Below are 56503 nucleotides of genomic sequence, written 5' to 3'. Positions count from 1 at the left end.
CGCCTCCTCTTCTCCGACGAGACCGAGCTGCGCGACTTCGGCGTCAGCATCACCTACGGCACCCTCGACCGCCGCCCCGACGACGTCGACACCTGGGACTGGTTCACGGGCACCCGCGGCCGCGTCGCGTCCGTCCGACCGGACAACGAGGGCACGATCCGCGCGAGCATGTCGTTCGAGTCCGAGCCCATGGGCTTCGAGCAGCTGCCCGTCGACGCCCAGCTGCAGCTGCTCCGCGCGCGCTACCGCGGTGCAGGCTGGCAGACGGAGCGCATCCTCGACGGCTTCTCGGCCCGCCCCGACGAGTTCTACACGCAGCGGATGGAGCAGGTCGTCATGTCGACCTGGAGCAAGGGGCGCGTCGCCCTCGTCGGCGACGCCGCCTGGGGCTCCGGCCCGACCGGCATGGGGACGACGCTGTCGCTCGTCGGCGCGCACATCCTCGCCGGCGAGCTCGCGGCCACGCCCGACCAGCCCGCGCGGGCCTTCTCGAGCTACGAGCAGCAGATGCGCCGGTACGCCGACAGCGCCCAGGGCCTGCCGCGCGGCGGGGCCAAGGTGATGCATCCGTCGTCGGCCCCGGGTCGGGCGGCGGTCCGGACCATGCACCGCGTGACCGCGTCCAAGCCGGTCCGGGCCTTCTTCCAGGCCAACCTGCTGACGAGCGAGAAGCACGTCCCCACGCTGGCCGAGTACCCGCAGCTCCGCGCCTGAACCGCGCCGGGCACTCGGCCCGGCCCGTCGATGAGAGGATCGAGCATGACGACCCCGAGGAGGCACGCGCTCGAGGCCCTGCGCCACTACGCCCTCAGCTACCAGGAGTCCACGCGGCAGCTCGCCCGCCACATGGACCTCCCGACCGTGGACGGCACCGCCCTCGGCGAGATCATCTGGGCCGAGTACGACGGGTCGCCGCTCTCGCCCAGCCGCCTCGCCTCCCGCGTCGACCTCACCTCGGGCGCGACGAACGCCCTGATCAACCGGCTCGAGGAGCGCGGTCTCGCGTCCCGCAGCCGCGAGAGCGGGGATCGGCGCATCGTCACGCTCCGCAGCACCGAGGCGGCTCGAGAGCGCGCGGCCGTCTTCCTCGATCCGTCGACGGCGGCGCTCGAGGCCGCGCTCGACGGATACGACGACGCGACGCTCGACACGGTCGGGTCCGTGCTCACGCGGCTCGCCGCGGTCCTGCCGGGCGCCGGCGATGAGTGTCGATAACTCCTGCGCTGTTGTCACTTACGGCGGATAAGTGTCAATAACTCCTGCGCTGTTGTCACTTAAGACGGATAAGTGTCAATAACGAGAGGGGTGTCGTCACGTGCGCGTCGCCCGGAAACCCTGAGCGCGGATCGCGACGCTGGCGGCATCCGCCGCCGGTGCGCCATGCTGAGGCAGCGATGACGGGGAGGCGCGTGGTGCATGACGAGGCGTTGGACGCCCGCGACGAGGTCGTGACCATCGCGCAGGTCGCGCGCGAGGGGCTGCCGAAGGCCGGATGGCGGTGCGCCGGCGCCACGCCCGACGGGGTCGAGTGCCGGCGCCCGCTCACGGCCCGGGCCCTCGAGAGCGAGCTCGTGGCGCCGTACTTCGCCGGCACGCACATCGACTCCTGCAGCAGGAGCTCCCTCCGCTCCGCCGACGCGCCGGGCGATCGCGGCCACGTCGTCGCCCAGGGCCCCCGGGCCACGAGATGGCGGCTCCGGCTCGACGACGACGAGCCGCGCCAGGGGCCGGACGGCCGCCGCCGGCCCGACGACTCCGTCCCCGGCGACCGGACCCGCCGCTCCGCAGTCGACCGCTCGGCGCCCCCGCGCCCCACGGAGGATCCGCACTCGCTCTCCGCGTTCCTCGACGCCGCGCTCGCCGGAGACCTCCCGGTCGAGGCGGCCCTGCCGGGCGGCCCGTGGATGCCCGGCGGCGATCTCATCGTCCCGGCCGCCGAGGCGACGGCCGCGCGGTTCGCCGGCGGACAGCTCATCGTCTGGGGTCGCGTCGTCGCGACCCGGCCGACCTCACTCGGCGGCACCATGCTCGTCTTCGACGGTGCGGCGGACGGTCTCGCCGTCCTCATCCGGAAGGAGCACCGGGGCTACTACCCGCTGGCCGACGACCGCGAGTTCGTCCCGCGCCACGTGATGACCTACGGCCGTCGGGCGGGATCCGACGCCCGTCCGTACGTGACCGTCCCCGCACCCCGCGGCGTCGTCTTCAGCCCGACCGTCCATGTGCGCTCGACGCCGAAGGCCGGAGACGGCGGGCCCTGACCCGGCGGGCCCTGACTCAGCGGGCCCTGACCCGGCGGCCCGTCGATTCGACGGTCGCAGCTCGGCCCGGGCCACGAGGTCGGCGTCAGGGCACCTCGTCGACACCGCCGCGGGCGCTCCCGAGCAAGGGGTGCAGTGCGGCCACCACCGCGTCGGCCTGCGCGGCGTCGCCGGCGAACCAGCCTCGGCTGGCGACGACCAGGGGCCAGGCGTCGGCGAGCAGGGCCCGGCCCTCATCGGTCAGACCGAGGCGCGAATGCCGGCCTCGGCCCGGGACGCCCTTCCGCTCGACGAGGGCGCGGCCGGTCAGCCCCGCCACGAGCGTCGTCATGCTCTGCGGTCGCACTCCGACGGCCCGCGCGAGATCGGCCTGACTGAGCCCGCCGGCCTGGCCTGGCCCGTCCGCCTGGCCCGGCCCGTCCGCCTGGCCCGGACCCTCGGCTGCGGCCAGCTGCGCCAGGACTCCGAACTCGACCGGGCTCAGCCCCAGCGGCTCCAGCTCGACCGCGAGTCGACGGGCCAGCTCGCGCGCCGCACGGATGACCGTCCAGGCGGCGATGCCGTCGACGTCGGCACGGGACGGGGAGGACGGCGCGGACATGCATCGATCGTAGTGGCGTAGGGTTCAGTATCAGTTAGTTGATACTTGGAGGCGCGATGGCGGATGTGACAGCACTCACCGGTGTGACCGGCGACGTCGGAGGCAAGACCCTGCGGCTCCTCCGCGAGGCGGGGGCGCCCGTCCGCGCGATCGTGCGACGGCCGGAGCAGGCCGAGGCCCTGCGGTCCGACGGCGTCGACGCCCGAGTCGCCGACCTCGGCGATCGAGCCGCGCTGACCCGCGCCCTCGACGGGGTCGACCAGCTGTTCCTCGTCACGGCGGCCACCCGGCGGCAGGCCGAGCACGGCGCGAACGGCGTCCGGGCCGCTCGCGATGCCGGCGTCCGCGCCCTCGTCCACCTCTCGGGGGCCGACGCGGCCGAGCACTCGCCCCTGCCCTGGGCCCACGCCATCTGGCGGATCGACGAGCAGGTGAGAGCGAGCGGCCTGGCCTTCACCCTCGTGCGTCCCTCCGGCTTCCTGACCAACCTCGAGTCGTCGGCGCCGGCGATCCGGCGCGGGTTCCTGCCGCAGACCATGGGTCGCGGAGTCATCCCCTGGATCGACACCGCCGACATCGCCCGGGTCGTCTCGCGGGTGCTGCAGGACGCCGTCCACGACGGCGCCGAGCCCCTCATCACCGGTCCCGAGCTGCTCGACGGCCGAGGCCTGGCCCGTGCCCTGTCGACCGGCCTCGACCGGGCCGTCCGCTACGTCCATCTGCCGAGCCGGGCCTTCGCGGCCGTCCTGCGGGTGAACGGCGTGCCGGCCTGGCAGGCCGAGGGGCTCCGTCAGCAGTTCGGCCGGGTCGCCCGCCGCGGCCTCGACGGCATCGACGTCCGGACCGACGAGGTCGAGCGCCTCACCGGCCGGCCCGCCCGGTCGGTGGCCGACTGGGCCCGCAGCCGACGCGCGACCCTGCTCGGCTGAGGGCGCGACCGCACGCGGGAGGCGCGGGCCGGCACGACACGCCCCGCGCCTCCTGAGGGTCACCGCCAGGGCATCCCACGCGGCGGCGCGTCGCCCTACCGTGGACGCATGGACACCGAGAGCGAGATCCGCGACTTCCTCACCAGCCGTCGTGCACGCATCCGCCCCGAGCAGGTGGAGCTGCCGGGCGGGCCGGGGAGGCGCGTGCCCGGGCTCCGCCGCAACGAGGTCGCCCTGCTCGCCGGCGTCAGCGTCGAGTACTACACGCGCCTCGAGCGCGGGCGTCTCGGCGGAGTGTCCGACACGGTGCTCGACGCGATCGCCGACGCCCTGCTGCTCGACGACGCCGAGCGGTCGCACCTCGCCGACCTCGCCCGGGCCGCCAACGAGTCTCCGGTCCGCTCCCGCCGGCGCCGCGCACCCGAGGCCGTGTCGCGCAGCATGCAGCTCGTGCTCGACGCCGTCACCACCGGTCCCGCCTTCGTCCGCAACGGCCGCATGGACGTCCTCGCCGAGAACGCCCTCTTCCGCGCCCTGTACAGCGACCTCTACGCCCTCGACGAGCGGCCCGTCAACCTCGCGCGCTTCGTCTTCCTCCAGCGCGAGCTCGCCGAGGCCTTCTACCCGTCGTGGTCGGTCGCCGCCGACATCAACGTCGCCATCCTCCGCACCGAAGCCGGCCGCGACCCCCACGACCGGGCCCTGCAGGATCTCGTCGGCGAGCTGTCCACCCGCAGCGACGAGTTCCGGGTGCGCTGGGGCGCCCACGAGGTGCGCCACCACTCGTCGGGTCAGAAGCGGTTCCACCACCCGGTCGTCGGTCGACTCGACATGGTCTACGAGGCCATGGAGCCGATGGACCGCCCGGGTCTGAACTTCCTGATCTACAGCGCCGAGCCCGGCTCGCCCACCGAGGAGCGCCTCCGCCTCCTCGCCAGCTGGGCCGCGCCCGACGCCGCGCACGCCGGTTCCGAGGCCGCCCACCCGGTCGACGCCTCCGACCCGCACGCCGCGTCGGCCCCGTCCCCGACCCCCTCCACGAAGGAGCCACGAGCATGAAGTACGGACGTCTCGGCACCACCGGCCTGCGCGTCAGCCGCATCGGCCTCGGCTGCATGAGCTACGGCGATCCCACGCGCGGCATGCACGCCTGGACGCTCGACGAGGCGGCGTCGGGGCCGTTCTTCCGCCAGGCCGTCGAGCTCGGCGTGACCTTCTGGGATACCGCGAACGTCTACCAGCAGGGCACGAGCGAGGAGTTCGTCGGCCGCGCGATGCGCGAGTACTCCCGACGCGAGGACATCGTGCTCGCCACCAAGGTGAGCGGTCGGATGCACGACGGCCCCGGCGGTTCGGGGCTGTCGCGCAAGGCGATCCTCGAGCAGGTCGACGCCTCGCTCACGCGCCTCGGCACCGACCACATCGACCTCTATCAGATCCATCGCTTCGACCCCGAGACACCGGTGGAGGAGACGATGGAGGCGCTCCACGACCTGGTCAGGGCCGGCAAGGTCCGGTACACGGGCGCGTCGAGCATGTTCGCCTGGCAGTTCGCGAAGCTGCAGACGGCCGCCGCGGTCGGCGGCTGGACCCCGTTCTCGACCATGCAGGACCAGTACAACCTGCTCAAGCGCGAGGAGGAGCGCGAGATGATCCCGCTCTGCGCCGACCTCGGCGTCGGGCTCGTCCCGTACTCGCCCCAGGGCAAGGGCCGGCTGACGCGCCCGCGCGGCGTGGACACCGAGCGGTCGGCGGTCGACGAGGTCGCGAAGGCGTTCGACGCCGCCGAGGACGGCCCCATCATCGACGCCGTCGAGCAGGTCGCCGCCGAGCACGACGTCCCGATGGCCCGCATCGCGGTGGCGTGGGTGCTGCGCAACCCCGTCGTCTCGGCTCCGATCGTCGGTGCGACGAAGCCCCACCATCTGGCCGACGCCGTGGCCGCCCTCGACGTCGAGCTGACCGACGACGACGTCCGCCGCCTCGAGGAGCACTACCGCCCGCAGGAGCCCTTCTGGTGGTGAGGCCCGCGCCTCACGACTGCAGCGCCTCGGTCGGCGGGATCCGCGCCGCCCGCACCGCGGGCCACAGCCCGGCCAGCGCGCCGATCACGAGCGTCGCGACGAGTCCGGCGACGAGCACCACCGGCGGGATCGCCGGCGGCCAGCCCCGCAGGGCGGCGAACAGCGCGGTGACCGCCACCCCGAGCAGCACGCCCGCCACCCCTCCGAGCAGCGACAGGAACAGCGCCTCGGCCAGGAACTGCCGCCGGATGTGCGCCCTCGTGGCCCCGAGCGCGCGCCGCAGCCCGATCTCGCGGCGCCGCTCGAGCACCGAGATCACCATCGTGTTCGCCACGCCGATCCCGCCGACCAGCAGCGCCACCCCGCCCAGGCCGACGAGCAGCCCGGTGAACGCCTGGTCGGCCGCCTGCTGCGCCGCCAGGGCGTCGGACGGCCGCGTCACCTCGACCTCGGTCGGGTTCTTCGGCTGGATCGCCCGCGCCAGCAGATCTCGCACCTGCTCGACCCGGTCGGGGTCGGCGCGCACGTAGACCGAGGTGGGGTGCACGGGGGATCCGGCCAGCGCCTCCGCGGCCTCCTCGCCGATCAGCGCCGACGAGTCGATCTCGGCCGCGAGCGGGACCGGCTCGAGGATGCCCGCGACCACGAAGGCGGACCCGCCGATCAGCACGTGCCTCCCGGGCTCGGTGACGCCCAGCCGTGCCGCCGCCTCGGCGCCGAGCACGACCACGGGGTACCGCGCCGTGCCCTCGGTCAGCCAGACGCCCTCCGCCACCGAGGCGTCGAGCACCTCGAGCAGCGTGGGCGACGCCGAGCGCACGGTGATGCCGTTCGTGTTGCCCGCGGGGATCGCGCTGCTGCGGTAGACGCCGGTGTCGGCCACCGTGCCGGTCGTCGCCGCCGACTCGACCCCCCGGGTCCGGCCGACCGACGCTTCCGCGGTCAGCGGCAGGTCGACGGCCTCGCCGAACACGTCCTTCCCCTGCGAGGCGGAGAGCAGGTTCGTGCCGAGCTCGTCGAGGGTCGCCGCGAGCTCCGCCCGGCTCGACGTCGAGATGCCCACCACGGCGATCATCGCCGCGATGCCGATCGCGATGCCGAGCGCCGACAGCACCGCCCTGGTCGGTCGCGACACCAGCCCCGACACGCCCAGTCGAGCGACGTCCGAGCCGAGGAGGCGCGAGCGCGTCGTCGAGGCCGTCATGAGGTCGCCGCCGCGAGGGTCGTGTCCGCGTGGCCGGTGTCGGGTCGCGGGTCGGCGCTCGCCGGGGCCGCGCGGTCGTCGCGACCCGCGCCTCCTCGGCCCGTCCCGTCGGGGTCCGCGCTGTCGTGCACGAGCCGACCGTCGCGGATCGTCACGCGCCGGGGCAGCCGCTCGGCGAGCTCGACGTCGTGGGTGATCACGACGATCGAGGTGCCCTCGGCGTGCAGCTCGCCGAGCAGCGACACGATGCCCTCGCCGGCCCTCGTGTCGAGGTTGCCGGTCGGCTCGTCGGCCAGCAGCAGCGCGGGCCGGTGCACGACGGCCCGGGCGATCGCGACCCGCTGGCGCTCGCCGCCGGAGAGCTGGTTCGGCCGATGGGTCAGGCGGTGGCCCAACCCGACGCGCTCGAGCGCCTCGCGGGCCCGCGCTCGACGCCGCCGCAGCGGGACCCCGGCGTAGAGCAGGCCGTTCGCGACGTTGTCGGTGGCGCTGACGCCCTCGCTGAGGTGGAACTGCTGGAACACGAAGCCGATGCGGTGCGCGCGCAGGGCGGACAGCTCGCGATCGCTCTGCGCGGCGACATCGACGCCGTCGACGAGCACGGTGCCCGAGCTGGGCCGGTCGAGGGTGCCGAGGATGTTCAGCAGCGTCGACTTGCCCGAGCCGGAGGGGCCGACGATCGCGACGAGCTCGCCGCGGTCGACGCGCAGGGAGACGGACGACAAGGCGGTGGTCGGGGGCCGACCGTACTCGCGCGAGACGTCGTCCAGCTCGATCACGGCGCTCATGCCGGCACCACGACCTCGTCGCCCGCCTCGACGTCGCCGACGACCTCGACGCGGTCGCCGGCGAACAGGCCGGCCTTCACCGGGACGGCCTTAGTCGAGCCGTCGGACCGCAGCACCTCGACGACGAACCCCTCGCCGACCGCGGCGCCCAGGGCGAGCACCGGCACGTGCAGCACGTCCTCCTTCACCTCGGAGACGAAGTCCACCTGCACCGAGGCGTCGGTCAGATCGCCGGCTGCCGCGGGGTCGTCGAGCGACACCGTCACCGGAACCGTCGTCTTGCCCGTGGTCTCGTCGACCGCGGCGGCGCCGACCGCCGTCACCCGACCAGGCGCGCCGCCCCGGCCGGGCAGCGCCACCGACACGACCCCGTCGACCGCGGCCAGCGGGGAGCCCACCGGCAGATCGACCGTCACGACCTTGTCGTCGCGCTTGGTGTCGTAGAGGCCGGTGCCGGAGCCCGCCCCGGTGCCCGCCTCGCCGCCGCTCGAGCCGCCGCCCGCGCCGCCCGACACGTCGCCGACCGCCGCCGTGACGTCGCTCACGGTGAACTACCCCGTGACGAACTGCAGGGCGCCGAGCTCGATCGAGCCGGTGCGCGTCTGTCCGGTGTCCTTCTGCCAGGCTGAGATGGCGCTCGAGGTGAGCCAGCCGAAGGTCTCGTCGGGCGTGCCCGTGAAGTAGCCCCAGGCCTTCAGATTCTCCTCGACCTGCCTCACGTCCGGACCCGGCGTCATGCCCTGCTCGAAGGCCCGCCACTGCGGCAGCTCGCCCTCGAACGCGGTCACCGGGTCGTCGTCGACGCGATAGAGCTCGCCGCGGGCGGCGAGGTCGTCGCCGACCGAGGGCAGCCAGGTGATCGTGCCGGGCGCCGAGCCGACGATGGCGGGGCCGTCGAGCCGGCTCAGCTCGCCCGTCTTCGTGGTCGTGCCCGTCAGGGTGCCCTGCTCGACCGTGGCCGTGCGGGGAGTCGTCGTGCTCGCCTCGGCGTCGGCCGTTCCCGTCCGCCCGGGCAGGCCGATCGTCAGCGCGGTCGCGACGGCGGCGCCCGCGAGGGCCAGGGTCGCCGCGGACGCCCCGACGACGACGCGGCGCGAGCGCCTCACGGGGCCACCGTCGTCGCCATGCCGCCGAAGGCGCCGCACTCCTCGAGGACGTCCTCGGGGACGTCGTCCATCGAGTCCGTGCCGCCGGTCCCGTCGAGCTGGTCGGGCACGTCGAAGCCCTTGTCGCGCAGGCACCGCGTCGACTCGCGCAGCGCGGCCTCGAACTCCTCGCGGCTCTCCTTCTCGGACGCCGTGGCGGGGCGCTCGCCGAGCTTGTCCTCCGTCGACTCCCGGCAGCTCTCGGCGGCGGCCGAGAGGGCGTCCATGTCGAGGTCGTCGCCGAGCGAGATCGCCATGCCGCCGCCGTCGCCCGAGGGGTCGCCGATGTCGACGCCGGCCTCGCGCAGGCAGCTCGCGTTCTCGAGGTCCCAGGCCCGGGCCTCGGCGACGGTCCGCGATTCGGACGTCGTCCCGGTGGCGTCGTCGGCGGTTCCGCCGTCCTGCGTCGCGCACCCGGCGAGGGCGACGACGAGCAGCGGCAGCGCGGCGGTGAGGGAGGTGCGGGTTCGGGGCATGAGCGGGGCTCCTGATCTGTCCGAGGTGATGGCCGTGACGGGTGGTCACGGGCCGCCCGCGGCGGGCGACGGCGTCCAGATCACCGCACGGCTCGTTGCCGGCCCGTAAGCAGCCCGCTTTACCTTTCCGTCACGTCCGACATGTCACCATCGATAGACAGATATTCATCTTCCGCCCCTGACGACCGGAATCGGAGCCCCCGTGCGCGTACTCATCGCCGAAGACGAGGCCTATCTCGCCGAGGCCGTCCAGACGGTGCTCGAGCGTCACGCGATGGCGGTCGACGTCGTGCACGACGGCGACGCCGCCCTCGAGGCCATCGCCGTCAACGACTACGACGTCGTGCTGCTCGACCGCGACCTGCCGGGCACGCACGGCGACGACGTCTGCGCCTCGGTCGCGGAGGCCGGCGACGGCCCGGGCATCCTGATGCTGACGGCGGCCGGACGCACGCGCGACAAGGTCGACGGTCTCGAGCTGGGCGCCGACGACTACCTCGCGAAGCCGTTCGAGTTCCCCGAGCTGATCGCCCGGCTGCGCTCCCTCGCGCGTCGCCCCCGGCAGGCCCGTCCGCCGGTCACGGTGTGCGGCGACCTGCGTTACGACCCGTTCCGACGCGAGGTCTTCCGCGGCGGCCGCTACGTCAAGCTCACCCGCAAGGAGTTCGCGGTGCTCGGCGTGCTGCTGGCGGCCGACGGCGGCGTGGTCAGCGCCGAGCGCCTGCTCGAGAAGGCCTGGGACGAGAACGCCGACCCGTTCACGAACTCGGTGCGGGTCACGATCTCGAACCTCCGGCGGCGCCTCGGCGAGCCGTGGCTGATCCAGACGGTGTCGGGCAGCGGCTACCGCATCGCCGCCGGGGCCGGCGAGGCGGCGTCCGCACCCGACGGCGGGGTCGCGTCATGACGACCGGGATCCCCGACGCGACCGAGACCCCCGACGCGACCGAGACGCCGAGGAGGCGCGGGTCGATCCCCCGAGGCAGCGCCCGTCTCCGGCTCACCGCGACGTTCAGCGCCGTGCTGACGGTCGTCGGCCTGTCAATCGTGGCCTCGGTGCTCCTGGTGATGCGCTTCGTGCCCGACTACCGCATCACGGCGTTGCGGACGACGACCGGGGCGTCGGGGGAGGTGCCGTCGTCGATGGCCACCTGGGCGCCGGCCGCCGAGTCCGTGGCCGGCGAGGAGCGCCTGCCGTCCGGGGCCGGGGAGATCGCGACCTCGCTCACGATCACCGGCGAGGGCGACCTGCTCCGCGTGCTCCTGACCACGTCGTCGATCGTCTTCGCGGTCGCCCTGGTGGTCGGGGTCTGGCTGAGCTGGGTCGTGGCCGGGCGCCTCCTCCGCCCGGTCGAGCATCTGGCCACCGCGGCGCGCGAGGCCGAGCACGGTGCGGCGGGGTCGTTCCGTCAGCGCCTGGCGGCTCTCGCTCCCGGCCGCGCGGACGACGAGTTCGGCCGCCTCGCGACCACCTTCGACGACATGCTCGACCGGCTCGACCGCTCGTACGAGGCCCAGCGCCGGTTCGCCGCCAACGCGTCGCACGAGCTGCGCACGCCGCTCGCCACGACCCAGGCGATGCTCGACGCCGCCCTCGCGGTCGAGGGCGTCGACTCCGCCGACCCGCCCGACTCGCCGGCTCCGACGACGGGCGGGCTGACCCGTCGCCTCCGCGAGATGAACGCTCGCAGCATCGCGACCGTGGAGGCGCTGCTCACCCTGTCGGACGTGCAGTCCGGCGACGGCGTCGCCTCCGACCCCGTCGACCTCGCCGCGGTGATCGCCGACGTCCGTGGAGCCACGGCGCCCGCCGCCGAGGAGGCGCGGGTCGAGCTGCGCTGCACCGCCCGCCCCACGCGGGTGGCCGGCGACCGCGCCCTGCTCACCGTGCTCGTCGGCAACCTGGTGCGCAACGGCATCGGCCACAACGAGCCCGGCGGGTGGCTCGAGGTGACGGTCGGCACGGGCGCCTCGGGGGAGCCGACGCTGCTCGTCGCGAACGGCGGAGCGGTGCTCGATCCGGCCGAGGTGCCGCGTCTGACCGAGCCCTTCCACCGGCCGGCGGGCCGGGTGGCGGGCTCGCACGGCCTCGGCCTGGCCCTGGTGGCGGCCATCGCCGAGACGCACGGCGCGACGCTGATGCTCGACGCGCCTCCTTCGGGCGGTCTCAGCGCGCGGGTGGTCTTCCCGGCGCCGACGGCTCCCTGACCAGACGCGGCACGACCCGCACCAGCACCACCATCGCGACCAGTTCGACGAGCGTCTGCGTGACGACGACGACGGGCGCGAGCGCCAGCGAGGCCGGCAGCGCGAGGGCGAGCGGCAGCACCACCAGCGAGTTGCGCGTCACCCCGCTGAACAGCAGCGCCCGTCGGGCCGGGACGTCGAGGCGGAGCACCCGGCCGAACAGCGACCCGACACCGACCATGACGACCACGAATGCGACGAAGACCGGCACCACCGCGACCAGGTCGGCCGCGGAATCGCCCACGGCTCCCGCCTGCGACGCGACGACCACGACCAGGGTCGCGATCATCAGCGGCACCATCGATCCCGAGACCACGCGCTCGACGGCTCTGCCCGCACGTCGTCGCGCCGCCCATCGCCGGGTCAGGGCCGCCGCTGCCATCGGCAGCGCGATCAGCAGCAGGAACGCCCGGGCGAACGGCTCGATCTCGATCACGGCGACGCCCGCCGGCCCCACGATCAGCAGCAGGTACGCCGGCAGGAGCGCGAGCTGCGCCAGCATCAGCAGCGGGGCCGCGGCGAGCAGTCGTTCGGCGGCGCCCCCGGCGAGGCCCGTGAACACGATCACGTAGTCGACGCACGGCGTCAGCAGCACGAGCAGCACCCCGAAGATCAGAGCCGGGCGGTCGGCGACCAGGCGCGACAGGGCGAATGCGATCACCGGGACCACGACGAAGTTCACCACCCCGACCGCGGCCAGGAACCGACCGTCGCGCAGCGATCGTCCGATCGTCGCGAACGGCACCCCCAGGAACGTCGCGTAGAGCAGCAGCCCCAGCACGGGCTCGATGGCCGGACCGAGGAGGCGCGCCCCCGGGACGAGGACGCCCACCGCCCCCGCTCCCGCGATACCCGCGAGGTACAGCGCGACCTGGCGACGTTCGAGCCAGGCGACGAGCGGGGTCATGGCAGGGGGTCCGTTCGGGCGGAGGGCGGACCGCCAGGCTAACGACCCCTGACGGGCGGCCCCTCTTGCCGTGCCGCGCATTGTTCTAGTAGACATAGAACATGCTCATCAGGCTCGACCCCGCGTCGGAGGTGCCGCTCGCCGACCAGGTGGCGGCGCAGGTGAGGCGCGGCATCGCCGACGGCAGCGTCGCCGTGGGCGAGCGGCTGCCCTCGGCCCGCGATCTGGCGGCGGCGCTCGGCATCAACATGCACACCGTGCTGCGGGCCTACGACGCCCTCCGCACCGCCGGCCTGATCGAGCTCCGTCGGGGGCGCGGGGCTGTCGTGATCGGCGGAGCCGACGGCCCGACGGCGGCACTGTACGACGCGGCGGCGGCGCTGATCCGCGACGCCGCCCGGCTCGGCATCGGGCCCATCGACCTCGCCACGATCATCAGGGGGATGACATGACCACCGACCACCGGACCACGCCAGGTGAACCGCACGCCGTCGACCGCGTGAACCTCCTCCGCACGATCGGGGCGATCCTCGCGGCCCTCGCCCCGGCCGCGGCACTCGCCGTCGGCGCCGTCGTGATCGGGCCCCGCCTCGGCGACACGATCGCGCGGCACTGGTCGGGCAGCGGCCCCGCGGACGGCTTCTCGGGCACGTGGTCGTCGTTCGCCGTGGTCTCCGGCATCGTCGCGGTGCTGACGGCGGTCGCCGTCGTGGCCGCCCTGACCCGCCACGGGCGGCCGTCGCGGATGACCGCAGGAGGCGCGGCCTCCTTCGCCGGCCTGGCCGCCTGCACCTGGATCGCCACCGCCCTCGCCACGGCGGCGGCTCCGACGCCCGAGGAGGCCGTCGCGGGATGGACCCCGGCGCTCGCCGTGGTCGGTCTCGCCTGGGGCGTCGTCGTCGGTCTGCTCTCGACCGGCAGCGGCGCCCGTCTCGAACCCGTGCCCGTGCTCGACGACGACCACGACCCGATCGCCCCCGTCCCGCTGCGTCCGGGGGAGCGCGTCGCCTGGTCGGGCACGACCGGCAGCGTGCCGTTCACGGTGCTCGGCGTGGCGCTCGTCGCCGGGATGGTCGTGATGGGCGTCGTCGGCATCCGAGCCGGAGGCGCGGCGGGCGTGGTCGGACCGGTCGTCGGTCTGCTGGCCGGTCTGCTGGTGCTCGCCCTCGGTCGTGTGCGGCTGACCGTCGACCGCCGGGGCGTGCGGCTCGTCTCGGCCCTGGTGGGCGTCCGCCTGCTGCGGGTGCGTCTCGCCGACGTCGCGTCGGCCGAGACCGAGACCATCGACCCGATGTCCTGGGGCGGCTGGGGGCTGCGCTTCTCGGGGCGCGGCACCGCCTACGTCACAGGTCGCCGCCCGGGGCTCGTCGTCCGCCGCCGCGACGGCAGCGCGGTCGCCGTGACCATCGACGACCCCGAGGGCGCCGCCTCCGTGGTCGCCGCCCTCGCCGCTCGCTGACGCGCGCATCGCTCACCTTCTCTTCACGCATCCAGAAATGGGGCCACGGGACCTCGTCCAGGGGCTCACCTCGGGCCCGTGATGTGTTTAGAGTTAGCCCGAAGGGGAGGGCAGCGATGCAGGAGTCGACTCGTGAGGCTCGCCGCCAGCGTGCGGTGGAGAGCCTGGGTGTCATCGACACCGACCGCAATCCGCGGCTCGATCGCATCACGCGCATGGCGCGCTCCATCTTCGGGGTGCCGATGTCGTCGGTCACCGTGATGGACCACGACCGTGCGCTCTACCTCGGGCGCGACGGCTTCGACGTCCCGGTCTCGGGCCGCGGCGACACCCCGTGCCGGCTGGTCACCGACACCGGCGAGATCATCACCACCGACGACGCCCGCCTCGATCCGCGCTTCGCCGACATCGAGGCGTTCCTCGCCAACGACCTCGGCTTCTACGTCGGGCACCCCTTGAAGGACGGCTCCGGCAACGTCGTCGGCTCGTTCTGCCTCATGGACAAGGAGCCGCGGCAGCTGACCCCCGCCGAGATGGCCGAGTTCCAGGACCTCGCGGCGTGGGCGCAGAGCGAGCTGCTCGCCGACGCCGAGTCGGCCCAGTCGCGGGCCACCCAGCAGGCGCTCCTGCCCGAGGCTCCGCTCGAGATCGACGACGTGCACGTCGAAGGCGTCTGCCTGCCGTCGCTCAGCGTCGGCGGCGACTACTTCGACTACGGCGTCGTCGGCCGGCACGTGCACGTCGCCGTCGGCGACGTCATGGGCAAGGGCGTGGGGGCCGCCATCCTCGGATCGTCGATCCGCTCCGCCTGCCGCGCCGTCTCGCCGACCATCTCGGGCGGGCGCGCGCTCGGCACCGCCGTCGACGCGATCGAGCGGGCCGTGCTCGCCGACCTGCAGCGGGCCGGCTCCTTCGTCACCTACTTCCACGCCGTGCTCGACCTCGACACCGACGAGCTCACCTACGTCGACGCCGGCTCCGGCCTGGCCCTCCTGGTCCGCTCCGACGGCACGATCGAGCAGCTGATGGGCGCCGACCTGCCGATCGGCCTCGAGGCGCAGCCGCACGAGGCGCTCACCACGCGCCTGCTGCCCGGCGACCGGCTCGTGGTGATGAGCGACGGCGTGCTCGACGTCCTCGAGGACGAGCTCGGCTGGGTCGACGAGGTGGGCTCCCTCATCTCGCGGTCGGGCGACGGAGAACGGTCCGACGCCCCCGACCTCGTCGACACGATCACCCTGATGGCCCGCGAGCGCATCGCCCGGGACGACGTCACCGTGGTGGTGCTGGACCGGCGGCCATGACCGACCTCCTCACCCGACGCGACCAGCGCCTCCTCGGCCGGTCGACCGCCAGCAGACGGATCGTGCCGATCCGGATCATCGTGCTGCTCGCCTCGTTGGCCGGCATCAACTACATCGTGTGGCGCTGGGCCGTGTCGGTGAACTGGTCGTCGTGGTGGATCGCCGTGCCGCTGATCGTCGCCGAGACGTACAGCGTGATCGACTCGCTGCTCTTCGGCCTCGGCGCCTGGCGCCTGCGCGAGCGCGGCGAGCCGCCGGCGGCGCCGTCCACCGACTCGCCCGAGACGACCGTCACCGTCGACGTCTTCGTCACCACCTACAACGAGCCCGTCGAGCTCGTCATGCGCACCGCCCTCGCGGCGAAGGCCATCAGCTACCCCCACACGACCTGGATCCTCGACGACGGCGGCCGCGACGAGATCCGCGCCGCGGCGGAGGCCGCGGGGATCGGCGTGATCACGCGATCGGGCGACTGGGTCGACCGCCCCCGGCACGCCAAGGCCGGCAACCTCAACAACGCGCTGCTGGCGACCGACGGGGAGTTCCTGCTCATCCTCGACGCCGATCAGGTGCCCGACCCGTCGATCCTGCACCGCACCCTCGGCTACTTCAAGGACGAGAAGACCGCGCTGGTGCAGACCCCGCAGTGGTTCGAGAACGTGCCGGAGTCCGACCCGCTCGGCAGCCAGGCTCCGCTGTTCTACGGGCCGATCCAGCAGTCGAAGGACGGCTGGAACAGCGCGTTCTTCTGCGGCTCGAACGCGGTGCTGCGCCGGGAGGCGCTCATGCAGCTGGGCGTGTCGAGATACGCCGCCGAGGTCGAGGCCGCCGTGCGTCGCGCGGTCAAGACGTCCAGCCGGCTGATCGCCCGCGCCCGAGAGGAGGCCGTCGACCAGCCGCGCGTGCTCGAGGTGCTCGACGAGGCCGAGACCATCGTCGAGCGGGCGCGGGTCGAGATCGCGCGCGGCGACGGCTTCGGCGACATCACGTACCGGTTCCAGCGCGGTATCGACGCCATCGCGTTCCGGTTCGCCGACGCCGACGTCGCCGCCATGCAGAGCGACCTCGCCGAGCTCGCCGCCATGTCGGTCGGCCCCGACACCTTCGACGCCCTCGACCAGGCCGCCCTCGACCTGCTCAGCCAGCGCTCGGCGTCGCCCCTGCAGGCGATCGAGTCGATCTCGATGCTCGTCAACGCGCTCGACGTCGACCGCGGCGACGAGGCCCAGGCGATCATGCCCCTGGCGACGATCTCGGTGACGGAGGACATGGCGACGGCCATGCGCCTCCACGGGCTCGGCTGGAAGTCCGTCTACCACGACGAGATCCTCGCGATCGGCCTCGCGCCGGAGGACCTCTCGACGATGATGACGCAGCGCCTCCGCTGGGCCCAGGGCACGATGCAGGTCTTCTTCCGCGAGAACCCCCTCGTGCAGAAGGGGCTGTCGTGGGGACAGCGCCTCATGTACTTCTCGACCATGTGGAGCTACCTCTCGGGCTTCGCCGCAGTGGTCTACATCGCCGCGCCCGTCCTCTGCCTCTCGTTCGGCGTCGTCCCCGTGACGGCCTACAGCGTCGACTTCTTCGCCCGGCTCATCCCGTTCCTCGTGCTGAACCAGGCGCTGTTCTGGGTTGTCGCCGCCGGGCGGCCGACCTGGCGCGGGCAGCAGTACTCGCTCGCGCTGTTCCCCGTGTGGATCGCCTCGGTCACCACCGCGTTCCAGAACGTCTACCGCGGCCGCGCCCTCGGCTTCTCGGTGACCCCCAAGACCCGTCCGACGGCCACCAGCCGCCGCTGGGACCTCATCACGCCGCAGCTCTGGGCGATGGGCTGCCTCGTGGCCGCCCTCGTGCTGGTCGGCATCCGATACCTGACCGGACAGGCCGACGGCGTCGCGCCGTTGGTGAACATCCTCTGGGTCGTCTTCGACCTGGTGATCTTCAGCATCATCGTCCGAGCCGTTCTCTACCCGGGGCCGCAGGGGTCCCGAGACAAGGAATCATCATGATGACCATCGGCATCGAGCCCGTCGAGGGCGGATGCGTGATCTCGCCCCAGGGGCGACTCACCGTCGTGTCCACCCCCGAGCTGCGACAGGCGGTGGCCGCCCGCATCGAGGCCGGCGACCGCCTGATCGTCGTCGACCTCTCGGGCACCACCTTCGTCGACTCCTCCGGGCTCGGCGCCCTCGTGTCGTGCCTCAAGTCGGCCCGCCAGGCGGGTGGTGACCTCCGCCTCGTGGCCCCGACCGAGCAGGTGTCGATGGTGCTGCGCCTGACGAACCTCGACCGCATCCTCCAGCCCCGCGCCTCCGTCGAGGAAGCCCTCCATGACTGAGAGCGACGGCGTCAGCGTCATCGACGTGGCCGCGGTGCCCGAGAGCATCGACCTGGTGCAGAACACCTTCGAGGCCTGGTGGTCCGCCCTCGGCATCGACTCGATGGAGGTGCGCTTCCCCTTCGAGACCGCCATCGTCGAGATCGCCGCGAACGTCATCGAGCACTCGATCCGCGCCGACAGCGCCGGAGGAGCCGAAGGACGCCGCTTCACCCTCGAGCTCCGGGCGGAGGACGAGCGCCTGACCGCGGTCTTCAACGACAACGGGCTGCCCGCCGAGATCGACCTCAGCTCGGTGTCGATGGCCGACCTCGAGGACGAGGACGGGCGGGGCCTCGCGCTCGCGCTGCTCAGCCTCGAGAGCCTCGACTACTCCCACGAAGGAGGCCGGAACATCTGGACGCTCGTGTGCCGGCGGTGAGACGCCTGGCGCTCCGCGCCGTCGCCGCGCTCGCGGCGGCCGTCGCGGTGGTGCCGATGGCCCTGGGAGGCGCGGTGTCCGCGAGTGCCGACACCGCGCCTCCTGCGCAGGGGGCCTGGTTCGGGCCGGACCTCGACTGGGGTTCGGACGCCCCCGACGGCTACGAGGGCCGGCTGGGGGCGACGCCGTCGCTGTACGGCGTCAACATCGACTACCCGCTCGACCGCGACGCCGCGGAGCGGTGGCGCACCTCCGCCCGGGCGGCGGCCGCCCAGGGGGCCGTGCTCGTCGTCAGCCTCGAGCCGTCGGAGGACCTCGCCGCGCTGGACGCCGACGAGGCGGGCCGCGCCGACGATCTGCTGACCGAGATCCACGACCAGTACGGCACCCTGCAGCTCGTCCGGTTCGCCCCCGAGATGAACGGCAGCTGGCAGACCTGGGGGCAGCAGCCGACCGAGTTCGTCCGCGCCTTCTCGCAGTTCGCCGACGTCGTGCACGCGGGCTCGTCGGAGGCCCGGATGGTCTGGGCGCCGTCGTACGGAGCGGGCTATCCGTTCACCGACGCCGACGGGCGCCTGGACGCGACCGACGCCCGTGACGAGAGCATCCTCGACACCGACGCGAACGGCACCGTCACCGAGGCCGACGACCCGTACGGCCCGTACTACCCGGGAGACGACGCCGTCGACTGGGTCGGCCTGTCGATGTTCTACTTCGCCAAGGGCGACGCCTCGACCGCGGCGGGCACGAGCGTGCCGCTCGTCGAGAACCAGGCGCCGACGGCGGGCGAGGTGCAGCAGCGGTTCGACGAGAGCTGGGGCTACGCCGAGCCGCAGTCCGGCGACTTCTACGAGCGGTTCGCCGTCGGTCTCGACCGGCCGATGCTCCTCGACACCGGCGCCCTCTACGCGCCCGGCCTCGACGGCGCGGCCGAGCTCGACGTCAAGCAGGGCTGGTGGCGTCAGGTCCTCGACACCCTGCCCGACCACCCGCGGATCGCCGGCGTGACCTGGCTCGAGACCGTCCGCGACGAGGCGGAGGCCGGAGGCCGCGAGGTCGACTGGCGCGCGACGGAGGTCGACGGGATAGCCGGGTCGCTGCGGACCGACCTCGAGGCGAGCGACGACATCGTCCTCGGCCCGGTCACCGACCGGGTCACACCCGCCGACGGCGACGCCGCCACCGTGCAGGTGCGCGACGGCGGCGGCGACGAGATGGGCTGGATCGTCGGCCTCGCCGTCGCCCTCGCCCTGGCGTTCCTGCTCAGCGGCCTCGTCGGCCGGCTGCTGCCGCGCTGGCGCTACCCCGACGACGGCAAGCCCGGGCGCGACCTGCGCATCGACCTGTTCCGCGGGTTCATCATCCTCGCCGTGGTCATCACGCACATCGAGGTGGCCGGTCCGTACTCGTTCGTGACCCTGAAGGCGGTCGGCGCGATCACCGGCGCCGAGATGTTCGTCTTCCTGAGCGGCCTCGTGCTCGGCATGGTCTACCCGCTCGGGGTCAAGAAGTTCGGCGAGAAGACGGCGGCGATCGGCGCCTTCGTCCGGGCGCGGAAGCAGTACGTGGTGACCCTGGCGGTCATCCTGATCGTCTTCGCGCTGAGCTTCGTGCCGTTCCTGAACACCGCCGAGATCACGACCTTCACCGACCGGGGGACCGGGTCGACCGGCAGCGGCGCCATGGGGCGCGTCTACGACCTCTACCCCAACGCCGACCGTCTGCTCGACTACCCGCCGCCGTGGTACGCGATCCGGCAGCTGCTGCTGCTCGAGATGGGTCCGTGGCCGTTCAACATCATGGGGCTCTTCGTCGTGCTGAGCCTGACGATCCCGGCGCTCATGTGGCTGGTCAAGCGCGGCGGCTGGTGGATCGTGCTCGGCGCCAGCTGGGCGGTCTACCTGCTCGGCGTGTTCCGCCCCGACATCCAGCTGCTGCCCTCGCAGTTCGAGGCGGTGTTCCCGCTCTTCGCCTGGCAGGTGCTCTTCACCCACGGGCTCGTGATCGGCAACTACCGGGCGCAGATCGTCCGCGCGCTGACGACCACGCTCGGCAAGGTGCTGGTCGGCGTGGGCGTGGTCGGCTACGCCGGGTTCCTCGGGCTGATCTGGGCCGGGCACGCCTACGGGTTCGATCTGGGGCCGATCCCGACGTCGATCTACGACACCCTCTACGCGACCGGCTACCAGCGGGTCGACATGCAGTGGGGCCGGCTGGTGGACGTCGCCCTGGTGGTCGTCTGCGTCTACGCGATCCTCACCGTGTTCTGGAAGCCCATCTCGGCCGCCCTCGGCTGGCTGTGGATCCCGCTCGGCCAGGCGAGCCTCTACGTGTTCATCTGGCAGGTCTTCTTCGCCCTCGCGGTGGCGTCGATCCCGGGGCTCGACCGCACGGACGTCCTCGTCGGCACGGCCATCCACACCGTGGTGATCATGCTGCTGTGGTGGATGGTGCGGAAGCGGTTCCTCTTCTCGGTCATCCCGCGCTGACCGGAGCACCATGAGGAAGAGCTCAGGCCCCCGTGCGATCACGGGGGCCTGAGCTCTGTCCGATGCGGGGCGTCGCCCCGGGGCCGCTGCTAGCGGGTGCCCGAGGAGGCGCTGGTCGCCTTCGCCGCGTCGGCGTCGGCCTGCTCGGCGGCGAGGCGCGCGTCGCGCTTCGCACCGGGGACCCAGCCGCCGTCGACGAGCTTGATCTGGTAGATCGACGCGCCGATGACGAGCGCGGCGCCGACGGCGAGGCTGATGATCACGCCGACCAGGGGGCCGCCGAGGAAGCTCACGCCGATGACCGTTCCGAACCAGCCGAAGTCGGCGTCGCCGAACGTGCTGTTCGCGAAGCCCAGGTTGCCGAGCACGAGCAGCAGGATGGCCGGCAGGAACGTGATGATCAGACCGTTGACGAAGCCGCCGAGCACGGCGCCCTTGCGGCCGCCCGTCGCGTTGCCGAAGACGCCCGCTCCACCACCGGTGAAGAAGTGCGGCACCATGCCGGGCAGGATGAGCGCCAGCCCGAAGACCGGGTTCAGCCACGAGGCCAGGACGGCGAGGGCCACGAGGCCGCCGGCGAACGACGACAGGAATCCGATCAGCACCGCGTTGGCCCCGTACGGGAAGATCAGCGGGATGTCGAGCGCGGGCTTGGCGCCCGGCACGACCTTCTCGGCGATGCCCTGGAACGCGGGCACGAGCTCGCCCAGCACGGTGCGGACACCGTAGAGGATGATCGCGACGCCGACGCCGAACTGCAGCGCCTGCGCGAAGCCGGCCATGATGAACGCGCCCGCGTCGGTGACGCCGAAGATCTCGAAGGCCTCGGACTGCGGCAGGGCGATCAGCGCCCAGACGGTGAAGACCAGGTAGATGAGCACCATCGAGAGGCTCGTGGCGACCATCGAGTCGCGGAGGAACTTCAGCCCCTGGGGGAACTTGATCTCCTCCGTGGACTTGCTCTTGCCGCCCACGGCGACGCCGGTCGCGCCGGCGGCCAGGTAGCCGAGCGTGCCGAAGTGGCCGATGGCGATCGAGTCGTCGCCGGTGATCTTCTTCATGAACGGCTGCGCGAGCGCCGGCATGACCACCATGATCACGCCGAGCAGCACGGCGCCGAGCACGACGGTGAGCCAGCTCAGGCCGCTGCCGAGGCCGACCGACAGCACGACGGTCAGCATCACCGACATGAAGACCATGTGGTGCCCGGTGAGGAAGATGTACTTCAGCGGGGTGAAGCGCGCGAGGGCGAGCATCACCAGGAAGCCGAGCACCAGCACGTACGCGCTCTGCGCGCCGTACTGCTCCTGGGCGACGGCCGCGATGACCTCGTTGGTGGGGATGACGCCCTGGGCGCCCGTCACCGCCAGGATCAGCGTGCCGAGCGGGTCGAGCGCACCGGTGACCACCGTCGCGCCCGCCCCCAGGATCAGGAACCCGAGGGCGGCCTTGAGCGCGCCTCCCACGATCTGTCCGGCGTTGCGACGCAGCGCGATCAGACCGATCGCGGTGATGATGCCGATCAGGTAGGCGGGCACGTTGAGGATCTGCATGCCGATGAAGTCGAGTACGACGACCAGCCACTCCATTGGGACTCCTTAGTTCTTTCTCTTCTCGATCAGCCGACCCGGGGTCAGGCGATCGAGTCCTGGATCTTCGCCTGGATCTCGGCGACGTTGGTGAAGTTGTCGATGACGACGACCTTGGCGGGCACCTGACCGAGCTCCTCGACGAGGTCCTCGGAGGTGAGCACGAGCTGGGCGGTGCGCGCGGCGCCGCGGGCGGTGCCGATGTCCGCCGCCTCGACGTCGGCGTCGATGTCGAGGGCGCGCAGCGCCTTCTCGGCGTTCATCTTGAGCAGGACCGAGGTGCCGATCCCCATGCCGCAGACGGTGATGATCTTCATGGGATGTTCCTTTCGAGCAGAGGTGGTTCGTGGGGTGGTCAGGAGGCGTTCGCGGCGTCGGCCAGCTCGTGCAGGGTGCGGAGCACCTCGTCGGGCGACTCGGCGGCCCGCAGCGCGGCGAGCCCGGCCTCGTCGGCGAGCACGCCCGCGAGGGCCGACATGACCTCGATGTGTCCGTCGTGGTCGAGGGCGGCGAGGCCGATCACCAGGTCGACGGGGTCGTTCGTCTTGTGACCGAAGGCGACGGGCTCGGCGAGCCCGACCCAGGAGAGCCCGGTGCGCGAGACGGCGGGGGAGGGGCGGCTGTGCGCCAGGGCGAGCCCGGGCGCGATGACGATGTAGGGCCCGAGCTCGTCGACGGCCGCGATCATCTCGTCGGTGTAGGCGGCGGTCGTGGCGCCCGAGGCGACCAGCCCGTCGCCCGCGAGGCGGAGGGCGTCGCGCCAGTCGGCGGCGTGCGCCCCGGTGACGACGGATTCGACGGGGAGTTCTTCGGCCAGGTCGACAGGCATGTCGGGCTCCTTCGCTCGGCGCCGCCCAGGGCAGCAGGTGTCGTCGAAGAGGTGCCTCGTCGACTGGTGCCCGAGCCTAACCCGAAAAGCGGCTTTTGACCACTCGTGTTCTAAAGTCACCGCGGTGCGTCAGCTCGCGGGGCCGCGTCGGCTCGTGGCCGCGCTGACGCGGGCGATGTCGAAGAGGGCGTCCTGCGCCATCAGCGAGGCCCCGCGCACCCCGGCCTTGTCGCCCAGGCGGGCGCGCTCGACGACGAGCCCGCGCCGCGAGAAGTCGTGCGTGCCGGTCAGCAGGGCCGACCGGATGCCGGCGACCAGGCGCTCTCCCGTCTCGGCGAGGTTCCCGCCGATGATGACCGCCTGCGGGTTCAGCAGCCCGACCACGTCCGCGAGCGCGTCGCCGATGCGGGTGCCGACCTCCTCGAGCTGGGCGAGCACGACCGGATCGTGGGCCCGCGCCGCCGCCACGATGTCCGCGCTGGTCGAGATGTCGCGGCCCTGGTCGCGGAGCGCCTGGCGGATCGTCGCCCCGCTCGCGTCGAGCTCGAGACGGTGGAGGGGCGAGCCGGGGTCGCGGGGCGCGCTCAGCTGACCCGCGCCTCCTCGGGCTCCTCGGTAGACGTGGCCGTCGAGCACGAAGGCGCAGCCGACGCCCATGCCCACCTTGACCACCGTGAGGTGCGAGTACTCGGGCCAGCTCAGCCGGGACTCGCCGACCGCGAGGATGTTGACGTCGCGGTCGACGGCGAAGACCGCGTCGAAGCCGGTGAAGTAGTCGTCGACCCGCACCTCCTCCCAGCGGGGATCGAGCTGCGGGCTGCCCAGGCGCCCCGTCACGGCGTCGACCGGGCCGGGCACGCCGATGCCGATGGCGCGCACGTCGGCGCGGCTGCGGCCCAGGTCGGCGAGGAGGAAGTCGAAGACCTGGATCGCCCAGCTGAAGATCTCGTCGGGTCCGTCGTGCAGGCCGATGTCGGCCTCGTCCTCGCTGAGCACGGTCGAGACGAGGTCGGTGACGCCGACGCGGGTGTGCGATCCGCCGATGTCGATCGCGAGGATCACGCCGGCGTCGGCCGCGACGGCGAACTCCTCGGGCGGGCGGCCGCCGCTCGAGCTGAGCTGACCCGCGCTGACGATGAACCCGGCCTCGAGCAGGTCGTCGAGTCGGCGGGCGAGGGTGACCCGCGACCAGCCCAGCCCGTCGATCAGCTCGGAGCGGGTCGTCGCCTCGCCCCGTCGGATCAGGTCGAGGACGACACCCGAGCCCGTCGACGGGGTCTTGGGTGTTCGCGCCACGGTGTCTCCTCGCTTCGGTTGACTTTGGTCTATTTGTATACGAATGTGGACGAATGGCCAACGACGACCCCGACATCCGCTCGACCGACCCTAGCCGCGGGGCGGCGCCCGACAGCGGCCCCGACCTCGAGGCGCGCCTGGTCGCCGCCGCCGTCGCGATCCCGGCGCAGGTCGTCCAGGCCAAGGGGCACGGGCACGCCGGCACCGCCATGGCGCTCGCGCCGACCGCCCACGTGCTCTGGCAGCACGTGCTGCGCCACGACCCCGCCGACCCCGAGTGGACCGGTCGCGACCGGGTCGTGCTCTCGGCCGGCCACGCCAGCCTGCTGCTCTACACGCAGCTCGTGCTGACCGGCTACGACCTCGAGCTCGACGAGCTGGCCCTCAGCCGCACGCTCGGGTCGCGGACCCCCGGCCACCCCGAGCTGCACCACACGCCCGGCGTCGAGATGAGCACCGGACCCCTCGGGCAGGGCGTGGCCTCCGCCGTCGGTCTCGCCCTCGCCGCCCGTCGCGACGAGGCGCTGCACGGCGCGGGCGCCGGCCTCTTCGACCCCACCGTCTGGGCCATCGCCGGCGACGGCTGCCTGCAGGAGGGGGTCTCGGGCGAGGCGTCGAGCCTCGCCGGCACCCTCGGCCTCGAGAACCTCGTGCTCGTCTGGGACGACAACCGCATCACGATCGACGGCGGCACCGACCTCGCCTTCTCGGAGGACGTCCGCGCCCGGTACCGCGCCTACGGCTGGTCGGTGATCGACGTCGACGACGCCACCGACCTCGACGCGCTGCGATCGGCCCTCGAGGAGGCGCGTCGCCGGGACGGTCGCCCCGCCCTCGTCGCCGTCCGGACGGTGATCGGCGCGCCCTCCGTGCTGCGCGGCGGCACCCCCGCGGCCCACTCGGGCGGCTTCGGCGCCGACGAGGTCTCGGCGGTCAAGGCCGCCCTGGGCTTCGCCCCCGACGCCGGCCTGCACGACCTGCTGCCCGACGACGTCCGGGCGACCGGGCTGCTCGCCCGCGACCGGGGCGCCGCGCTCCACCGCGAGTGGGACGCCGCCGAGGCCGCCTGGCGCGGAGCCCGCCCCGACCTCGCGGGCCGGCGCGACGCCCTGGTGGCCGGGGCGGCCGGGGCGGACCCGGCGGCGCTCGCCGACGCGCTCGCCACGGTCGCCGTCGACGACGGAGCCGCCACGCGCACGACCTCGGGGGCGGCCCTCGCGGCCGCGCGCGAGGTCGCCGGCCTGTGGGGCGGATCGGCCGACCTCTCGTCCTCGACCAACGTGGCCGTGGTCGGCCGCGCCGTCGACCGTGCGACGCCGGGCGGCGACTTCGTCCACTTCGGCATCCGCGAGCACGCCATGACCGCGATGCTGAGCGGTGTGGCGCTGCACGGTCTGTGGCGGCCCTACGGCTCGACGTACCTGGCGTTCAGCGACTACGCCCGGCCGAGCATCCGCCTCGCCGCCCTGATGGGTCTGCCGGCGCTCTACGTGTACACGCACGACTCCGTGGCCGTCGGCGAGGACGGCCCCACGCACCAGCCGGTCGAGCAGACCGCCTCGCTCCGCACCGTCCCCGGTCTCGACGTCGTGCGCCCGGCCGACGCGCGGGAGGTCGTGGCGGTCTGGAGGCGCGTGCTGGCCACCGCGGACGGCCCCACCGCCTTCGTCCTCTCCCGTCAGGCGCTGCCCGACCTCGGCGGCGGCGAGGCGTCCGAGGTCGGCACCGCGCGCGGCGGCTACGTCCTCTGGCGGTCCGGCAGCGGCGACGAGCTCGCGCTCGTCGCGTCGGGCAGCGAGGTGCACGTGGCCCTCGGGGTCGCCCGCCGGCTCGCCGACGAGGGCGTGGCCGTCCGGGTCGTCTCGATGCCCTGCCTCGAATGGTTCGAGCAGCAGCCGGCCGACTACCGCGCCGAGGTCCTGCCGCGCGGGCTGCGCGCCCGCGTCGCGATCGAGGCGGGCAGTCGTCAGCCCTGGTACCGCTACGCGGGGCTCGACGGCGAGGTGGTCGGCATCGACGAGTTCGGCGAGTCGGGCTCGGGCCCCGAGCTGCTGCACCTGCGCGGAGTCGACGCCGGGGCGGTCGAGGCGGCGGCCCGTCGGGTGCTGGGCTGAGTCGGCCGGGTCTCTCGACATCGAGAGACCTCCGCCGGGTAGCCTGGGGCCGAACGCACGCACGAGCGACACGAGGGAGTACCCGCCGTCATGGCCAAGATCATCTACACGCTCACGGACGAGGCGCCGCTGCTGGCGACCTACTCGTTCCTTCCCATCATCCAGGCGTACGCCAAGACCGCGGGGGTCGACGTCGAGACCCGCGACATCTCGCTCGGCGGCCGCATCATCAGCCAGTTCCCGGAGCGTCTCACCGACGAGCAGCGCATCGGCGACGCGCTGGCCGAGCTCGGCGACCTCGCCAAGACGCCCGAGGCGAACATCATCAAGCTGCCGAACATCTCGGCGTCGATGCCGCAGCTGAAGGCCGCCATCGCCGAGCTGCAGTCCAAGGGCTACGACCTGCCCGACTACCCCGACTCGCCCGCCACCGACGCCGAGCGCGACGTCAAGGCCCGGTACGACAAGGTCAAGGGCAGCGCCGTCAACCCCGTGCTGCGCGAGGGCAACAGCGACCGCCGCGCACCGCTCTCGGTCAAGAACTACGCCCGGAAGCACCCGCACCGCATGGGCGCATGGACGCCCGAGTCCAAGACGAACGTCGCGACCATGGGCGTCGACGACTTCCGCTCGAACGAGAAGACCGTCGTCCTCCCGGCCGACGACACGCTGCGCATCGAGTTCGTCGGCGCCGACGGCGCCGTCAGGGTGCTGCGCGAATCGATCCCCGTGCTGAAGGGCGAGGTCATCGACGGCACCGTGCTGCGCGTCGCCGCGCTGCACGAGTTCCTCGCCGCGCAGATCGCGCGAGCCGAGGCCGAGGGCGTGCTCTTCTCGGTCCACCTCAAGGCCACGATGATGAAGATCAGCGACCCGATCCTGTTCGGTCACGTGATCCGCGCCTTCTTCCCGCGGGTCTTCGAGCAGTACGGCGCCGACCTCGAGGCGGCCGGGCTCGACCCCGCCAACGGCCTCAACGGCATCCTGCAGGGCCTGGCCGCCCTGCCGAACGGCGACGACATCACGGCCGCGTTCGACCAGGGCATCGCCGACGGGCCCGACCTCGCCATGGTCGACTCCGACAAGGGCATCACCAACCTGCACGTGCCGTCCGACGTGATCGTCGACGCCTCGATGCCCGCCATGATCCGCACCTCCGGGCACATGTGGGGTCCCGACGGCGGCGAGCACGACACGCTCGCCGTCATCCCCGACTCCAGCTACGCCGGCATCTACCAGGCCGTGCTCGACGACTGCCGCGCGAACGGCGCCTTCGACCCGTCGACGATGGGCTCGGTGCCCAACGTCGGCCTCATGGCCCAGGCTGCGGAGGAGTACGGCTCGCACGACAAGACCTTCGAGCTCGACGCCGACGGCACCGTCCGCGTGGTGACCGCGGCGGGCGAGACGCTGATCGAGCACGAGGTCGCCGAGGGCGACATCTGGCGCGCCTGCCAGACGAAGGACGTCCCGATCCGCGACTGGGTCAAGCTCGCCGTCACCCGCGCCCGTGCCAGCGGAACGCCCGCCGTGTTCTGGCTCGACGAGACCCGCTCGCACGACGCGACGCTGATCGGGCTCGTCCGGGAGTACCTGACCGAGCACGACACCGAGGGGCTGCAGATCGAGATCCTGTCGCCCGTCGACGCGATGGCCTTCTCGCTCGAGCGCATCCGACGCGGCGAGGACACCATCTCGGTCACCGGCAACGTGCTCCGCGACTACCTGACCGACCTGTTCCCGATCATGGAGCTCGGCACCTCGGCCAAGATGCTCTCGGTCGTGCCGCTGATCAACGGCGGCGGTCTGTTCGAGACCGGTGCCGGCGGCTCGGCCCCGAAGCACGTGCAGCAGCTCGTCGAGCAGGACTACCTGCGCTGGGACAGCCTGGGCGAGTTCCTCGCGCTGGCCGTCAGCTTCGAGCACCTGGCGACGTCGACCGGCAACGCCCGGGCGCAGATCCTGGCCGACACGCTCGACCGCGCCACCGGCACGTTCCTCGACGAGAACAAGTCGCCGGGTCGCAAGCTCGGCACGATCGACAACCGCGGCAGCCACTTCTACCTGGCGAAGTACTGGGCCGACGAGCTCGCCGCCCAGTCCGACGACGCCGAGCTGGCCGCCGCCTTCGCCGAGCTGGCCTCGACGCTCGGCGGCGCAGAGGACGCGATCACCGCCGAGCTGATCGCCCCGCAGGGGACCGCGGTCGACATCGGGGGCTACTACCGCCTCGACGCCGCCAAGACCGAGGCCGTGATGCGCCCGTCGGCGACCTTGAACGCCGCGCTCGCGACGCTCTGACGCGACGTCCCCGTCCCGGAGGCGCGGTGCCGGTCCGGCACCGCGCCTCCTGCCGTTCCCGCCCCGGGCGTGACGTCGGGCGCGTTCGGAGGCGCGTGCGCCTAGCGTGCAGACATGACCGTGACCCTCCCCGAAGCCCGTGACCAGTCCGACCGCACCGTCGTCATCACCGGTGCCAGTTCGGGGATCGGCCGCAGCGCGGCCCGTGCCCTGTCCCGCCTCGGCGCCAAGGTCGCCGTCGTGGGCCGCAACCCCGACCGCACGACCTCCGTCGCCGCCGAGGTCGGCGGGCGCGCCTACGTCAGCGACTTCGCCGATCTGGCCCAGGTGCGCGACCTCGCCGCGTCGTTGCTCGCCGACCACCCGCGCATCCACGTGCTCGCCAACAACGCCGGCGGCATCTTCTCGGAGCGCACGACGACGCACGACGGGTTCGAGACGACGTTCCAGAGCAACCACCTCGCGGGGTTCCTGCTGACCTCGCTGCTGCTGCCGCGCCTCCTCGAGACCGCCGAGGCCGAGCCCGCCGGGGCGGTGCGCATCGTGCAGACGTCGAGCGCGGGCAACCGGATCGGCGGCGTCCGGCTCGACGACCTCGACACCGTCCGCGGCCCCTGGGTCGGCGGCATGCGCGCCTACGGGGCGTCGAAGCTCGAGAACGTGCTGTTCACCCGCGAGCTCGCCCGCCGCCTCCGCGGAACGGGCGTCGAGGCGTTCGCGTTCCACCCGGGCTTCGTCGCGTCGGGCTTCGGCGGCACGGGCGCCGTCATGACCCTCGGCAAGCGTCTGGCCGTCACCACCGACGAGGGGGCCGAGCCGCTCGTCCGTCTGGCGGGTGCCGCCCGGGTGCCGGCGCCGAGCGGCAACTACTTCGACCGCCTGCGGGCGCCCGGACGCCTGCACCCGCTGGCCGACGACCGCGACCTGGCGCGGGGGCTCTGGGAGCGCAGTCTGGTGCTGTCGGGCGCCCCCGCGACCGTCTGACGGCAGCGCTGCCGAGCCGGGCGCCGGGGTCTCCGAGCCGAGGAGGCGCGGTGTCGGCTCGCATTCGGGCCGAGTTCTTCGTAGGCTACATATCGTGAACCGTATTCCGCCCCGGCTCGTCCCTCCTGGATCCGACTCCGAGACCCCGCCGCTCGCCCAGGGGGTGATGACGCGCGCGTACGGCGAGTCGTTCGCGGTCGTCGACGCCATCATCGCCCGGGGGCTCGACGGCCTCTCCGGCCTCGAGGCGTACTTCGAGGCGGTCATCGACGCCCGCGGGCAGCTCATGATGCCGGGGTTCGGCGCTCCCGGCCTGCCGCAGCACGAGGTCGAGCGTCTCGACGGCGAGCTCCGTCGGCGGGTCGACGTGCTCGTCGCCCGTGGTCGCCACGACGGCACGGTCTCGACGACCCTCCGCACGGTCGACGTCGTCGTCTTCGCGTCGCTGCTCGCGCAGGGGCTGCCCGAGTTCGCCGGCTACCGCGGGGCGGCCCGGTCATTGGTCATGATCTTCCTCGACGGCGTGGCCGCGCGCCGCGTCGCCGCCCCTCTCGACGATCTGGCGACGGACGAGCTGTCAGAGAGTTGACGGGGGAGACCCAGCGCCCGGTGATGTGGGCCCCTTAGCGTCGTCGAGACGAGAGGGGCGATATGCACGGCGACGACCACGGCGCGACCTGGCGGGCCCTCCGCGGCACCGCGATGCTGACGACCGTCGGGCTCGGCGTCTTCGTCGCGACGGTCGTCTGGGGCCAGGGGCCCCACGGCGGAGCTCAGTCGGCGTCCCCGTCGGATCGGGCCACGGTCGACGCGCCGACGTCGTCGCCGACCACCGGGGCCTCCGTCTCCGCCGACGCCGCCGTGGTCGACGTCTCCCTGCCGGCCTCGACGGACGCGGGCTCGATGGTCCGCCTGCTGCGGGACGAGTCGATGGCCCTCCTCCGGGGCTGAGCGAACCTCGGGTGTCGTGTACCCCGAAGCGCGTGACCGTTCGTCTCGTGGACAAGCGCCGGAACGTCTTCTGAGAGGCGCCCGCCGCGACGCATCCGCACCAGCATGGGGATCGACGGGGGTCGCCGCCCTGAGAGTTCGCTATCCGGACAGTCGACCTGCTCGCGTGTCGGGGGGCTCGAATGATTAGCTTGACCTCACACGACAGATGTCGACTGAACGAACGGGAAGGTGGTGCAGCGTGGCCGAGCGACGACGCGACACCTCCTACCCGGAGCAGGCGACGATGGACGACGCCACGGACCCGTTCGACGACTTCTCGTTCGGCGACCTCCCGTCCGGTGACCCGTCGTCCTCCGAGGGCGGTCGCTCCACGGCTCGGACGCCGTCCGGCGATGTCGACTCCGGCGCCGACACCCCCGATCTGGGTCCCGACGACGACTGGTCCACGTTCTTCGGCGAGCTCGACCCCGATCTCATCTTCGAGTGCTCGGCGACGCTGGCCGGCGAGCACAACGCCGTGTTCGTGTATCCCGACCGCGTCGTCGTCGAAGGCCCGGACGTCCCCGGGGGGAGCAGCACAGTGCCGATCGAGGAGATCCACGGCTGGGCCCTCGTCGTGCAGGGCTCCAACGTCGTCCTGACCCTGCAGGTCGGTTCGCGTCATCGCATCCAGGTGCCGAAGGCGTTCCGCTCGGTCCTTCGTACGGCCCTGCGCAAGGTGCTCGGCGGGTCCGAGGCGCCGGTGTCCGACGGTGTCGGCGCCTAGCCGCTCCAACGGGGGTCAGGCGATCGGCACCCGATGTGGGAACATCGAGCCATGACCCGCGACAACGAGCCCCCGATCCGTTCGGAGATCGCCGGTCGCGACATGGACCAGGCGCGCGCCATGTACGAGGACGACTACAACGGCAAGGGCTTCCAGGCCGAGCTGAGCGCGTCCGACTTCGTCTACCGCTACACGATCACCGGCGACGAGGACATGACCCTCCGGTCCTCGATGTTCCTCGGCTCCATCAAAGGGGCGATCCAGCCCGAGAACGAGTACGTCGTCTCGTGGATCACCGGGGGCGCCGGCGTCTACGACCTGAACGGCGACGAGCTGCCCCTCCAGATCGGGCGTCCCGCGATGTTCCCGACCGGCAAGCTGTTCGAGTTCGAGTTCGAGGACTACCGCCAGAATCTCGTCCACTTCAACGCCGGCTTCCTCGAGCGCGTGGCCGCGGAGGAGGAGGGCACCCTGCCGGGCGCCCTCGAGTTCGACCACACGGCGGTCCCCGACGCGGACGCCCTGCGCGAATGGAAGAACACCATCACGACGGTCGCCAAGACCGTCATCGGGGGCGAGGCGACGCCGCTGTTGCGCTCCGAGGTCAAGCGCCTGGCCGCCGTCACCCTGCTGAACACCTTCAAGCACCGCGGTCCGCAGCTGCCCGACGAGCTGCTCGTGCCGCGGAACGCGCGTCTGCGGGCCGCCGTCGAGTACATGCACACGCACGCCGAGCTGCCCATCACGCCCACCATGATCGCCGAGCACGCCGGTCTGGGTCTGCGGGGGCTGCAGGTCGCGTTCAGCCGTCAGCTGGGGACGACGCCCACCGACTACCTGCGCGGCATCCGGCTCGACCGCGCGCGCGTCGATCTGCTGAACCTCGGCCCGGGCGAGACGACGGTCGCCCAGATCGCGACCCGCTGGGGCTTCGCGCACCTGGGTCGATTCTCGGCCTCGTACGGTGAGCGCTTCGGCGAGAAGCCGTCCGCCACCCTCTACCGCTGAGTCGACGCGCCACGACGGCGGGTCCGGGTGCAACCAGGTTCCGCCGCTGAAACCACGTCGAGACGTCGTTCCCCATGTGTTCCGTGGTTCGACCTCGATGGTGCGGTGATCTTCGCGTCGGCCAGACGACGCACGGACGCCCCGGAGCACTGCTCCGGGGCGTCCGTCGTGCGCTCCCCGCGCGGGGTCGGTCAGGCCGTGACGCGTCGCGTGACGATCGAACCCGTGTGCGTGCGGATCGCGGTCGTCCAGGCCACGACGCCGCGCAGCTGGCTGCGCGTGTAGCGGCCGACGGCGAGGTTGCGCTCGCGGGCGTGCGACACGTACGAGCCGACGGTCACGTCGCCGCTGCGGGTCGACCCGACGTACGAGCCGACGGTCGCGGGGGCCTGGCTGCGGCTGACGTACTGGCCGCCCAGGGGGTCGAGCTGAGCTGCGGAGGAGGAGGTCGAGGTCATGCCCATGACTCTACGCCCTTGTTTTGAGTAATTCAAGAAAAGCCGTCACTCGCCGTCGGGTGATCGATCGTCGAGCTCGCGCCTCCTCATGTCGTCGGGCAGCAGCGCCGAGAACGTGCTGCCGATCTCGGAGCGCATGTACTCGATCGCCTCGGCGTTGTCGGGCGCCTCGATCTCGCTCGTGGTCGACTCCGCCATCAGCGACGCCCCGGCGTCGAGCAGGAAGGTCGCGACCACGGCGTTGCCGTCGGCGTTGATCGCGTTCAGCTCGACGGTGTCGGCCTGGCCCGACTGGGCCAGCAGAGCGGCGTACTCGAGCAGCGTGTCCGCCGCGTCGTCTCCGACGAGCAGCGACTTCGACGCGAACGTGATGTGCTTCATCGCCCCTGTGTAGTCGTCATCGCGACCCGCGAACGAAGGATCACCTCCCGCTCACCTGCCGACCCGCCCGACACCCTCGTCGGGTGCGGGCGGGTCGGAGGGGGAGGCCGAGGAGGCGCGGGTCAGCCCCGCGGGCTCCGCACCACGCGCACACCGCCGGCCGGCACCGTCAGCGGCCCGTCGACGGCCTCGCCCCCGAGCAGCTCGACCCCCGCGTCGACCCGGACGTCGGCGTCGGCGTCGGAGTGGTTGACGAAGAACGTGAACTCGGCGTCGTCGCCGTGGCGGACGACGACCTCGAGTCCCTCGACCCGGTCCGCGGGGACGTCGACGCCCGCCTCGTCGAGCACGCCGCGGACGAAGGCGGTGAGGTCGGCGCCGTCGAGGCGGGTCGACACGTACCAGGCGGTGCCGTCGCCGAGCCGGTTGCGGGTGACGGCCGGTCCGCCGACCGCGGGACCCGAGGTGTAGCGGGCCACCGCCTCCGCGCCCTCGAGCACGATGTCGTCCGACCAGCCGGTGCCGCTGGCGCCCGAGTCGAGCGTGACGATCTGCTCGGCGTAGAGCGGCAGGAACTCGGGCACCGACAGGCCGAGCACCTCGCGCAGGCCGCCGGGCGCGCCGCCGGCCGGGACGGCGTCGTTCTCGTCGACGACGCCCGAGAAGTACGAGGCGACGAACCGGCCGCCCGAGCGGACGAACGAGGTCAGGTTCGCCGAGGTCTCGGCGTCGACGATGTACTGCGACGGGGCCAGCACGAGGTCGTAGCCCGAGAGGTCGTCGTGCGGGTGGCGGAAGTCGACGGTGACGCCGAGGTTCCACAGCGCCGTGTAGAAGGCGACGATGCGCTCGCGGTGGTCGAGCTCGACCGAGGGGCGCCACTCGAGGTCGTGGGCCCAGAACGACTCGACGTCCCAGAGGATCGCGACCCGCGCCTCCACCCGGGATCCCCGCACCGCGGCCAGACGGCCGAGCTCGGCGCCGTACTCGACGACCTCGCGCCAGATGCGCGACGAGGTGCCGGCGTGCGGCAGCATCGCCGAGTGGAACTTCTCGGCGCCGTAGCGCGACGCCCGGAACTGGAAGAACAGGATGGCATCGGCGCCGCGGGCCAGGTGCGTGGTGCTGTTGCGGGCCAGCTCGCCGGGCCGCTTGGCGATGTTGCGCGGCTGCCAGTTGACGGCCGAGGTGGAGTGCTCCATGAGCATCCACGGGGCGCCGCCGGCCAGCGAGCGGTTGAGGTCGGCGTCCATCGCGAGCAGCACGTGGTTGTCGTGCCGCTCGGCGGCGAGGTAGTGGTCGTTGGCCACGACGTCGACCTCGCGGGCCCACTTCCAGTAGTCGATCGACGGGCAGTTGGTCGACATGAAGTTGGTGGTGACCGGGAGGTGCGGCGCGTGCCTCTTGATCACGTCGCGTTCGGCGACGTAGCAGGCGAGCAGGGCGTCGGAGGTGAACCGCGCGAAGTCGAGCCGCTGCGTCTGGTTGACGACCGTGGCCGAGACGCGGGGGGCGTCGATGTCGGTCCACTCGCCGTAGGTCTGGCCCCAGAACAGCGTGCCCCAGGCGGCGTTGAGCGCGTCGAGGGTGCCGTAGCGGGTCTGCAGCCAGGCGCGGAAGGCGCGGACCGAGTGCACGCCGTAGTCGTCGCTGATCGGGGCGCCGTACTCGTTGTGCACGTGCCACAGCACCACGGCCGGGTGCCGGCCGTAGCGCTCGGCGAGCTTCTCGGTGATGGCGGTGGCGGCGCGCCGGTAGTCGGGCGAGCTCGGGCTGACCATGCCGCGCGAGCCGCGGCCGAGCGTCAGCCCCTCGCGGGTGACCGGGTGCGAGTCGGGGTAGGCCGACCAGAACCAGGCCGGCGGCACCGTGGTGGGCGTGGCGAGGTCGACGTCGATGCCGGCGTCGTGCAGCAGGCCGAGGATGTCGTCGAGGAACGTGAAGTCGTACTCGCCCTCGCGGGGCTCGAGCAGCGCCCACGAGAAGATGCCGACGCTGACCAGGTTGATGCCGGCCTGCTTCATCAGGGCGATGTCCTCGAGCCAGACCTCGCGCGGCCACTGCTCGGGGTTGTAGTCGCCGCCGTAGCGGATGTCGGCACGGCCGGGCAGCCAGCTCGTCGTGCGACGCGGGTCGGACTCGGGGGTCGGCGTGACGGCCGGGGCGTCGAGGTCGAGTGACATGCGGTGATCTCCTTTGACTGTGTGCGCTCCCAGTTCTAGCACACTGCAAAGACGCGCAATAGTGACCCGAGGCGTGTTGACAAGCCAATTGACCTGTGCGTAACTGTTACCGCTCACAGGCACAGCGTGGTGGTTCTCCGAAGCTCGCGCTGTCCGATCCACCAGCTCTTGCTTTCCTCAAGGAGGACGAATGCACAGCTCACTCCGCCGCATCGGCGTCGTCACGGTCGCCACCGCGGCCCTCATCCTCACCGGCTGCTCCGGCGCCGGCGGCAGCGCCTCCGACGGACCCGTCGAGCTCACCTACTGGGCCTGGGCGCCGAACCTCGACAAGGTCGTGGAGATCTGGAACGCGGACAACCCCGACATCCAGGTCACGGTCAACAAGCAGGACGGCGGCGACCCCGCCATCACCAAGCTGCTCACCGCCATCAAGGCCGGCAGCGGCGCCCCCGACCTGATCCAGGCCGAGTACCAGAAGATCCCGACGCTGGTCTCGTCCGACGCGCTCGCCGACCTCACCGACCAGGGCGCGGGCGACCTCGAGGGCGACTTCAGCGAGGGCGTCTGGTCGTCGGTCACCCTCGACGGTCAGGGCGTCTACGCGATCCCGCAGGACAGCGGGCCGATGATGGCCTACTACCGCACCGACATCCTCGACCAGTACGGGCTGAGCGTCCCCACCACGTGGGACGAGTACGCCCAGGTCGCGGAGGACCTGCACGAGGCCGACCCGAGCAAGTACCTCGGCACCTTCTCCGCCAACGACGCCGGCTGGTTCGCCGGGCTGTCGCAGCAGGCGGGCGCCTCGTGGTGGTCGATCGACGACCAGAGCTGGGGCGTCGACATCGCCGACGGCCCGACCGAGCAGGTCGCCTCGTACTGGGGCGGGCTCGTCGAGAGCGGCGCGATCGACAACAAGCCGATGTACACGCCCGAGTGGAACGCCGGTCTCAACGACGGCTCGCAGGTCGGCTGGATCAGCTCGGTCTGGGCTCCGGGCGTGCTGAGCGGCAACGCACCCGACACCGCCGGCAAGTGGACCGCCGCGCCGCTGCCGCAGTGGGACGCCGCGAACCCCTCCGACGGCAACTGGGGCGGCTCGACCACGGCCGTGACGACGCAGTCGGAGAACAAGGAGGCCGCCGTCGAGTTCGCCACCTGGCTGAACACCGACCCCGAGGCCGTCGCCGCGCTCGCGGACATCGCCGCCGTCTACCCCGCCGCGACCGACGCCGCATCCGACGCCCTGAGCACTCCGCCGGACTTCTTCAGCCAGCAGAGCGACTTCTACGACATCGCCGCCGAGGCGTCGTCGACCGTCTCGCCGTTCACCTACGGACCCAACGTCAACGTCGCCTTCAGCGCCTACAACGACGAGTTCGCCAAGGCCGCCGACGCCCGCACGCAGTCGGCGTTCGAGGACGCCGTGGACGCCATGCAGGAGATCACGACGGACGACCTCGTGAAGAGCGGGTTCTCGGTCGAGTAGCCGAGATCCCCGGGAGGGGCGGCCCCCTGCGCCGCCCCTCCCGTCCCTCCACCCCCTCCCCGTCCGCGACCAGCGAGGAACCGTCATGGCCGACACGCTCACCCCCATCACCCCGCCGGACACCGCCGCGTCCGACCGCCGTGCCACCGCCCCCGTCGGGCGTCACGGCACGGGCAGCTTCCGCAGCCGGGTGCTCACGCCCTACGCCATGCTCGCCCCCGGCATCGTCCTCTTCGTCCTGTTCATGGCGGCGCCGATCATCTACACGCTGTTCCTCAGCTTCCAGAAGAAGCAGGTCTCGGGTCTCGGTCTCGGCTCCGCATCGCGCGGCACGGGCTTCGCCGGGCTGGAGAACTACATCGGCACCCTGACCGACCCCGAGTTCGGCGCCAGCGTCGGCCGGGTGCTGCTCTACGGCCTGGTGCTCGTGCCCTGCATGCTCGGTCTGGCGCTGCTCTTCGCCCTGCTGCTCGACTCGAAGCGCACCCGCGCGACGTCGTTCTCGCGCATCGCGATCTTCCTGCCCTACGCCGTGCCGGCCGTCATCAGCTCGCTGCTCTGGGGCTTCCTGTACCTGCCGGCCGTCAGCCCGTTCTATTACGTCTTCGAGCGGCTCGGCTGGGACGTCCCCGGGGTGCTCGGCTCGGGCACCATCCTCTTCGCGATCGCCAACATCGCGCTCTGGGGCGGCGTCGGCTTCAACATGATCGTGATCTACACGTCGCTGAAGGCCGTCTCGAGCGACATCTACGAGGCCGCCCGACTCGACGGAGCCTCCGAGGTGCAGATCGCCCTGCGCATCAAGATCCCGATGGTCGCCCCCGCGCTCGTCATGACCGCGCTGTTTTCGATGGTCGCGACCCTGCAGGTCTTCGCCGAGCCGACCACGCTCCGCCCCCTGACGAACAGCCTCTCGACCAGCTGGTCGCCGCTGATGCTCGTCTACCGCGACGCGTTCACCCGCGACGACATCTACTCGGCGGCGGCGACCTCGGTCGTCATCGCGCTCGCCACCTTCATCGTCTCCTTCTTCTTCCTCAAGGTCGTCCAGAAGCGAGCATTCGGCCAGGAGGACTGACCATGACCATCACGGACCTCGACGGCACCACCCGCACGGGCGACGCGTCTGCGGCCGACCCGACCCGCGCCTCCTCGGGCACCGGGTCGGGAGGCGCGGGTCGGCCCCGCACCGCCCGTCGCGCCGGCGGCAGCTCGCTCACCGAGCGCCGCAGCCTGATCGCGACCGCGATCGTGCTGATCGGCGCGGTCTACTGCCTGTTCCCCGTGCTCTGGGTCGTCATGGCGTCGACCAAGGACGGCGGCGAGCTCTTCTCGACCTTCACCCTGGCGCCCAGCACGCACCTGCTCGACAACCTCGTCGCGCTCAGCCAGTACCGCGACGGCCTGTTCTGGCGCTGGATGCTCAACACCGCGCTCTACGCCGGCATCGGCGCCCTCGCGTCGACCTACGTCTCGGCCCTGTCCGGCTACGTGCTGGCGAAGTTCGAGTTCCCGGGCAAGAAGGTCGTCTTCAACGTGCTGCTGATGGGCGTGCTGGTGCCCGGCGTCATCCTGGCGATCCCGCAGTACTTCCTGCTGGCGAACGTCGGCCTCACCAACACGTTCTGGGGCGTGCTGCTGCCGCAGATCATCAGCCCCTACGGCATCTACCTCGCGCGCATCTACGGCGCCGCCGCCGTGCCGACCGACGTGATCGAGGCGGCCCGCACCGAGGGCGCCGGCGAGCTGCACATCTTCCACCGCATCGCGGTGCCCATGCTCGGACCGGGCCTGGTGACGATCTTCCTGTTCCAGTTCGTCGCCATCTGGAACAACTTCATGCTGCCGTACATCATGCTCGGCGACGACTCGCTCTTCCCCCTCACGGTCGGGCTCAACGGTCTGCTGAACCAGGGCGCGTCGGCCCCGGCGCTCTACACGCTGGTCATCACCGGAGCCCTGCTGTCGGTCATCCCGCTGATCCTGATCTTCCTGGTGCTCCAGCGGTACTGGAAGGTCGACCTCGCCGCCGGCGCCGTCAAGTAGTGGCGTCACGACGCCGCGGACGAGGGCGGGAGGCGCGGTGCGCGGCCCCGAGGAGGCGCGGCGCCCGCGGCCGGACCGGTCCGAGCCCTAGGCTGGCCGCGTGACGAGCACGCCGGGCCGCCAGCGGCCCACGATCAACGACGTCGCCGAGCAGGCGGGCGTCTCGCGAGGGACGGTCTCGCGCGTGCTCAACGGCGGGCGCTGGGTCAGCCCCGACGCCAAGGCCGCGGTCGACGCCGCGATCAAGAAGACCGGCTACCGGGTCAACCCGCACGCCCGCAGCCTCGCCACCAACCGCACCGGCTCGGTCGCGTTCCTGCTCACCGAGGACCACCAGCAGCTCTTCGAGGATCCGAACTTCTCGGCCCTGCTCAAGGGCGCGGCTGCGGCGCTCGCCGACAGCGACATGTCGCTCGTGCTGATCATGGCCGGGTCGGCGGCCGAGCAGAAGCGCGCCGTCGCCTACATCGAGGCCGGCCACGTCGACGGCGTGCTGCTCGTGTCGGCGCACAGCGGCCAGCGGCTGCTGGCCGACATCGTCGGCTCGGGCGTTCCGGCGATCGCCTGCGGCATCCCGCTGGGCTACCAGAAGCGGATGGGCTACGTCGCGGCCGACGACGAGGAGGGCGCCCGCGAGATGGTGGCGCACCTGCGGTCGCTCGGTCGTCGCCGGATCGCGACCATCGCCGGCCCGCTCGACACCCCCGGCGGCGTCACCCGCCTCGAGGGCTACCGCGCCGAGCTCGGCGAGGACCTCGACGAGGCGCTCGTGCGCCACGGCGACTACGGGCGCGCCAGCGGCGAGGCGGCCATGCGCGACCTCCTCGCGGCCGAGCCCGACGTCGACGCGGTGTTCGCCGCCAACGACCGGATGGCGGCGGGCGCCCTCGACGCCCTCGCGGACGCCGGACGCCGCGTGCCCGAGGACGTCGCCGTCGGCGGGTTCGACGACTCGAGCATCGCCGAGTCGACCAGCCCGGCGCTGACCACCATGCGTCAGCCCTTCGACCGGATCAGCTCCGAGATGGTGCGGCTGCTGCTGCAGCTGATCGACGGGCAGAAGCCGGCGGCGATCACGCTGCCGACCGAGCTGGTGCGGCGCGCGACCACCTGACCCGCGCCTCCTCGTCCCCCGACGCCCTGCCAATCCGCTGGACGACCGGACCTCGTGACCTGAACGGACCTACCGTCCACCTCAGACCACCTGATCCACAATCGTTAGGACGAACCATGTCGCAAGCAATCGAGACCGTCGACGTCAGCGTGTCCGTCAGCGTCGCGTACAACCAGTGGACGCAGTTCGAGGACTTCCCGAAGTTCCTCGACGAGGTCGAGTCGATCACGCAGACCACCCCCACGCTCACCGTGTGGAAGGTCAAGGTCGGCCCGGTCGAGAAGACGTTCGAGGCCGAGATCACCGAGCAGCACCCCGACGAGCGCGTCGCCTGGACCAGCACCGGCGGCGAGGTCGACCACGCCGGCGTCGTCACGTTCCACAAGCTGAGCGACAGCGAGACCCGCGTCACGGTGCAGATCGACTGGACGCCCAAGGGCTTCCTCGAGAAGATCGGCGACACGCTCGGAGCCGACAACCACGCCATCAAGAAGGACCTCAAGAACTTCAAGGAGTTCATCGAGTCGAAGGGCTCCGAGACGGGCGCGTGGCGCGGAGACGTCCAGGCATGAGCGACGCGACCTACACGGCGTCGTTCGTCGGCGAGGACGGCGCCGAGGTGTCGACCGAGCAGCTCGAGCCGATCGCCGGTGCCCCGGTCAAGTCGCTGACCCGACCCGGTGCGGCCGACGGCGAGGACATCACGTACGAGCTCGACCCCGAGACGGCCGACTCCGACCCGGTGGTCTACCGCGCGACGGGCGTCGCCGGGCACGACTACAGCTGAGCTCAACCGCATCGAGGTGACCCGTCAGGGGCCGCCGGCCACGGCCGACGCCCCCGGTGGGTCACCTCGTTCCGCGTTGCGGGAGTGAGCGCTCACATGGCAGAATGTGAGCGCTCACTTTGGACGAGGCCCGGCCCGTCCACCCCGACGACGAAGAGGTCATCATGGTCGATCACGTTCCCCCGGCCGCACCCGCCACGGCAGGCCGGGCCCACGCGACCGGCGGTGCCGAGTCGTACGTGGTCGGCGTCGACTACGGCACGCTCAGCGGCCGTGCGGTCGTGGTCCGCGTCTCGGACGGCGCCGAGCTCGGCACCGGCGTGCACGAGTACACCCACGCCGTCGTCGACTCGACCCTCCCCGGCACGGGCGAGCGCCTCCCCGCCGACTGGGCGCTGCAGGTCCCGTCCGACTACGTCGACGTGCTCAAGACCGCCGTCCCCGAGGCCCTCCGCGCCTCGGGCGTCGACCCCGCGCTGGTCGTCGGCATCGGCACCGACTTCACGGCCTGCACCATGGTGCCGACCACCGCCGACGGCACCCCGCTGAACGAGCTGGAGCGGTTCGCCGGTCACCCGCACGCCTACGTCAAGCTCTGGCGTCACCACGCGGCGCAGGGCCAGGCCGACCGCATCAACGAGCTCGCCGCCGAGCGCGGCGAGAGCTGGCTGCCCCGCTACGGCGGGCTCATCTCGAGCGAGTGGGAGTTCGCGAAGGGCCTCCAGCTGCTCGAGGAGGACCCCGAGGTCTACGCCGCCACCGAGCACTGGGTCGAGGCCGCCGACTGGATCGTCTGGCAGCTCAGCGGCCGCTACGTCCGCAACGCCTGCACCGCCGGCTACAAGGGCATCTACCAGGACGGCGAATACCCGAGCCGCGAGTTCCTCGCCGCGCTGAACCCCGACTTCGCCGACTTCGCCGAGACGAAGGTCGTGCACGAGATCGGCGCCCTGGGCGACGCGGCCGGCACGCTGACGGCCGAGGCCGCCGGCTGGACGGGCCTGCCCGAGGGCATCGCCGTCGCGGTCGGCAACGTCGACGCGCACGTGACCGCCCCCGCCGCCAAGGCCACGCAGCCCGGCCAGATGGTCGCCATCATGGGCACGAGCACCTGCCACGTGATGAACGGCTCCACGCTCGCCGAGGTCCCCGGCATGTGCGGCGTCGTCGACGGCGGCATCGTCGACGGCCTCTACGGCTACGAGGCCGGGCAGTCCGGCGTCGGCGACATCTTCGCCTGGTACGTCAAGAACCAGGTGCCGCAGTCGTCGGTCGACGCCGCGGCCGCCGCCGGCACGAGCGTGCACCAGTACCTCACCGACCTCGCCTACCAGCAGCCCGTCGGCGCCCACGGGCTCGTCGCGCTCGACTGGCACAGCGGCAACCGCTCGGTGCTCGTCGACCACGAGCTCAGCGGCGTGATCGTCGGCCAGACGCTCGCCACCACGCCCGAGGAGGGCTACCGCGCCCTGCTCGAGGCCACGGCCTACGGCACGCGTCGCATCGTCCAGGCGTTCACGGAGTCGGGCGTGCCCGTCACCGAGTTCATCGCGGCCGGCGGCCTGCTGAAGAACAAGCACCTGATGCAGACCTACAGCGACGTGCTGCGCCTGCCCATCTCGACGATCACGAGCGAGCAGGGCCCCGCCCTCGGCTCGGCGATCCACGCCGCGGTCGCCGCCGGGCTCTACCCCGACATCCGCTCGGCCGCCGAGGCCATGGGCAGCGTCGAGCGCGCCACCTACACGCCCGACGTCGCGAACGCCGACGCCTACGACGCGCTCTACGCCGAGTACCTCACGCTGCACGACTGGTTCGGCCGCGGCGGCAATGACGTGATGCACCGCCTGCGGGCGATGCGTCGGGAGGCGACCCGCGCCTCCTCGGGGCCGGGCAGCGAAGGCGCCGGAGGCACGGACTCGGTCGAGCAGACCGCCGCCGACAGCAGCATCGGGGCCTCCGCATGACCGGCTGGATCGATCGTCAGACCCAGGCGGCCATCGACGCGACCCGCGAGGACGTCGCCGCGCTGCACGCCGAGCTGGTCCGATACGGCCTGGTCGTCTGGACGGGCGGCAACGTCTCGGGCCGCGTGCCCGGCACCGACCTCTTCGTGATCAAGCCCAGCGGCGTCTCGTACGACGACCTGACCCCCGAGAACCAGATCGTCTGCCGCCTCGACGGCACCGTGCTCGAGGGCACGCCCGGCAGCGACCGGAGCCCCTCCAGCGACACGGCCGCCCACGCCTACGTGTACCGCACCATGCCGCACGTCGGGGGAGTGGTGCACACCCACTCGACCTACGCGACGGCCTGGGCCGCGCGCGGCGAGGCCATCCCCTGCGTCATCACGGCGATGGCCGACGAGTTCGGCGGCGAGATCCCCGTCGGGCCGTTCGCGATCATCGGCGACGAGTCGATCGGCGAGGGCATCGTCGCGACGCTGACCGGCCACCGCAGCCGTGCCGTGCTCATGCAGAACCACGGCGTGTTCACGATCGGCACGGACGCCCGCGACGCCGTCAAGGCCGCCGTCATGACGGAGGACGTCGCCCGCACCGTGCACATCACCCGCCAGCTCGGCGAGCCCATCCCCATCCCTCAGCAGAGCATCGACGCTCTGTTCGACCGATACCAGAATGTATATGGCCAGAAGCCTGCAGGAGAACTGAAGTGACGAACGACACCCTCGACCCCACCGCCTTCCTCGCCTCGAAGGAGGTCTGGTTCCTCACCGGCAGCCAGGGCCTCTACGGCGAGGAGACCCTGAAGCAGGTCGCCGACCAGTCGCGCGCCATCGCCGACGAGCTCGCCGCCGCCTCCGACGTCCCGGTGCTCCTGGTCTGGAAGCCCGTGCTGACCGACGCCGACGCGATCCGCCGCACGATGCTCGAGGCCAACCTCGACGACTCGGTGATCGGCGTCACGGCCTGGATGCACACCTTCAGCCCGGCCAAGATGTGGATCGGCGGCCTCGACGCCCTCCGCAAGCCGCTGCTGCACCTGCACACGCAGGCGAACGTGGCGCTGCCCTGGGCCGACATCGACTTCGACTTCATGAACCTCAACCAGGCCGCCCACGGCGACCGCGAGTTCGGCTACATGCAGACCCGCCTCGGGGTGCCGCGGAAGACGGTCGTCGGCCACGTCAGCGACCCCCGCGTGCAGGGCCAGGTGGGCACCTGGATGCGCGCCGCGGCCGGTGCGGCCGCCATGCGCTCCATGAAGCTCGCCCGGTTCGGCGACAACATGCGCTTCGTCGGCGTGACCGAGGGCGACAAGACCGAGGCCGAGCTGGCGTTCGGCGTCCAGGTCAACACCTGGGCCGTCAACGAGCTGGCCGAGGCCGTCGCGGCGGCCTCCGAGACCGCGATCGACGAGCTCGTCGCCGTCTACGAGGCCGAGTACGACGTCGTGCCCGAGCTGCGGAAGGGCGCCGAGCGTCACCAGTCGCTGCGCGACGGCGCCGCGATCGAGCTCGGACTGCGGTCGTTCCTCGAGGAGGGCGGCTTCAGCGCCTTCACGACCAACTTCGAGGACCTCGGGGCGCTCAGGCAGCTGCCCGGCCTCGCGGTGCAGCGCCTCATGGCCGAGGGCTACGGCTTCGGCGCCGAGGGCGACTGGAAGACCTCGGTGCTGGTGCGCGCGGCCAACGTGATGGGCGCCGGTCTGCCGGGTGGCGCCTCCCTGATGGAGGACTACACGTACCACCTGGTGCCCGGCGAGGAGAAGATCCTCGGAGCGCACATGCTCGAGGTCAGCCCCGCGTTGACCTCGGGTCGCGTCTCGCTCGAGGTCCACGAGCTCGGCATCGGCGGCAAGGACGACCCGGTGCGCCTGGTCTTCTCGGCCGACCCCGGCCCGGCCGTCGTCGTCGCGATGAGCGACGTGCGCGACCGCTTCCGTCTGACCGTCAACGTGGTCGACGTGGTCGAACCCGACGAGGACCTCCCGAACCTGCCCGTCGGCCGTGCGGTGTGGAAGCCCCGCCCGTCGTTCCCCGTGTCGGCCGAGGCCTGGCTGACCGCCGGCGCCGCGCACCACACGGTGATGTCGACGGCCGTCGGCCTCGAGGCCTTCGAGGACCTCGCGCGCATCGTCGAGACCGAGCTGCTCGTGATCGACGAGGACACCCGCATCCGCGACTTCCGGCACGAGGTCGCCTGGAACGCCGCGTACCACCGCCTCGCCCGCGGGCTCTAGCCGCGCGCTCGCGTTCGCGCTCGGGCTCGCGCGTCGAGTGGTCGGAAGATGCTCCTCCTGGCGACGGGAACGACATCTTCCGACCACTCGATGCCCGGGCGGCGCGGGCGTCGTCGAGGGGGCGGGCCTAGCGTGGGTTGGTGACCGACTCGAGCTCCCGCACCGCGCCTCCCGCATCCGCCGCTTCGATCCCCGAGGAGGCGCGTCGCCGGTTCGCGACGCCGTCCGGCACGATCGTCGGCCGGGTCGACGGCGACGTCGTGCGCGCCAGCGGCATCCGGTACGCCGAGTCCGAGCGGTTCGAGGCGCCGCGGCCGATCGCGCCCGCGACCGACGAGGTGCTCGCCTTCGACCGCTCGCCGGGCTCGCCGCAGCTGCCGTCCGAGACGCTCACCGCCTTGATCGAAGGGGCCGGCGAGGGCATGGTCGGCGACGAGAGCAGCCAGTACCTCTCGATCACCCTGCCGGCCGACCTCGCCGACGGTGAGCGGCTGCCCGTCATGGTGTGGATCCACGGCGGCTCGTACGTCACCGGCGCCGGCGACCTCGAGGTCTACGACCCCCGCTCGCTCGTCGTCGAGCAGCGCGTGATCGTCGTCAACGTCACCTACCGGCTCGGCATGTTCGGCTTCTTCGGCGACGGCGACCGGGTGCCGGCCAACCTCGGGCTCCTCGACCAGCTCGAGGCCCTGCGCTGGATCCACGACAACATCGAGTCGTTCGGCGGCGCGGCCGACGGCGTCACCCTGTTCGGGCAGTCCGCGGGCGGCGACGCCATCGCGCACCTGATGATCAGCGACGGCGCCGAGGGGCTGTTCCAGCGGGCCATCGTGCAGAGCGCGCCGCTCGGCATCACCCACGGCCGCTCGAAGATGGTGGCCGCGATGGCCGCCGCCGTCGGCACTCCGTCCCGCGACGCCCCCGTCGACGACGTGCTCGCCCTGCAGGCCGTCGCCGAGAAGGCCGCCCGCCGCTTCGGCCTGCGCGGCGGCATGGCCTTCGGCACCCAGTACGGCGAGTCGCCGCTGCCCGCCGAGGCCGACCGCGACGCGGCCTGGCGCCGCGTCGCCCCGCGCATCGACCTGCTGATCGGCTCGACCAGCGAGGAGACCGGCCTGTTCCTCGCGTTCATCCCGGCGCTCAAGCGGCTCGCCGGTCTGCCCCTGGTGGGAGGCGCGGTGCGGCGCCTGCTCGTCGGCGGCACCACGCGCGCCATCTACGGGAAGGACGCCCGCGCCTTCGCCGATCGCCACGGGGCCGCGGGCGGGCGGGCCGTCCGCTACGAGATGACCTGGGCTCCGGAGGGCGCCGAGTTCGGGGCCGCGCACGTGACCGACGTGCCGCTGCTGCTCGGCGGCCGCGAGTCGTGGGGGCACACGATGCTCGTCGGCCGCAGCGAGTGGGCCGACGTCGACCGCCGCGGCCGCAGGATCCGGCAGATCTGGGCCGACTTCGCCCGCACCGGCACGCTCCCGGCCGCCGCCGCCGCCGGAGCGGCCGACACGATCACGCTCTACCGCGCCTGAGCCGGCCCGGCCGGCCCGGCCGCTCGCCGCCACACCCCTCTTTCGGCGTCACACCCCGTTCCATCGGGGTGTAGCGCCGAAAAAGGGGTGTGACGCGGCCGCGGGGGCGGCGCGAGCTAGGGGCGGAGGGCGCCGAGCGTGCTCGCGACGCGGTCCCACCACGCGGCGGAGGCGGTGCGGGCCGAGCCGACCCGCGCCTCCCAGGCTCGGTGCACGTCCGCACGGGCGGCCCAGGCGTCGAGGGCGACCGCCGCCGCCGAGCCGTCGAGCAGCTCGGCGGACGAGACCACGCTCGACTGGCCGAAGTTGCCGAGCGCGCCGGTCAGCTTGACGGTCGTGTAGTCGTCGACGGCGATGCCGACCGTCGGCACGCCGCCCGCCACCGCGAAGACGGCGGGGTGGTAGCGGCTGGTCAGGTGCAGTGCGGCGCCGCGCGCGAGACGGGCCGCGGCCGGGGTGTCGGTGGTCGGCTCGACGCGGGCGGGCCGGGTCATCTGCTCGATCACGGCGCGGTGCAGCAGCGAGTCGCCGCGCTCGTCGCCCGGTCGCAGCGACGCCCAGTGCGCGAGGAAGACGATCTCGAGACCGGTCTCGTCGACGATCCGATCGAGGAGGCGCGCCACGGACTCCGCGAACCGGCCGCGGTCGGCGTCGCCCACGTGGGCCGAGAGGCTGACCGCGCAGTACGGGAGCGGCGCCGCGTCTGCGGAGCCGGTGTCGGGGCCGGAGTCGGAGCTGGTGCCGAAGTCCGAGTCGGAGCCGAGCCCGACGAAGCTCGCGTCGTCGATCGTCGCGGTCAGCAGCGACTCGGGCACGCCGAGCCCGCGCACCAGCTCGAACGAGGCGCCCTCGCGGAGCCCGACGAGCTCGGCGCCCGACAGCAGCTCGGCGACCAGGTCGCGGTCCTCGCCCTCGAGCACCGGACCGATGGTCTGGCCCGTGACGACGTACGGCTTGCCCGCCCGCCGGGCCAGCGCACCCAGCGTGGCGCGCTCGTAGACGTGCATGGGCCAGAGGGACGCCATGTTGCCGCCGCCGGCCACGGCGACCGCGTCGGCAGCCCGCACGGCGTCGATCACCCGCCACGCGCGGTCGGAGTCGGGGAGTGCGGAACGGTCGCCGTCGGCGGCGGCCAGCACGCGCCTCCTGCGCTCGCGCTGTCCGTCGCGACCGCCCGTGGTGGCGGGCGAGAAGTCGAGGGTGGGCACGGCGTCGATGCCGTACCGGGCCGCCGTCTCGGCCGGGGACGACGAGACGCCCGTGATCGAGGCGCCGCGGGCGCGCAGCTGCGCGGCGAACTCGTCGAACATCGCCTCGTCGCCGATGTGGATCATGTCGTCGACGACGCCGACGTCTCCGATGGTGACGATGCGCACGGGTTCTCCAGGGGTGTCGCGAGGTGGGGGAAGGGGTCGCGGTCACGCGCCGAGACGACGGTACCGGATGCCGGAAGCCGGTCCGCCGCCGTGGCTGCCCCGGCGGGCTCGCGCCCACGCGAGCCCGTGTTCGTGCGGGGGCGGGTTCCGTGCACCCCGGGCGGGTGAGCGCTTACCCGCCGGCTGCGCTCCGGATCGCCGCACGGCACGGCACGCGGACCCCCACGTCACCGGGCGGCGATAGGCTCCGATCGGCTCGGGCACCCCGGGCCGTCGATCCGACCCCGAGAGGCGCCATCATGGGCATCCAGACCTCACTCGACGCGATCCACGAGGCCGAGCGTCTCGTCGACTCGATGCGCCTCGCCGACGAGCTCGCCCTCGACGCCGCGCGCACCGGCGGGGCCCGCACGATCCGGGTGCTGCGGTCGGCCCTCGCGAGCGACGACCAGCTCGTCGCCATCGCCGCCACGAACGCCCTCGCGCAGGTCTTCGACGAGCAGGCCGACGTCGTGCTGTCCGGTCTGCTGTCGAGCGACCGCACCTTCCTGAGGGAGCACGCGGCCTCGGCGCTGAGCCAGCGCCTCCCTCGTTACGACACGATCGGGCGGCTGATCGGGCTGGTCGCGACCGGCGGCTTCGTCGGCATGGTGGCGCAGCGCACGCTGGAGCAGTGGACGTCGTCGTCGCCGGCGCTGGTCGCGGTCGGCCTCGAGGGCGCGCTGCTCGGCGTGCACGAGCCCGGTGCGCGCTACCGCCTGGTCGAGACGCTCGGCCTGGTGCGTGCCGCGATCGCGACCCGGCCGCTGCTGACCATCGCGTCGGACCCCGGCGAGGACGAGCGGGTGCGGGTCGCCGCCGTCTCGGCGCTCGGGCAGCGACGCGGCGACGTGGCGGTGGCCGCCGCCGTCGACGCGTTCGCCCGCCACGACGGCTACCTGGGCGACGTCGCCCGGCTGGCCGTGGTCGACCTCTCGGCCCGGAACGACGAGCCGCGCACCCCGTCGGGCGACCTCACCGTCGCCCAGCTCTTCCTGCACGCCGACATCGACGCCGACCTGACGCAGGCGGGCAGCGGCGACAACGGCGGCATCGCCACGCTGCTCGTCCGTCTCGGCGACGCGCTCGCCGGACGCGAGGGAGCCGACCCCGACACCAGCCGAGGAGGCGCGGAGCACGAACGCGACGCCCCTCGCATCGGTCGTGTGGTCACCCTGTCGCGTGGTTCGGCGGCGGGCGCGCTCGACAGCGTGCAGCACATCGCGGGCACCACGTCCGGCCACGCCTACGGTCGCGTGCCGCTGCTGAACGAGCCGGTCTCGTCGGCCGCGGCCTGGCCGCTGCGGGTCGCGGCACGGCGCGGCATCCGCCGGATCCTCCGCGCGAGCGGCGGGGTCGACCTGCTGCACCTGCGCATGGCCGACGTCGGCAGCCTGGCCGCGGCCGACGTCGCGCGCGAGCTCGACATCCCCGTCGTGTTCACGGTCGCCCCCGATCCGCACGCCGTCATCCAGTCGCTCGACCTGTCGGGCGCCCTCACCCGCGAGACCTTCGGCGACGTCGACGCGCACGAGCACTTCTGGTTCCGCACCCGCCTCGTGCAGCAGCTGGCGTCGAACGCGTCGCACACGGTGCTGTTCCCGCGACCCGAGCTGCAGCGCGACATGCGCGAGCTGGTCGGGATCGACATCACGTCGCACCCCGAGCGGCACACGATCGTGCCCGAGGGCATCGACCTCGACGTCGTCGACCGCGCCGTGTCCGAGGCCGCCGAGCACGCCGCCGGGCTGCCCGCGACGCCGCCGCTCGCCGAGCTGCGCGCCCTGCTCGACACCCTGCCCGAGTCGCGGCGCGGCCTGCCGCTGCTGGTCAGCGTCGGCCGTCTGCACCGGGTGAAGGGCATGGCGACGATCGTCGAGGCGTGGGCTGACCGGGGCTCCGGGTCCACGGGGGCCGGCGGAGCGCTCCGCGAACGGGCGAACCTGCTGGTCATCGGCGGCGACCTGGCGCACCCGAGCGCCGACGAACGCGAACAGCTCGACCTCATCGACGGGATCGTGCCGACCGACCGGCACCGCGCCTCCGGACTCCTGCTGCCGGGGCATCGGCCCAACGACACCGTGGCCCGGTGGGTCGCCGCGGCACGGTTCGGCGTGCCCGGCCTGGCCGCGCCGCGCGGCGTCTACGTCTGCGGCAGCCTGAAGGAGGAGTTCGGCATCGCGCTGCTCGAGGCGATGGGCTCGGGGCTGCTCGTGGTCGCGCCCGAGGGCGGCGGCCCGTCGACCTACGTCCGCGAGGGCGACACCGGGTTCCTCACCCGCACCTGGGACGTCGACGCGCTCCGCACCGCCATGGGCAGCGCCCTCACGGCCGCCGCGGACGAGAGGACGGAGGCGCGCGCGGGTCGATCCCGCGACACCGTCGAGCGGTCGTTCACGATCCAGGCGATGGCCCGGGCGCTGACCGGCGTCTACGAGACCGTCCACCACGACGAGCTCGAGCAGCGCGAGTGGAGCGTGAGCGCACGATGACCCTCCTCGTCATCAGCCCCGACTACGCGTCGCACCTGCTGCCGCTCGCGACCCTCGCCACCGAGTGGCGCGACCGGGGCGAACGGGTGGTCGTGGCGACGGGGCCGGCCACCGCCTCCATCGTCGAGTCGTTCGGCTTCGAGCGGGTGCACCTGCAGCTCGGCCGCGGCTCGAATCCCGGGGTCATCCGCGCCGAGGAGCAGGTCGCCGAGGAGGACGCGTCGCTGCGCGGGTTCTTCGACGCCACGCGGCTCGGCATGGTCGAGACGCTCTCGTACCAGGCGCGGGAACGCCTCACCGACCTGATGTGGCAGCCGGTCGCGACGGCCCGCGCCGTGCTCGACGTCGTCGCGGCCGTCCGGCCCGACCGGATCGTCGTCGACCACCTGGCCTTCAGCGCCCGGCTCGCCCTGGTCGCCGGAGGAGTCCCGTACGCCGACGTCGTGCTCGGACACCCGTCGGCTCTGCCGGTGGGCGACGAGGTGTACGGGTTCCCGCCGGCGTGGCCCGCGGCGTTCGCGGGGGTCGGGGCTGCCGGGGCCGACGCTCCGCTCGCGGACCTCCGCGCCCTGTGCGAGCGGGTCGACACGTCGTTCACCGCCGAGTGGAACGCGGCGCTCGCCGAGCTGGCGCCGCACCTGCCGCCGTCGACGAGCGCGTTCGGCGAGCACGGCGAGCTGCTGCTCTACAACTACCCCGGCGAGCTCGCCGACCCCGAGCGGGAGGCGCGGCTGCCCCCGCACGCCTGGCTCGGCTCGGCCGTGCGCACCGAGCCCGTCGACGACGAGGTCGCGGCCTGGCTGTCCGGGTCCGACGACCCGTTCGTGTACGTCAGCTTCGGCAGCTTCCTGTCGGTGCGGTCCGATGTGCTCGGCCGGGTCGCCGAGGCGCTGCGGGGGCTCGGCGTGCGCGCCGCGATCGCGCTCGGCTCGGGGTCGCGCGCCGACCTCGGCGGGATCCCGTCGGGCTGGCTCGTGCGCGAGTTCCTGCCGCAGGTGACCCTGCTCGACGCCGCCGCCGCGGCCGTGACGCACGGAGGCAACAACAGCGTCACCGAGGCGATGACCGCGGGCGTGCCCGTCGTCGTGCTGCCCTTCTCGACCGACCAGTTCGCCGGTGCCGAGGCCCTCGAGCGCACCGGCTTCGGCGTCGCCCTGGCCCCGAACACGGCGACCGTCGACGAGCTGGCCGACGCGCTGCGCCACGTGCTCGACCTGCCGACGACCGCGCCCGACGCCGCCGAGCGCCTCGCCGCGCTCGCCGCGTCGCTGCAGGCCACGCCCGGGCGGGTGCGGGCCCACGCCGCGCTGGCCGCGGGCGGCTGACCGGAGCGATCCGCGCCTCCTCGGCTCCCTCCGCGTGTGCGAGGAGTCACGACATGCCGCTCGGCTTCGGGGGTGAGCGGCATGTCGTGACTCCTGGATGAGACGGGAGGGAGGCGCGGCCCGCTACATCGTCCGGGCGTTGAGGATGCCGCCGTCGACGTCGAGCAGCGCGCCGTGCACGAAGGCCGCGTCGTCCGACACCAGGTACCGCACCGCGAAGGCGATGTCGACCGGACGCACCGGTCGCCCGGCCGGAGTGGACGCCGTCAGCGAGTCGAGCACAGCCGCCGACTCGGCGTTGCCCGGGGTGGAGGTGGCGCCCGGGGCGATGCTGTTGACCCGCACGCCGCGCGGTCCGAACTCGGCCGCCCAGGTGCGGGTCATCTGCTCGATCGCGGCCTTCGACGCCGTGTACATGGCGCCGAACGGCACCCCGACCCGCGACATCCACGAGCCGATGTTGACGACCGCTCCGGAGCCGCGCTCGGCCATCGCCGGCGCGAGGGCGCCGACGAGCACGTGCGGTGCGCGGATGTTCGTCGCGAGGATCGCGTCGAGGTCGGCGTCGTCGAGCGCGTCGGTCGGCATCGTCGGATAGACGCCGGCGTTGTTGACGAGCACGTCGACGCGGCCGCCGAGCACCTCCGTAGCGGCGGCGGCGAACGCCCGGATGTCGGCGTACGAGCCGGCGAGGTCGGCGGGCACGGCATGGGCCGAGCCGCCCCGGGCGACGATCGCGTCGACCACGCGCTGGGCGCGGTCGGCGTCGCGCCCGCTGACGACGACGGTGGCTCCGGAGGCGGCGAGCACGTGGGCGATCGCCTCGCCGATGCCGCTGGTCGATCCGGTGACGACAGCGGTGCGGCCGGTGAGCCGGGTGTCGGTGGGCAGGGAGTCGAGGATCTCTGTATTGGACTGCATGGTCCATTGCTAGCACGGACTGGACCGCAGAGTCCAGCTTTTCTGGACCACCGGGTCCATCCGGTCTAGGCTCGCCTCGTGGAGCAGACGAAGATCACCGAGCGCGGGCGCCTCACCCGGCAGCGGATCATCGACGAGACGGGGCGGCAGATCCTCGCCGCCGGCATCGGAGGCACGACGCTCGACACGGTGCGGGCTGCGACGCTGACCAGCAAGAGCCAGCTCTTCCACTACTTCCCGGGAGGCAAGACCGAGCTGATCCACGAGGTCGCCCTCTGGGAGGGGCGGCAGCTCCTCGAGGCGCAGGAGCCCGAGATCCACGACCTCGGCACCTGGGAGTCCTGGGAGCGCTGGCGGGCCGCCCTCGTCGAGTACTACATCAGTCTCGGCCGGTGGGCCTGCCCGATCGGCACCCTCGCGTCGCAGGCCGCCGCGACCGACGTCGAGCTCGAGCGCACGATCAAGTCGAGCTGGGACGCCTGGCGCGACGCGCTCGCGACCGGCATCCGTCGGATGCAGGCGGCCGGGTCCGTGGTCGAGACCGCGGACCCCGTGAGGGTGGCGACGGCGATCCTCGCCGCGATCCAGGGCGGGCTGCTGCTCAGCCAGTCCGAGCGCGAGGGCTGGCCGCTCGAGGCGGCGCTCGACCATGCGCTCGGGGCGCTGCACGTGGTGCGCACCGCCTGACGGCTCAGCCTCCGAAGACGAACTCGCGCACGGCGTGACGGCTCAGCCTCCGAAGACGAACTCGCGCATCGATTCGGCGCTGACGGAGGCGTCGCGGTACCGCTGCATCAGCGCGGCGTTCGCGTCGTACTGCGGCCCCTCGCGGACCTCGGCCTGGTGGTGCAGCGCGAAGACCATGCCCTCGTGCCGGCGCGGAGGCTCGCCGAGCAGGGTCGTGTGCGCCAGGAACCACGCCGCGTCCTCGAAGCCCCAGCCGCGGAACCGCTCGTCCTGTCCGCCGTGACTGCGCCACGAGGAGGCGCGGGTCACGTACACCCCGGAGCACGCGCCGCGCACGAGTTCGAAGTCGCACCGCTCGAGGGGCGTGCCCGCGGCCGCCTGCGCGGTCCCGTCGCGCCCGAGCCAGTGGTACTCCGTGTACGGCAGGTGGACGCGCCCGCTGTCGCGCGCCGCCTCGATCGCGGTGAGCAGGGGCTCGCGCTGCGGCAGGGTGTCGGCGTCGCCGATGACGGCGATCTCGTCGTCGGCGAGGGCGGCGACCCCGAGGTTGCGGCACTGGGCCAGGTTGAAGACCGGGTCGGGGGAGTCGACGGTGCGGATCTCGGCGTCGGGCAGGGCCGCCGCGTACCAGTCGCGGACCACCTCGAAGGCCGCGATGCGACTGGGCTGCGGACGCCAGGGGAGCACGACGGTGACCATCCCGCGAGCCTAGCCGCGCGCCGCCGCCGACCCCGACGCGCTCGCGTCGCGTCGCGCCGCGTCGCGTCGCGCCGCGTCGCGCCCGCCCCGTTCGCGGTGCTCGTCGCGGCCCTCGCTCCCGCCTCCCGTCGCTCACGCCCTACGCCCACGTCCCGTCGCTCCGTCCCCGTCGCCTCCGTCTCCCGCCGCCCCTCCCCGTCCCCGTCGACCTGGCCCGCCCCTCCCTCGCTCCCGTCGTCCCCGTCCCCGTTCGCCCCGGTCCGCGCCTCCCTCGCTCCCGTCGCGGCCTGCCCGATCGAGTGGTCGGTAGATGCTCTTAGCGCGCCGGTGAAGAGCATCTACCGACCAGTCGATGGTCAGGGCGACCCACGGGCGGCGGGCGACGGGCGGGGCGCGGTGGCGGCCGAGGAGGCGCGGTGCCGGTGGGGGACGCCCGCCTCAGCGGTCGTGCAGCCGGCCTGGTTACCATGACGGCGGCCGACTCGTGCGGCCGACCGTCCGGAACGAGCCGGGCGCCGCCTCCGCGGTCCGCCCCTCGGCCCGCGCTCGCCCGTCGGCCGCCCGGCCTCGCCCCGCGGAACGACCCCGGGTCGGAGAGGCACCCCGTGACGAACCCGTCGACCCCCGACGAGACCGCGACCGGCACCGGCGCTCGCACCGACGTCGCCGCTCGTACCGTCGTCGCCGCTCGCACCGTCCCGGTCGCCGGCACCCGTCCTCCCGTGCGCCTGGCGGCGGCCCTCGGGCTGATCGCCGTCGCGATCTCCGCCGTCGGCTCGTGGATCCCGTCGTTCTGGGGCGACGAGGCCGCGAGCGTCATGTCGGCCCAGCGCCCCCTGCCGAGCCTGCTGCACATGGTCGGCCACATCGACGCCGTGCACGGGCTCTACTACCTCGGGCTGCACTTCTGGATCGACCTGTTCGGCGCCTCCCCCTTCTCGACCCGCCTGCCGTCGGCGTTCGCGGTGGGCGCGATGGTGGCCGGCGTCGTGCTCCTCGTCGACCGGCTCGGCACCCGTCGTCTCGCCGTCCTCGCCGGAGTCGTCGCCGCGGTGCTGCCCCGCGTCACCTCGATGGGCACCGAGACGCGGTCGTACGCGTTCGGCGCGGCCCTCGCCGTCTGGAGCACCTGGGCGCTGGTGCGCATCGTGACCTCCCGGCACCGCGCCTCCCGGGCCGACTGGGTCGTCTACGGCGTGCTCGCCGGTCTCGGGGTCGCGGTCTTCATCTACTTCGGGCTGATCGTCGGGGTGCACGCGCTGCTCCTCCTGGCCCTGGCGCGCGATCGAGACGCGATGCTGCGCGCGGTCAAGCCCTGGGCGCGCACCGTCGCGGTGGCTCTCGCCGCGGTCTCGCCGATCGTGGTGTTCTCGGTGGCGCAGCGCGAGCAGGTGTCGTTCCTGGCCCGGCGTGACACGACGAGCCCGACGGCTCTGCTGATCGACCTGTGGTTCGGCGACGCCCGGTTCGCCGTGGTGGCCTGGCTGCTCGTGGGCGTGGCCGTCGTGACTCTCGTCGTGAGGCTGCTGAGGCGCTCGCGCGACGGGTGGGTCGCCGCGCTGTCGGTGACACCGCGAGGCCGCCTCACCGTCGTGGCGGTGCTGCTCGCGTTCGTCCCGGCCGCGGCTCTGCTGGCCCTCAACCTGGTCGTCCCGGCGTTCTCGGGCCGGTACCTGTCGTTCAGCGCCCCGGCGGTCGCGATCCTCGTGGCGATCGGCATCGACGTGCTGGCGTCGCGCCGGACCGCGGTCGCGGTGCTCGGTGGGGCCCTCGTGGTCGGGCTGGCGGTGCCCGTCTGGCTCGATCAGCGCGGCCCCTACGCGAAGAACGCGACGGGCTGGCAGGACCTCAGCGCCCTCGTCGGCGAGCACGCCGGAGCCGGCGACGCCATCGTGTTCGACGGGTCCCCCAAGCCGTCGATCGAGCCGCGCCTCGCCCTGCACACGTACCCCGACGGGTTCGAGGGGCTGCGCGACGTGACCCTCAAGACGCCGTTCGTCGACGCGGAGGGTTGGCGCGACGACGTGCTGACCGTGCCCGAGGCCGCCGCGGCCGGACGGTTCGACGACGTCGAGCGGGTCTGGTTCATCGAGTACGTCGCCGCCGACGGCAGCACCTCACCGAGGTCGGGCCTCAAGGAGCTGCTCGGCGACGGGTACGCCGAGGTGGCGAGCTTCGACACGCACCGCGCCCGCCTCGTCGAGCTCGAGCGCCGCTAGCGCGCCGCGCCGCGCCCCGCCCGCCCCGCCCCGCCCGCCGCCCGCGTACCGCACCGCGAATCGGTCACGGCACCGCGACTAGAGCCGGTGTGGTGCACGGAACGCGGTGCGGTGGCGGTGC

At 72.8% G+C, this 56503-nt stretch carries 53 protein-coding genes (1 of these 53 cut by a window edge); 36 read left to right on the top strand and 17 right to left on the bottom strand.

Annotated features, from left to right (window positions below):
* From FFA01_RS06505 to FFA01_RS06495, 3 genes are all read left to right on the top strand, one after another.
* A protein-coding gene (locus FFA01_RS06505; RefSeq protein ID WP_146854199.1) for an FAD-dependent monooxygenase crosses the window boundary here: on the top strand, positions 1 to 714 show its 3' portion. Its footprint begins 504 nt before the window's first position; only the last 714 of its 1218 coding nucleotides appear in the window; its start codon lies beyond the left edge, outside the window; its stop codon occupies positions 712 to 714.
* Between the two features lie 45 nt (positions 715 to 759).
* The gene (locus FFA01_RS06500; protein ID WP_146854197.1) at positions 760 to 1215 is read left to right on the top strand and encodes a MarR family winged helix-turn-helix transcriptional regulator; all 456 of its coding nucleotides are present in this window, start codon (positions 760 to 762) and stop codon (positions 1213 to 1215) included.
* Between the two features lie 194 nt (positions 1216 to 1409).
* A complete protein-coding gene (locus FFA01_RS06495; protein WP_146854195.1) occupies positions 1410 to 2261 on the top strand; it encodes a hypothetical protein in 852 nt (283 codons plus the stop codon).
* An 85-nt stretch (positions 2262 to 2346) separates the two neighbouring features.
* On the opposite strand, the gene FFA01_RS06490 is transcribed toward FFA01_RS06495, so the two are convergent.
* A complete protein-coding gene (locus FFA01_RS06490; protein WP_146854193.1) occupies positions 2347 to 2862 on the bottom strand; it encodes a MarR family winged helix-turn-helix transcriptional regulator in 516 nt (171 codons plus the stop codon).
* A 65-nt stretch (positions 2863 to 2927) separates the two neighbouring features.
* Between FFA01_RS06490 and FFA01_RS06485 the strand changes: the two genes are divergently transcribed.
* The 3 genes from FFA01_RS06485 to FFA01_RS06475 all read left to right on the top strand — a co-directional run bounded on the left by FFA01_RS06485 (position 2928) and on the right by FFA01_RS06475 (position 5815).
* On the top strand, positions 2928 to 3791 hold the full coding sequence (locus FFA01_RS06485; RefSeq protein ID WP_167627303.1) for an NmrA family NAD(P)-binding protein: 864 nt from the start codon (positions 2928 to 2930) through the stop codon (positions 3789 to 3791).
* A gap of 108 nt (positions 3792 to 3899) precedes the next feature.
* Entirely contained in the window at positions 3900 to 4850 is a 951-nt protein-coding gene (locus FFA01_RS06480) for a helix-turn-helix transcriptional regulator (RefSeq protein ID WP_146854189.1), read from the top strand.
* Positions 4847 to 5815 (top strand): aldo/keto reductase, encoded by a 969-nt coding sequence (locus FFA01_RS06475; RefSeq protein WP_146854187.1) that lies wholly within the window; start codon positions 4847 to 4849, stop codon positions 5813 to 5815. The genes FFA01_RS06480 and FFA01_RS06475 overlap by 4 nt, the downstream gene beginning before the upstream one ends.
* Positions 5816 to 5825: 10 nt before the next feature.
* Here the strand turns inward: FFA01_RS06475 and FFA01_RS06470 are convergent, their stop codons facing one another.
* The 5 genes from FFA01_RS06470 to FFA01_RS06450 are packed head-to-tail and all read right to left on the bottom strand — an operon-like array spanning position 5826 to position 9428.
* Positions 5826 to 7019: an ABC transporter permease gene (locus FFA01_RS06470; RefSeq protein ID WP_146854185.1), complete on the bottom strand. Its 1194-nt coding sequence runs from the start codon at positions 7017 to 7019 to the stop codon at positions 5826 to 5828.
* A complete protein-coding gene (locus tag FFA01_RS06465) occupies positions 7016 to 7807 on the bottom strand; it encodes an ABC transporter ATP-binding protein (RefSeq protein ID WP_146854183.1) in 792 nt (263 codons plus the stop codon). The genes FFA01_RS06470 and FFA01_RS06465 overlap by 4 nt, the downstream gene beginning before the upstream one ends.
* The gene (locus FFA01_RS06460; protein WP_146854181.1) at positions 7804 to 8352 is read right to left on the bottom strand and encodes an efflux RND transporter periplasmic adaptor subunit; all 549 of its coding nucleotides are present in this window, start codon (positions 8350 to 8352) and stop codon (positions 7804 to 7806) included. The genes FFA01_RS06465 and FFA01_RS06460 overlap by 4 nt, the downstream gene beginning before the upstream one ends.
* Positions 8353 to 8358: 6 nt before the next feature.
* Entirely contained in the window at positions 8359 to 8913 is a 555-nt protein-coding gene (locus FFA01_RS06455; RefSeq protein WP_146854179.1) for a peptidoglycan-binding domain-containing protein, read from the bottom strand.
* Positions 8910 to 9428 (bottom strand): YiiG family protein, encoded by a 519-nt coding sequence (locus FFA01_RS06450; RefSeq protein ID WP_146854177.1) that lies wholly within the window; start codon positions 9426 to 9428, stop codon positions 8910 to 8912. The genes FFA01_RS06455 and FFA01_RS06450 overlap by 4 nt, the downstream gene beginning before the upstream one ends.
* A 202-nt stretch (positions 9429 to 9630) precedes the next feature.
* Between FFA01_RS06450 and FFA01_RS06445 the strand changes: the two genes are divergently transcribed.
* Positions 9631 to 10335 carry a response regulator transcription factor gene (locus FFA01_RS06445; RefSeq protein WP_146854175.1) on the top strand — a complete coding sequence of 235 codons (705 nt, stop codon included), beginning with the start codon at positions 9631 to 9633 and terminating at the stop codon, positions 10333 to 10335.
* On the top strand, positions 10332 to 11636 hold the full coding sequence (locus tag FFA01_RS06440; protein ID WP_146854171.1) for a sensor histidine kinase: 1305 nt from the start codon (positions 10332 to 10334) through the stop codon (positions 11634 to 11636). Before FFA01_RS06445 ends, FFA01_RS06440 begins: the two co-directional genes overlap by 4 nt.
* Here the strand turns inward: FFA01_RS06440 and FFA01_RS06435 are convergent.
* Positions 11596 to 12582, bottom strand: coding sequence for a bile acid:sodium symporter (locus FFA01_RS06435; protein WP_146854169.1), 987 nt, complete (start codon positions 12580 to 12582; stop codon positions 11596 to 11598). The two genes, FFA01_RS06440 and FFA01_RS06435, sit on opposite strands and share 41 nt — an antisense overlap.
* Before the next feature lie 101 nt (positions 12583 to 12683).
* On the opposite strand from FFA01_RS06435, the gene FFA01_RS06430 reads away from it, so the two are divergent.
* From FFA01_RS06430 to opgC, 7 genes are all read left to right on the top strand, one after another.
* The gene (locus FFA01_RS06430; RefSeq protein WP_146854167.1) at positions 12684 to 13034 is read left to right on the top strand and encodes a GntR family transcriptional regulator; all 351 of its coding nucleotides are present in this window, start codon (positions 12684 to 12686) and stop codon (positions 13032 to 13034) included.
* Positions 13031 to 14041: a DUF1648 domain-containing protein gene (locus tag FFA01_RS06425; RefSeq protein WP_146854165.1), complete on the top strand. Its 1011-nt coding sequence runs from the start codon at positions 13031 to 13033 to the stop codon at positions 14039 to 14041. The genes FFA01_RS06430 and FFA01_RS06425 overlap by 4 nt, the downstream gene beginning before the upstream one ends.
* A 116-nt stretch (positions 14042 to 14157) precedes the next feature.
* Positions 14158 to 15345, top strand: a complete 1188-nt coding sequence (locus FFA01_RS06420; protein WP_259394290.1) for a PP2C family protein-serine/threonine phosphatase — start codon at positions 14158 to 14160, stop codon at positions 15343 to 15345.
* Positions 15342 to 17354, top strand: a complete 2013-nt coding sequence (locus FFA01_RS06415) for a glycosyltransferase (protein ID WP_146854163.1) — start codon at positions 15342 to 15344, stop codon at positions 17352 to 17354. Before FFA01_RS06420 ends, FFA01_RS06415 begins: the two co-directional genes overlap by 4 nt.
* Entirely contained in the window at positions 17351 to 17683 is a 333-nt protein-coding gene (locus FFA01_RS06410) for an STAS domain-containing protein (protein WP_146854161.1), read from the top strand. The genes FFA01_RS06415 and FFA01_RS06410 overlap by 4 nt, the downstream gene beginning before the upstream one ends.
* Positions 17676 to 18104 carry an ATP-binding protein gene (locus tag FFA01_RS06405; RefSeq protein WP_146854159.1) on the top strand — a complete coding sequence of 143 codons (429 nt, stop codon included), beginning with the start codon at positions 17676 to 17678 and terminating at the stop codon, positions 18102 to 18104. Before FFA01_RS06410 ends, FFA01_RS06405 begins: the two co-directional genes overlap by 8 nt.
* Positions 18101 to 20593, top strand: coding sequence for an OpgC domain-containing protein (gene opgC, locus FFA01_RS06400; RefSeq protein WP_244289727.1), 2493 nt, complete (start codon positions 18101 to 18103; stop codon positions 20591 to 20593). The genes FFA01_RS06405 and opgC overlap by 4 nt, the downstream gene beginning before the upstream one ends.
* Before the next feature lie 89 nt (positions 20594 to 20682).
* Here the strand turns inward: opgC and ulaA are convergent, their stop codons facing one another.
* From ulaA to FFA01_RS06380, 4 genes are all read right to left on the bottom strand, one after another.
* Entirely contained in the window at positions 20683 to 22182 is a 1500-nt protein-coding gene (ulaA, locus tag FFA01_RS06395) for a PTS ascorbate transporter subunit IIC (protein WP_146854157.1), read from the bottom strand.
* A gap of 44 nt (positions 22183 to 22226) precedes the next feature.
* Entirely contained in the window at positions 22227 to 22499 is a 273-nt protein-coding gene (locus FFA01_RS06390; RefSeq protein WP_146854155.1) for a PTS sugar transporter subunit IIB, read from the bottom strand.
* Between the two features lie 38 nt (positions 22500 to 22537).
* Entirely contained in the window at positions 22538 to 23011 is a 474-nt protein-coding gene (locus FFA01_RS06385) for a PTS sugar transporter subunit IIA (protein WP_146854153.1), read from the bottom strand.
* A gap of 129 nt (positions 23012 to 23140) precedes the next feature.
* Positions 23141 to 24307 (bottom strand): ROK family transcriptional regulator, encoded by a 1167-nt coding sequence (locus tag FFA01_RS06380; protein WP_146854151.1) that lies wholly within the window; start codon positions 24305 to 24307, stop codon positions 23141 to 23143.
* 53 nt (positions 24308 to 24360) lie between these two features.
* Here FFA01_RS06380 and FFA01_RS06375 point away from each other — a divergent pair, with 53 nt between their 5' ends.
* From FFA01_RS06375 to FFA01_RS06345, 7 genes are all read left to right on the top strand, one after another.
* Positions 24361 to 26421 carry a transketolase family protein gene (locus tag FFA01_RS06375; protein ID WP_146854149.1) on the top strand — a complete coding sequence of 687 codons (2061 nt, stop codon included), beginning with the start codon at positions 24361 to 24363 and terminating at the stop codon, positions 26419 to 26421.
* A gap of 90 nt (positions 26422 to 26511) precedes the next feature.
* Positions 26512 to 28722, top strand: coding sequence for an NADP-dependent isocitrate dehydrogenase (locus tag FFA01_RS06370; RefSeq protein WP_146854147.1), 2211 nt, complete (start codon positions 26512 to 26514; stop codon positions 28720 to 28722).
* A gap of 114 nt (positions 28723 to 28836) precedes the next feature.
* Positions 28837 to 29706 carry an SDR family NAD(P)-dependent oxidoreductase gene (locus FFA01_RS06365; RefSeq protein ID WP_146854145.1) on the top strand — a complete coding sequence of 290 codons (870 nt, stop codon included), beginning with the start codon at positions 28837 to 28839 and terminating at the stop codon, positions 29704 to 29706.
* A 94-nt stretch (positions 29707 to 29800) separates the two neighbouring features.
* A complete protein-coding gene (locus FFA01_RS06360) occupies positions 29801 to 30295 on the top strand; it encodes a hypothetical protein (RefSeq protein WP_146854143.1) in 495 nt (164 codons plus the stop codon).
* Positions 30296 to 30357: 62 nt separating this feature from the next.
* Positions 30358 to 30657: a hypothetical protein gene (locus FFA01_RS06355; RefSeq protein ID WP_146854141.1), complete on the top strand. Its 300-nt coding sequence runs from the start codon at positions 30358 to 30360 to the stop codon at positions 30655 to 30657.
* A gap of 241 nt (positions 30658 to 30898) precedes the next feature.
* Entirely contained in the window at positions 30899 to 31426 is a 528-nt protein-coding gene (locus tag FFA01_RS06350; protein WP_146854139.1) for a hypothetical protein, read from the top strand.
* A 51-nt stretch (positions 31427 to 31477) separates the two neighbouring features.
* On the top strand, positions 31478 to 32434 hold the full coding sequence (locus FFA01_RS06345; RefSeq protein WP_167627301.1) for a helix-turn-helix transcriptional regulator: 957 nt from the start codon (positions 31478 to 31480) through the stop codon (positions 32432 to 32434).
* A 191-nt stretch (positions 32435 to 32625) separates the two neighbouring features.
* Here FFA01_RS06345 and FFA01_RS06340 read toward each other — a convergent pair whose 3' ends face one another.
* The 3 genes from FFA01_RS06340 to FFA01_RS06330 form a co-directional block, all read right to left on the bottom strand.
* Positions 32626 to 32892: a hypothetical protein gene (locus FFA01_RS06340; protein ID WP_146854135.1), complete on the bottom strand. Its 267-nt coding sequence runs from the start codon at positions 32890 to 32892 to the stop codon at positions 32626 to 32628.
* A gap of 45 nt (positions 32893 to 32937) precedes the next feature.
* Positions 32938 to 33273 carry a hypothetical protein gene (locus FFA01_RS06335; RefSeq protein ID WP_146854133.1) on the bottom strand — a complete coding sequence of 112 codons (336 nt, stop codon included), beginning with the start codon at positions 33271 to 33273 and terminating at the stop codon, positions 32938 to 32940.
* Between the two features lie 122 nt (positions 33274 to 33395).
* Positions 33396 to 35456, bottom strand: coding sequence for a beta-galactosidase (locus tag FFA01_RS06330; RefSeq protein WP_146854131.1), 2061 nt, complete (start codon positions 35454 to 35456; stop codon positions 33396 to 33398).
* A 190-nt stretch (positions 35457 to 35646) separates the two neighbouring features.
* Between FFA01_RS06330 and FFA01_RS06325 the strand changes: the two genes are divergently transcribed.
* The 10 genes from FFA01_RS06325 (at position 35647) to FFA01_RS06280 (ending at position 46624) form a co-directional block, all read left to right on the top strand.
* Entirely contained in the window at positions 35647 to 36948 is a 1302-nt protein-coding gene (locus tag FFA01_RS06325; protein ID WP_146854129.1) for an ABC transporter substrate-binding protein, read from the top strand.
* Positions 36949 to 37033: 85 nt separating this feature from the next.
* On the top strand, positions 37034 to 38026 hold the full coding sequence (locus FFA01_RS06320) for a carbohydrate ABC transporter permease (RefSeq protein WP_146854127.1): 993 nt from the start codon (positions 37034 to 37036) through the stop codon (positions 38024 to 38026).
* Positions 38027 to 38028: 2 nt separating this feature from the next.
* Positions 38029 to 38994: a carbohydrate ABC transporter permease gene (locus FFA01_RS06315; protein ID WP_146854125.1), complete on the top strand. Its 966-nt coding sequence runs from the start codon at positions 38029 to 38031 to the stop codon at positions 38992 to 38994.
* Between the two features lie 100 nt (positions 38995 to 39094).
* Positions 39095 to 40108: a LacI family DNA-binding transcriptional regulator gene (locus tag FFA01_RS06310; protein WP_146854123.1), complete on the top strand. Its 1014-nt coding sequence runs from the start codon at positions 39095 to 39097 to the stop codon at positions 40106 to 40108.
* A 116-nt stretch (positions 40109 to 40224) separates the two neighbouring features.
* On the top strand, positions 40225 to 40680 hold the full coding sequence (locus FFA01_RS06305) for an SRPBCC family protein (protein WP_146854121.1): 456 nt from the start codon (positions 40225 to 40227) through the stop codon (positions 40678 to 40680).
* Positions 40677 to 40895, top strand: a complete 219-nt coding sequence (locus FFA01_RS06300; RefSeq protein WP_146854119.1) for a hypothetical protein — start codon at positions 40677 to 40679, stop codon at positions 40893 to 40895. Before FFA01_RS06305 ends, FFA01_RS06300 begins: the two co-directional genes overlap by 4 nt.
* A gap of 164 nt (positions 40896 to 41059) precedes the next feature.
* Positions 41060 to 42862 carry a ribulokinase gene (araB, locus tag FFA01_RS06295; protein ID WP_146854282.1) on the top strand — a complete coding sequence of 601 codons (1803 nt, stop codon included), beginning with the start codon at positions 41060 to 41062 and terminating at the stop codon, positions 42860 to 42862.
* Positions 42859 to 43572 (top strand): L-ribulose-5-phosphate 4-epimerase, encoded by a 714-nt coding sequence (locus tag FFA01_RS06290; RefSeq protein WP_146854117.1) that lies wholly within the window; start codon positions 42859 to 42861, stop codon positions 43570 to 43572. The genes araB and FFA01_RS06290 overlap by 4 nt, the downstream gene beginning before the upstream one ends.
* A complete protein-coding gene (araA, locus tag FFA01_RS06285) occupies positions 43569 to 45098 on the top strand; it encodes an L-arabinose isomerase (RefSeq protein WP_146854115.1) in 1530 nt (509 codons plus the stop codon). Before FFA01_RS06290 ends, araA begins: the two co-directional genes overlap by 4 nt.
* 140 nt (positions 45099 to 45238) lie before the next feature.
* A complete protein-coding gene (locus FFA01_RS06280) occupies positions 45239 to 46624 on the top strand; it encodes a carboxylesterase family protein (RefSeq protein WP_244289726.1) in 1386 nt (461 codons plus the stop codon).
* 116 nt (positions 46625 to 46740) lie between these two features.
* Here the strand turns inward: FFA01_RS06280 and FFA01_RS06275 are convergent, their stop codons facing one another.
* Positions 46741 to 48000 carry a polysaccharide pyruvyl transferase family protein gene (locus FFA01_RS06275; RefSeq protein WP_146854114.1) on the bottom strand — a complete coding sequence of 420 codons (1260 nt, stop codon included), beginning with the start codon at positions 47998 to 48000 and terminating at the stop codon, positions 46741 to 46743.
* A 299-nt stretch (positions 48001 to 48299) separates the two neighbouring features.
* On the opposite strand from FFA01_RS06275, the gene FFA01_RS06270 reads away from it, so the two are divergent.
* Together FFA01_RS06270 and FFA01_RS06265 are read left to right on the top strand one after the other, a co-directional pair.
* Positions 48300 to 50531, top strand: a complete 2232-nt coding sequence (locus FFA01_RS06270; protein WP_146854112.1) for a glycosyltransferase — start codon at positions 48300 to 48302, stop codon at positions 50529 to 50531.
* Entirely contained in the window at positions 50528 to 51856 is a 1329-nt protein-coding gene (locus FFA01_RS06265) for a nucleotide disphospho-sugar-binding domain-containing protein (RefSeq protein WP_146854109.1), read from the top strand. Before FFA01_RS06270 ends, FFA01_RS06265 begins: the two co-directional genes overlap by 4 nt.
* A gap of 123 nt (positions 51857 to 51979) precedes the next feature.
* On the opposite strand, the gene FFA01_RS06260 is transcribed toward FFA01_RS06265, so the two are convergent.
* On the bottom strand, positions 51980 to 52777 hold the full coding sequence (locus FFA01_RS06260; protein ID WP_146854107.1) for an SDR family NAD(P)-dependent oxidoreductase: 798 nt from the start codon (positions 52775 to 52777) through the stop codon (positions 51980 to 51982).
* 78 nt (positions 52778 to 52855) lie between these two features.
* Between FFA01_RS06260 and FFA01_RS06255 the strand changes: the two genes are divergently transcribed.
* Complete coding sequence (locus FFA01_RS06255; protein WP_146854106.1) at positions 52856 to 53464, top strand: TetR/AcrR family transcriptional regulator; 609 nt, start codon at positions 52856 to 52858, stop codon at positions 53462 to 53464.
* Between the two features lie 42 nt (positions 53465 to 53506).
* On the opposite strand, the gene FFA01_RS06250 is transcribed toward FFA01_RS06255, so the two are convergent.
* A complete protein-coding gene (locus tag FFA01_RS06250; RefSeq protein WP_146854105.1) occupies positions 53507 to 54163 on the bottom strand; it encodes a hypothetical protein in 657 nt (218 codons plus the stop codon).
* 605 nt (positions 54164 to 54768) lie between these two features.
* Between FFA01_RS06250 and FFA01_RS06245 the strand changes: the two genes are divergently transcribed.
* Positions 54769 to 56382 (top strand): glycosyltransferase family 39 protein, encoded by a 1614-nt coding sequence (locus FFA01_RS06245; RefSeq protein ID WP_167627300.1) that lies wholly within the window; start codon positions 54769 to 54771, stop codon positions 56380 to 56382.
* The last annotated feature ends 121 nt before the right edge of the window (positions 56383 to 56503 follow it).

This window comes from Frigoribacterium faeni (assembly GCF_007988805.1).
GTDB classification, from domain to species: Bacteria; Actinomycetota; Actinomycetes; order Actinomycetales; family Microbacteriaceae; genus Frigoribacterium; species Frigoribacterium faeni.
This window is presented reverse-complemented; position numbering and strand designations above follow the sequence as displayed.

Bases quoted from the DNA above. Each gene is read 5' to 3' on its own strand.
- FFA01_RS06390 (WP_146854155.1), bottom strand. From the start codon at position 22,499: ATGAAGATCATCACCGTCTGCGGCATGGGGATCGGCACCTCGGTCCTG.
- FFA01_RS06480 (WP_146854189.1), top strand. From the start codon at position 3,900: ATGGACACCGAGAGCGAGATCCGCGACTTCCTCACCAGCCGTCGTGCA.
- FFA01_RS06330 (WP_146854131.1), bottom strand. From the start codon at position 35,456: ATGTCACTCGACCTCGACGCCCCGGCCGTCACGCCGACCCCCGAGTCC.
- FFA01_RS06430 (WP_146854167.1), top strand. From the start codon at position 12,684: ATGCTCATCAGGCTCGACCCCGCGTCGGAGGTGCCGCTCGCCGACCAG.
- FFA01_RS06475 (WP_146854187.1), top strand. From the start codon at position 4,847: ATGAAGTACGGACGTCTCGGCACCACCGGCCTGCGCGTCAGCCGCATC.
- FFA01_RS06320 (WP_146854127.1), top strand. From the start codon at position 37,034: ATGGCCGACACGCTCACCCCCATCACCCCGCCGGACACCGCCGCGTCC.
- FFA01_RS06420 (WP_259394290.1), top strand. From the start codon at position 14,158: ATGCAGGAGTCGACTCGTGAGGCTCGCCGCCAGCGTGCGGTGGAGAGC.
- FFA01_RS06355 (WP_146854141.1), top strand. From the start codon at position 30,358: ATGCACGGCGACGACCACGGCGCGACCTGGCGGGCCCTCCGCGGCACC.
- FFA01_RS06325 (WP_146854129.1), top strand. From the start codon at position 35,647: ATGCACAGCTCACTCCGCCGCATCGGCGTCGTCACGGTCGCCACCGCG.
- FFA01_RS06260 (WP_146854107.1), bottom strand. From the start codon at position 52,777: ATGCAGTCCAATACAGAGATCCTCGACTCCCTGCCCACCGACACCCGG.
- FFA01_RS06270 (WP_146854112.1), top strand. From the start codon at position 48,300: ATGGGCATCCAGACCTCACTCGACGCGATCCACGAGGCCGAGCGTCTC.
- FFA01_RS06265 (WP_146854109.1), top strand. From the start codon at position 50,528: ATGACCCTCCTCGTCATCAGCCCCGACTACGCGTCGCACCTGCTGCCG.
- FFA01_RS06450 (WP_146854177.1), bottom strand. From the start codon at position 9,428: ATGCCCCGAACCCGCACCTCCCTCACCGCCGCGCTGCCGCTGCTCGTC.
- FFA01_RS06365 (WP_146854145.1), top strand. From the start codon at position 28,837: ATGACCGTGACCCTCCCCGAAGCCCGTGACCAGTCCGACCGCACCGTC.
- FFA01_RS06375 (WP_146854149.1), top strand. From the start codon at position 24,361: ATGGCCAACGACGACCCCGACATCCGCTCGACCGACCCTAGCCGCGGG.
- FFA01_RS06470 (WP_146854185.1), bottom strand. From the start codon at position 7,019: ATGACGGCCTCGACGACGCGCTCGCGCCTCCTCGGCTCGGACGTCGCT.
- FFA01_RS06490 (WP_146854193.1), bottom strand. From the start codon at position 2,862: ATGTCCGCGCCGTCCTCCCCGTCCCGTGCCGACGTCGACGGCATCGCC.
- FFA01_RS06435 (WP_146854169.1), bottom strand. From the start codon at position 12,582: ATGACCCCGCTCGTCGCCTGGCTCGAACGTCGCCAGGTCGCGCTGTAC.
- araB (WP_146854282.1), top strand. From the start codon at position 41,060: ATGGTCGATCACGTTCCCCCGGCCGCACCCGCCACGGCAGGCCGGGCC.
- FFA01_RS06340 (WP_146854135.1), bottom strand. From the start codon at position 32,892: ATGACCTCGACCTCCTCCTCCGCAGCTCAGCTCGACCCCCTGGGCGGC.
- ulaA (WP_146854157.1), bottom strand. From the start codon at position 22,182: ATGGAGTGGCTGGTCGTCGTACTCGACTTCATCGGCATGCAGATCCTC.
- FFA01_RS06465 (WP_146854183.1), bottom strand. From the start codon at position 7,807: ATGAGCGCCGTGATCGAGCTGGACGACGTCTCGCGCGAGTACGGTCGG.
- FFA01_RS06345 (WP_167627301.1), top strand. From the start codon at position 31,478: ATGACCCGCGACAACGAGCCCCCGATCCGTTCGGAGATCGCCGGTCGC.
- FFA01_RS06385 (WP_146854153.1), bottom strand. From the start codon at position 23,011: ATGCCTGTCGACCTGGCCGAAGAACTCCCCGTCGAATCCGTCGTCACC.
- FFA01_RS06370 (WP_146854147.1), top strand. From the start codon at position 26,512: ATGGCCAAGATCATCTACACGCTCACGGACGAGGCGCCGCTGCTGGCG.
- FFA01_RS06300 (WP_146854119.1), top strand. From the start codon at position 40,677: ATGAGCGACGCGACCTACACGGCGTCGTTCGTCGGCGAGGACGGCGCC.
- FFA01_RS06500 (WP_146854197.1), top strand. From the start codon at position 760: ATGACGACCCCGAGGAGGCACGCGCTCGAGGCCCTGCGCCACTACGCC.
- FFA01_RS06410 (WP_146854161.1), top strand. From the start codon at position 17,351: ATGATGACCATCGGCATCGAGCCCGTCGAGGGCGGATGCGTGATCTCG.
- FFA01_RS06305 (WP_146854121.1), top strand. From the start codon at position 40,225: ATGTCGCAAGCAATCGAGACCGTCGACGTCAGCGTGTCCGTCAGCGTC.
- FFA01_RS06315 (WP_146854125.1), top strand. From the start codon at position 38,029: ATGACCATCACGGACCTCGACGGCACCACCCGCACGGGCGACGCGTCT.
- FFA01_RS06250 (WP_146854105.1), bottom strand. From the start codon at position 54,163: ATGGTCACCGTCGTGCTCCCCTGGCGTCCGCAGCCCAGTCGCATCGCG.
- FFA01_RS06425 (WP_146854165.1), top strand. From the start codon at position 13,031: ATGACCACCGACCACCGGACCACGCCAGGTGAACCGCACGCCGTCGAC.
- FFA01_RS06290 (WP_146854117.1), top strand. From the start codon at position 42,859: ATGACCGGCTGGATCGATCGTCAGACCCAGGCGGCCATCGACGCGACC.
- FFA01_RS06415 (WP_146854163.1), top strand. From the start codon at position 15,342: ATGACCGACCTCCTCACCCGACGCGACCAGCGCCTCCTCGGCCGGTCG.
- FFA01_RS06440 (WP_146854171.1), top strand. From the start codon at position 10,332: ATGACGACCGGGATCCCCGACGCGACCGAGACCCCCGACGCGACCGAG.
- FFA01_RS06335 (WP_146854133.1), bottom strand. From the start codon at position 33,273: ATGAAGCACATCACGTTCGCGTCGAAGTCGCTGCTCGTCGGAGACGAC.
- FFA01_RS06405 (WP_146854159.1), top strand. From the start codon at position 17,676: ATGACTGAGAGCGACGGCGTCAGCGTCATCGACGTGGCCGCGGTGCCC.